Annotated in this window: 44 protein-coding genes and 1 pseudogene; 21 read left to right on the top strand and 24 right to left on the bottom strand. The window is 60.0% G+C overall.

From position 1 onward, the window contains the following. Window positions 1-129 precede the first annotated feature (129 nt). The gene (locus tag AB4Z35_RS21135) at window positions 130-861 is read right to left on the bottom strand and encodes a hypothetical protein (RefSeq protein ID WP_442099202.1); all 732 of its coding nucleotides are present in this window, start codon (window positions 859-861) and stop codon (window positions 130-132) included. Between the two features lie 452 nt (window positions 862-1,313). Between AB4Z35_RS21135 and AB4Z35_RS21130 the strand changes: the two genes are divergently transcribed. Further along, a complete protein-coding gene (locus AB4Z35_RS21130; protein WP_442099201.1) occupies window positions 1,314-2,294 on the top strand; it encodes an alpha/beta fold hydrolase in 981 nt (326 codons plus the stop codon). Between the two features lie 110 nt (window positions 2,295-2,404). On the opposite strand, the gene AB4Z35_RS21125 is transcribed toward AB4Z35_RS21130, so the two are convergent. Both AB4Z35_RS21125 and AB4Z35_RS21120 read right to left on the bottom strand, forming a co-directional pair. Beyond that, complete coding sequence (locus AB4Z35_RS21125) at window positions 2,405-7,900, bottom strand: trifunctional serine/threonine-protein kinase/ATP-binding protein/sensor histidine kinase (protein ID WP_442099199.1); 5,496 nt, start codon at window positions 7,898-7,900, stop codon at window positions 2,405-2,407. 82 nt (window positions 7,901-7,982) lie between these two features. Continuing rightward, window positions 7,983-8,654, bottom strand: a complete 672-nt coding sequence (locus AB4Z35_RS21120; protein ID WP_442099197.1) for a response regulator transcription factor — start codon at window positions 8,652-8,654, stop codon at window positions 7,983-7,985. A gap of 289 nt (window positions 8,655-8,943) precedes the next feature. Here AB4Z35_RS21120 and AB4Z35_RS21115 point away from each other — a divergent pair, with 289 nt between their 5' ends. Continuing rightward, a complete protein-coding gene (locus AB4Z35_RS21115; RefSeq protein WP_442099195.1) occupies window positions 8,944-9,972 on the top strand; it encodes a GlxA family transcriptional regulator in 1,029 nt (342 codons plus the stop codon). Window positions 9,973-9,982: 10 nt separating this feature from the next. Here AB4Z35_RS21115 and AB4Z35_RS21110 read toward each other — a convergent pair whose 3' ends face one another. After that, window positions 9,983-10,918 carry a LysR substrate-binding domain-containing protein gene (locus AB4Z35_RS21110; RefSeq protein ID WP_442099193.1) on the bottom strand — a complete coding sequence of 312 codons (936 nt, stop codon included), beginning with the start codon at window positions 10,916-10,918 and terminating at the stop codon, window positions 9,983-9,985. Window positions 10,919-11,243: 325 nt separating this feature from the next. Here AB4Z35_RS21110 and AB4Z35_RS21105 point away from each other — a divergent pair, with 325 nt between their 5' ends. The 3 genes from AB4Z35_RS21105 to AB4Z35_RS21095 all read left to right on the top strand — a co-directional run bounded on the left by AB4Z35_RS21105 (window position 11,244) and on the right by AB4Z35_RS21095 (window position 14,068). Beyond that, window positions 11,244-11,636 carry a response regulator transcription factor gene (locus AB4Z35_RS21105; protein ID WP_442099191.1) on the top strand — a complete coding sequence of 131 codons (393 nt, stop codon included), beginning with the start codon at window positions 11,244-11,246 and terminating at the stop codon, window positions 11,634-11,636. Between the two features lie 235 nt (window positions 11,637-11,871). Continuing rightward, window positions 11,872-13,074, top strand: coding sequence for an NAD(P)/FAD-dependent oxidoreductase (locus AB4Z35_RS21100; RefSeq protein ID WP_442099190.1), 1,203 nt, complete (start codon window positions 11,872-11,874; stop codon window positions 13,072-13,074). A gap of 76 nt (window positions 13,075-13,150) precedes the next feature. Next, window positions 13,151-14,068, top strand: a complete 918-nt coding sequence (locus AB4Z35_RS21095) for an MBL fold metallo-hydrolase (protein ID WP_442099188.1) — start codon at window positions 13,151-13,153, stop codon at window positions 14,066-14,068. A 175-nt stretch (window positions 14,069-14,243) separates the two neighbouring features. On the opposite strand, the gene AB4Z35_RS21090 is transcribed toward AB4Z35_RS21095, so the two are convergent. Then, window positions 14,244-15,239 (bottom strand): LysR family transcriptional regulator, encoded by a 996-nt coding sequence (locus AB4Z35_RS21090; RefSeq protein WP_442099187.1) that lies wholly within the window; start codon window positions 15,237-15,239, stop codon window positions 14,244-14,246. 120 nt (window positions 15,240-15,359) lie between these two features. Between AB4Z35_RS21090 and AB4Z35_RS21085 the strand changes: the two genes are divergently transcribed. Further along, window positions 15,360-15,587, top strand: a complete 228-nt coding sequence (locus tag AB4Z35_RS21085; protein WP_442099185.1) for a DUF2790 domain-containing protein — start codon at window positions 15,360-15,362, stop codon at window positions 15,585-15,587. 141 nt (window positions 15,588-15,728) lie between these two features. On the opposite strand, the gene AB4Z35_RS21080 is transcribed toward AB4Z35_RS21085, so the two are convergent. The 3 genes from AB4Z35_RS21080 to AB4Z35_RS21070 are packed head-to-tail and all read right to left on the bottom strand — an operon-like array spanning window position 15,729 to window position 19,623. Beyond that, a complete protein-coding gene (locus AB4Z35_RS21080) occupies window positions 15,729-16,997 on the bottom strand; it encodes an OprD family porin (RefSeq protein WP_442099183.1) in 1,269 nt (422 codons plus the stop codon). 51 nt (window positions 16,998-17,048) lie between these two features. Continuing rightward, on the bottom strand, window positions 17,049-18,260 hold the full coding sequence (locus tag AB4Z35_RS21075) for a benzoate/H(+) symporter BenE family transporter (RefSeq protein ID WP_442099182.1): 1,212 nt from the start codon (window positions 18,258-18,260) through the stop codon (window positions 17,049-17,051). A gap of 19 nt (window positions 18,261-18,279) precedes the next feature. Then, complete coding sequence (locus AB4Z35_RS21070; RefSeq protein WP_442099180.1) at window positions 18,280-19,623, bottom strand: aromatic acid/H+ symport family MFS transporter; 1,344 nt, start codon at window positions 19,621-19,623, stop codon at window positions 18,280-18,282. Between the two features lie 562 nt (window positions 19,624-20,185). Between AB4Z35_RS21070 and AB4Z35_RS21065 the strand changes: the two genes are divergently transcribed. Beyond that, window positions 20,186-20,548 carry a DoxX family protein gene (locus AB4Z35_RS21065; protein WP_442099179.1) on the top strand — a complete coding sequence of 121 codons (363 nt, stop codon included), beginning with the start codon at window positions 20,186-20,188 and terminating at the stop codon, window positions 20,546-20,548. Window positions 20,549-20,661: 113 nt separating this feature from the next. Here the strand turns inward: AB4Z35_RS21065 and AB4Z35_RS21060 are convergent. From AB4Z35_RS21060 to AB4Z35_RS21050, 3 genes and pseudogenes are all read right to left on the bottom strand, one after another. Beyond that, window positions 20,662-20,748 (bottom strand): annotated as a pseudogene (locus tag AB4Z35_RS21060) (Lrp/AsnC family transcriptional regulator); the annotation flags it as partial. A 292-nt stretch (window positions 20,749-21,040) separates the two neighbouring features. Continuing rightward, a complete protein-coding gene (locus AB4Z35_RS21055; protein ID WP_442099177.1) occupies window positions 21,041-21,292 on the bottom strand; it encodes a bacteriocin immunity protein in 252 nt (83 codons plus the stop codon). Beyond that, on the bottom strand, window positions 21,292-23,640 hold the full coding sequence (locus AB4Z35_RS21050; protein WP_442099176.1) for an S-type pyocin domain-containing protein: 2,349 nt from the start codon (window positions 23,638-23,640) through the stop codon (window positions 21,292-21,294). Before AB4Z35_RS21050 ends, AB4Z35_RS21055 begins: the two co-directional genes overlap by 1 nt. A gap of 1,152 nt (window positions 23,641-24,792) precedes the next feature. Between AB4Z35_RS21050 and AB4Z35_RS21045 the strand changes: the two genes are divergently transcribed. The 3 genes from AB4Z35_RS21045 (at window position 24,793) to gfa (ending at window position 27,439) form a co-directional block, all read left to right on the top strand. Next, complete coding sequence (locus AB4Z35_RS21045) at window positions 24,793-25,665, top strand: GNAT family N-acetyltransferase (protein WP_442099175.1); 873 nt, start codon at window positions 24,793-24,795, stop codon at window positions 25,663-25,665. Continuing rightward, window positions 25,665-26,558 carry an allantoinase PuuE gene (puuE, locus tag AB4Z35_RS21040; protein WP_442099173.1) on the top strand — a complete coding sequence of 298 codons (894 nt, stop codon included), beginning with the start codon at window positions 25,665-25,667 and terminating at the stop codon, window positions 26,556-26,558. Before AB4Z35_RS21045 ends, puuE begins: the two co-directional genes overlap by 1 nt. Window positions 26,559-26,860: 302 nt before the next feature. Then, window positions 26,861-27,439, top strand: coding sequence for an S-(hydroxymethyl)glutathione synthase (gene gfa, locus AB4Z35_RS21035; protein WP_442099171.1), 579 nt, complete (start codon window positions 26,861-26,863; stop codon window positions 27,437-27,439). 204 nt (window positions 27,440-27,643) lie between these two features. Here the strand turns inward: gfa and ctlX are convergent, their stop codons facing one another. The 6 genes from ctlX to AB4Z35_RS21005 all read right to left on the bottom strand — a co-directional run bounded on the left by ctlX (window position 27,644) and on the right by AB4Z35_RS21005 (window position 32,412). Next, complete coding sequence (gene ctlX / locus AB4Z35_RS21030) at window positions 27,644-28,579, bottom strand: citrulline utilization hydrolase CtlX (protein WP_442099169.1); 936 nt, start codon at window positions 28,577-28,579, stop codon at window positions 27,644-27,646. Window positions 28,580-28,830: 251 nt separating this feature from the next. Then, on the bottom strand, window positions 28,831-29,310 hold the full coding sequence (locus AB4Z35_RS21025) for an Lrp/AsnC family transcriptional regulator (protein ID WP_007974731.1): 480 nt from the start codon (window positions 29,308-29,310) through the stop codon (window positions 28,831-28,833). Window positions 29,311-29,322: 12 nt separating this feature from the next. Continuing rightward, the gene (locus AB4Z35_RS21020) at window positions 29,323-30,084 is read right to left on the bottom strand and encodes an ABC transporter ATP-binding protein (RefSeq protein WP_007986657.1); all 762 of its coding nucleotides are present in this window, start codon (window positions 30,082-30,084) and stop codon (window positions 29,323-29,325) included. Between the two features lie 56 nt (window positions 30,085-30,140). Continuing rightward, entirely contained in the window at window positions 30,141-30,851 is a 711-nt protein-coding gene (locus tag AB4Z35_RS21015) for an ABC transporter permease (protein WP_007997303.1), read from the bottom strand. Further along, window positions 30,848-31,573, bottom strand: a complete 726-nt coding sequence (locus AB4Z35_RS21010; RefSeq protein ID WP_442099168.1) for an ABC transporter permease — start codon at window positions 31,571-31,573, stop codon at window positions 30,848-30,850. Before AB4Z35_RS21010 ends, AB4Z35_RS21015 begins: the two co-directional genes overlap by 4 nt. Window positions 31,574-31,632: 59 nt before the next feature. Next, a complete protein-coding gene (locus AB4Z35_RS21005) occupies window positions 31,633-32,412 on the bottom strand; it encodes a transporter substrate-binding domain-containing protein (RefSeq protein WP_442099166.1) in 780 nt (259 codons plus the stop codon). A gap of 635 nt (window positions 32,413-33,047) precedes the next feature. Here AB4Z35_RS21005 and AB4Z35_RS21000 point away from each other — a divergent pair. Beyond that, window positions 33,048-34,094: an ornithine cyclodeaminase gene (locus tag AB4Z35_RS21000; RefSeq protein ID WP_442099164.1), complete on the top strand. Its 1,047-nt coding sequence runs from the start codon at window positions 33,048-33,050 to the stop codon at window positions 34,092-34,094. Between the two features lie 200 nt (window positions 34,095-34,294). Further along, window positions 34,295-35,116, top strand: coding sequence for a DeoR/GlpR family DNA-binding transcription regulator (locus AB4Z35_RS20995; RefSeq protein WP_008002543.1), 822 nt, complete (start codon window positions 34,295-34,297; stop codon window positions 35,114-35,116). A gap of 53 nt (window positions 35,117-35,169) precedes the next feature. Here AB4Z35_RS20995 and otnI read toward each other — a convergent pair whose 3' ends face one another. The 6 genes from otnI to AB4Z35_RS20965 all read right to left on the bottom strand — a co-directional run bounded on the left by otnI (window position 35,170) and on the right by AB4Z35_RS20965 (window position 40,633). Continuing rightward, the gene (gene otnI / locus AB4Z35_RS20990) at window positions 35,170-35,952 is read right to left on the bottom strand and encodes a 2-oxo-tetronate isomerase (protein WP_442099162.1); all 783 of its coding nucleotides are present in this window, start codon (window positions 35,950-35,952) and stop codon (window positions 35,170-35,172) included. A 21-nt stretch (window positions 35,953-35,973) separates the two neighbouring features. Next, window positions 35,974-37,434, bottom strand: coding sequence for a GntT/GntP/DsdX family permease (locus AB4Z35_RS20985; RefSeq protein ID WP_442099161.1), 1,461 nt, complete (start codon window positions 37,432-37,434; stop codon window positions 35,974-35,976). 189 nt (window positions 37,435-37,623) lie between these two features. Next, window positions 37,624-38,262: a 3-oxo-tetronate 4-phosphate decarboxylase gene (otnC, locus tag AB4Z35_RS20980; protein ID WP_442099159.1), complete on the bottom strand. Its 639-nt coding sequence runs from the start codon at window positions 38,260-38,262 to the stop codon at window positions 37,624-37,626. Beyond that, complete coding sequence (otnK, locus tag AB4Z35_RS20975) at window positions 38,259-39,557, bottom strand: 3-oxo-tetronate kinase (protein WP_442099158.1); 1,299 nt, start codon at window positions 39,555-39,557, stop codon at window positions 38,259-38,261. The genes otnC and otnK overlap by 4 nt, the downstream gene beginning before the upstream one ends. A 10-nt stretch (window positions 39,558-39,567) precedes the next feature. Beyond that, complete coding sequence (ltnD, locus tag AB4Z35_RS20970; protein WP_007994720.1) at window positions 39,568-40,473, bottom strand: L-threonate dehydrogenase; 906 nt, start codon at window positions 40,471-40,473, stop codon at window positions 39,568-39,570. After that, window positions 40,466-40,633: a hypothetical protein gene (locus AB4Z35_RS20965; protein ID WP_178087132.1), complete on the bottom strand. Its 168-nt coding sequence runs from the start codon at window positions 40,631-40,633 to the stop codon at window positions 40,466-40,468. Before AB4Z35_RS20965 ends, ltnD begins: the two co-directional genes overlap by 8 nt. 405 nt (window positions 40,634-41,038) lie before the next feature. Between AB4Z35_RS20965 and AB4Z35_RS20960 the strand changes: the two genes are divergently transcribed. From AB4Z35_RS20960 to AB4Z35_RS20945, 4 genes are all read left to right on the top strand, one after another. Continuing rightward, a complete protein-coding gene (locus AB4Z35_RS20960) occupies window positions 41,039-42,358 on the top strand; it encodes an MFS transporter (RefSeq protein ID WP_442099155.1) in 1,320 nt (439 codons plus the stop codon). Window positions 42,359-42,383: 25 nt separating this feature from the next. Next, window positions 42,384-43,136: a maleate cis-trans isomerase family protein gene (locus AB4Z35_RS20955; protein ID WP_442099153.1), complete on the top strand. Its 753-nt coding sequence runs from the start codon at window positions 42,384-42,386 to the stop codon at window positions 43,134-43,136. Between the two features lie 21 nt (window positions 43,137-43,157). Further along, window positions 43,158-44,075, top strand: coding sequence for a LysR family transcriptional regulator (locus AB4Z35_RS20950; protein ID WP_442099151.1), 918 nt, complete (start codon window positions 43,158-43,160; stop codon window positions 44,073-44,075). 264 nt (window positions 44,076-44,339) lie between these two features. Continuing rightward, on the top strand, window positions 44,340-45,440 hold the full coding sequence (locus tag AB4Z35_RS20945) for a Gfo/Idh/MocA family protein (RefSeq protein WP_442099149.1): 1,101 nt from the start codon (window positions 44,340-44,342) through the stop codon (window positions 45,438-45,440). A 4-nt stretch (window positions 45,441-45,444) separates the two neighbouring features. On the opposite strand, the gene AB4Z35_RS20940 is transcribed toward AB4Z35_RS20945, so the two are convergent. Then, window positions 45,445-46,329 (bottom strand): LysR family transcriptional regulator, encoded by an 885-nt coding sequence (locus AB4Z35_RS20940; protein WP_442099147.1) that lies wholly within the window; start codon window positions 46,327-46,329, stop codon window positions 45,445-45,447. A gap of 147 nt (window positions 46,330-46,476) precedes the next feature. On the opposite strand from AB4Z35_RS20940, the gene AB4Z35_RS20935 reads away from it, so the two are divergent. From AB4Z35_RS20935 to AB4Z35_RS20915, 5 genes are all read left to right on the top strand, one after another. Then, window positions 46,477-47,577: an alkene reductase gene (locus AB4Z35_RS20935; protein WP_442099145.1), complete on the top strand. Its 1,101-nt coding sequence runs from the start codon at window positions 46,477-46,479 to the stop codon at window positions 47,575-47,577. Window positions 47,578-47,717: 140 nt separating this feature from the next. Then, on the top strand, window positions 47,718-48,629 hold the full coding sequence (locus AB4Z35_RS20930; protein WP_442099143.1) for a LysR family transcriptional regulator: 912 nt from the start codon (window positions 47,718-47,720) through the stop codon (window positions 48,627-48,629). A gap of 137 nt (window positions 48,630-48,766) precedes the next feature. Continuing rightward, on the top strand, window positions 48,767-49,525 hold the full coding sequence (locus tag AB4Z35_RS20925) for an SDR family oxidoreductase (protein WP_007994730.1): 759 nt from the start codon (window positions 48,767-48,769) through the stop codon (window positions 49,523-49,525). Between the two features lie 68 nt (window positions 49,526-49,593). Further along, complete coding sequence (locus tag AB4Z35_RS20920; RefSeq protein WP_442099142.1) at window positions 49,594-49,995, top strand: nuclear transport factor 2 family protein; 402 nt, start codon at window positions 49,594-49,596, stop codon at window positions 49,993-49,995. Window positions 49,996-50,203: 208 nt separating this feature from the next. Further along, window positions 50,204-51,376: a DUF1624 domain-containing protein gene (locus tag AB4Z35_RS20915; RefSeq protein WP_442099141.1), complete on the top strand. Its 1,173-nt coding sequence runs from the start codon at window positions 50,204-50,206 to the stop codon at window positions 51,374-51,376. Window positions 51,377-51,820: the final 444 nt, after the last annotated feature.

Raw genomic sequence — 51,820 nt, 5'->3', positions numbered from 1 at the left:
GTCTGACACACCGCATAGGCTGACTTTRCGACTGCTGCGCAGTCGAACGCAGGCTTCGCCAGCTGCTACATGGATCGCGTTTTGGCTTAACGGATCGGCATCAGGGTGATAGCGCAGGCCTGCTGTATGTCACGGATCAGGCGCACAGCGCCAACCGCCAGCTGGAATGAATGTGCCGAGTGAAGACATGACGGCTTCATTGGCGAAAATATCCGGGGCAAACGGGTCCACCGATGATGGCAGCAGGCATTGGCCGGTTTTGGCGGGGAGCGTTGAGCACTCGATTTTCCACAGGGTTTCTCCGGCGTGATGCCGGCCAAAAGACAGTTCGCAGGCAAACAGGGAAGCAGGGTTTATTGAGCTTTCGGGTTGGCTGAATTTTTCGCGCAAATGAGTGCCCGGTGTCAGCGGTGTGGGGCGGCTGGCGGCGAACAGAAAATAGTCCCCGGCCAATAGCAGACAGCCCTGACGCGATGGATCATCCGTCGCTTGCAACCATTGGCCACGACAAGCGCCAAGGGAGTCGGGCAAGCGTTCCCATATTTCGTAGTAGCTTTCGTCCAGAGCGGTTTCGATCAGACACTCACTGGTTTCAAAGTGCATGCGACCAATGTCTTCAGCGCCACTGACCGGCTGATAGTCCATTTTGCGATGCCATTGGCAAATGTCGGCGTCTATCCGGGTCACCCCGGCGAAACCTTTCTGTTCACACAACGCCAGATGTTGAGAGTGGCTGAGTTCCTCGAGCGCCAGACTTGGGAGCGGATTGGGGGGGATTCGCAGGTCGGCAAACAGTCGTGGTGTCTGTAGCCAATACACGGCCGTTTCGCTGTCCGAACGCCCTGAGCGGTGCTGGATCAAACGCCGCTTCCATACGCCAAGATAACATTGCGCAACTTGATGCATTGATATTCCCTTTGTTATGCGTTGTGTTTGGGCAGTACCGGCAGTCCGAAATGGCGATCGTACAGGTTGTGCATCGGTTCGCGAAGGCGCCCAGCCGAGATACAGCGCCGGGCGCAAAAAATGAGCGAAACAAGCAGATGCGCCAGCGGGTTTCCGGGCCCCGCCTTGCTCCCCGACGCAGGGGAGATGACCTCGCCAGCAATCCCATGGTGCAACCTTCCAGGCCATCCGCGAAACCTAAGTATGGTTGCGCGATACCCATGGACGATGGTGCGGGCTATTGCCTGGGAATAGGGTTTGCGGACCGGTACTTCGGCCTTATTGCGAAAAGCCCTGTGCGCTTCACGAGACAGGTCGTACCGGCCCTCATTCGCCGCAGGAGCGGTACCCAGACGAGAGCTTTCACCATGACCGACGAAACCAAAGGAACCACCCGCCGCGCCCTGATGAACGCCGGCGTGGCGGCTGCCGCACTGGCAGTGGCCGTGCCTGCCCTGGCGGGTCAAACGAGCAAAGCCGAAGTACCTGCGAGCGGTAGTTCACGCCGCCGGGATCAGGGCTCGGGATACCTCACGCTCAAGGACGGCACGCGTCTTTTCTACAAGGACTGGGGCACCGGCCAACCCATCGTGTTCCATCACGGCTGGCCGCTGTCCGGCGACGACTGGGATAACCAGATGCTGTTCTTCCTCAACAAGGGCTATCGCGTGATCGCCCACGACCGGCGTGGTCATGGCCGCTCCAGCCAGTCCACCGTGGGCAATGATATGGACACCTATGCCGCCGATTTTGCGGAGCTGGCAGCCCACCTGGACCTCAAGGGCGCCGTGCACATCGGCCACTCCACCGGTGGCGGCGAAGCGGCCCGTTACGTCGCGCGCCATGGTGGCGGTGGTCGTGTCTCCAAAGCGGTGCTGATCGGTGCCGTGCCGCCCATCATGCTGCGCACGGAAAAGAACCCGGGCGGCCTGCCACTGAAAGTGTTCGACGGCTTCCGCGAGGCGCTAGCGGCGAGCCGCACGAACTTCTACCGGGACGTGGCCGCCGGCCCCTTCTACGGTTTCAACCGACCGGGTGCCAAGGTATCCGAGGCGGTGATCGACAACTGGTGGCGCCAGGGCATGAATGGCGGCGCCAAGGCGCAATACGACTGCATCAAGGCCTTTTCGGAAACCGACTTCACCGAGGATCTGAAGATGATCGAGGTGCCAACCCTGGTCCTGCATGGTGAAGACGATCAGATCGTCCCCATCGACGACTCGGCGCGGCTGACCATCAAACTGCTCAAGCGCGGAACGCTGAAAACCTACCCCGGCCTGCCCCACGGCATGTGCACCACCCATGCCGACATCATCAATGCGGATCTGCTGGCGTTCATCCAGGGCTGATGGATCGACCGTCGTAACGCCGTGCAGTTGCAGGCGAAAAGGTCCGGAGGCTGCTGCTCCGGACCTTTGCGCCGAATCGCTTCACTCAAGGTCAAGCGCCGCGCTGACGTTCAAATGCCCGTTGCGGGATGCGCCGGCAGCGTGAACTGCACCAGCGCACCACGCGGCTGGTTCGCATTGGCCCACAGGCGACCGCCGTGGGTGTCGATGATCGAGCGGCAGATCGACAAGCCCATGCCCAGGCCGGTGGCCTTGGTGGTGTAGAACGGCGCGAAGACCCGCTCGGCGCTCTCCGCGGCGAACCCTGGCCCGCTGTCGCCGACCGCCACCCGCATACCGTCCGGCTCGTGCCCGGTGCTGATGAGCAGGTGGCGCTCCCCATCGGGCATGCCGCCCATGGCCTCGAGGGCATTGATGATCAGGTTGAGCAGCACCTGCTGCAATTCCACCCGGTCCGCATTCACCGCAGGCAAGCCGTCGGCGAGTCGTGTACGCACCACAGCGCCATGCTTGACGGCTTCGCCGCGGGTGAACTCGACCATCTCGCGCACCGCCGCGTTGACGTCCACCGGCTGTTTCTGCGGCGGCGTCTTGCGGATCAGCTCGCGGATGCGCCCCAGCACGTCCGCCGCACGATTGGCATCCTTGATAATGCGCCCCAGCACCTGGCCCACCTCGCCCAGTTCCGGCGGTTGCGCGCCCAGCCAGCGCAACGCGGCGTTGGCATTGGTCACGGTGGCGGCGATCGGCTGGTTCACTTCGTGGGCGATGGACGCCGCCAGTTGCCCCATGGTGGCCACACGGTTGGCATGGGCCAGTTCCATCTGCACCTCGCGGTAGCGCCGCTCGCCATCGCGGACCTGCTCCTCGGCCTGCTTGCGTTCGGTCAGGTCGAGCACGAAGGCGACCCCTTCCTGCACACTGGCCTCGAAGGCAGCCAGGCCGACGATCACCGGCAGGCGGCTGCCGTCCTTGCGGATGTATTCCTTCTCGAAGGGTTGCGCACGGCCGGTGCGCACGGCCATGGCGAGGGCCTCTTCGCCTTCCGCGCGCCGCTCCGGCGGGGTCATGTCGTGCCAGCGTACACGCCCGGAAACCAGGTCGTCGCGCTTGTAGCCCACCATGCGCAGAAAGGCATCGTTGGCCTCGATGATATCGCCATCGGCACTCCAGACGATGATGCCGATGATATTGGCGTCCACCAGTCGGCGGATCTTCGCCTCGCGTTCGGCAACATCGCGGTACAGGCGCGCGTTCTCCAGCGAGATCGCCGCTTGCGACGCCAGCAGCCGCAGAACGGCAATTCGCGCCGGGCTGAACGCGCCGGCCGTGAGGTTGTTCTCCAGGTAGAGCGCGCCGGTGAGCTTGGCCTGATTCATCAGCGGCAGGCACAGGATCGACCGCGCCCCGCGCTGGTGGATGTAGGAGTCGGCGGCGAACGCGGGGTCGGTCGAGGCGTCCTCCAGGCACAGGTTCTCCCCGGTTCGCAGCACCTGGTAGAGCACCGACTCCGCCAGCGCGGCCGCGCTCACCGGCGCGTCGCGCAGCTGTGTGGTGCCATTACCGGTGTCCGCTTCCGCCGCGATGCGCGGTTCGCCGGCCTCGGTGAGAATGAGCAAGCCACGCTCCGCGCCGGCCTGCTCGATGGCTGTGCGCATGACCATGTCGATCAGCTTTTCGAGGACGATCTCGCCCGAGGCTGCCTGGGAAACCTTGAGCACCGTGGCCAGGTCCAGGTGCTCCACCGCAGTGGCGATGGTAGTGGTCAGACCGGGTGCCGGTTCATCGTTGCGCAGGTGCCGGTGACGCCTCTCCAATTGCCGTACCTTGCCGTCGGCGCCCCAGCGCAGATAACCGTAGCGAGCGTCCTGCAGGTACAGCCGGGAGATCTTGCCGAGGCCGCGCGCGCCGTAAAAACGCGCCGCAAGCTCGTTGGCCAGCGCTTCAAGATGGACGAAGCCGCTATCCTGCGCCAGCTGAATGGACTGCTCGTAAAGCATTTGCGCCTCGACCGGACGACCCTCGATGCGTGCGATTTCGGCGCCCACCAGTGCAACCCGGCAAGCGAAGGTTTCCGCGCACTGCTGCGCCCAGACTTGCAGCAGGCCATGGTGCTCGGCCAAAGCCTGCCGTTGCGCAGCCGGCTCCCCGGTGGAGTCGGGATCAAAACGGGCTGCCAGGGTCAGTGCAGCGTAGAAGTGATACTCGGCTTCCTCGAGGAATGACGAAGCGATCCACATCAGCGCCTTGGCCTGCGCCGCGCAGTCTGCCGCCACCGTATAGTCGCCGGCCAGGTAGCGTGCCTGCAGTTTGCGCACCCAGTACTTGCACGCCGCCAGCGCCAGGTCCGGCGTGCTGCCCAGGTGCGCCTCGAAGCGCGCTTCATCGAACTGGCCATCGTCGAAGCAGCCAAAGACCGGAGTCTGTCCCCGCAGCATGCGAATCAATGCCAGCTGGGTGCTGATGAAGTCGATGACCAGACCGAAGTGCACCTTCTGTGCGTAGGCCAGACCTTGCTCGGCTTCACCCTGTACTTCCTGCAGCGGTTCGCCGATGAACAGGAGGTCGGAGATCAGACCATTGCCTGCATAGGCGCCATAAGGCAGGTCGCCGACCCGGTTGGCCGCGACGAAGGCGCGATGCAGCAATTCTCGAGACTCGCGCACCGGTCTCATCCAGCGCGCAACGAACATCGAGAAACACAGGTAGGTGCTCGCCTCGAATCGAGTCAGGCCACGCCGGTCGACCAATTCGCAGCCCAGACGACCGAATCGGTAGCCCGCCTGATAGTCGCCGAAGCGCCGACCGGCCACCCGCCCGACGTTGGCATAAAGCACGCAGGAAGCGTCGCAATTGCCGCGCTCCATACTCAGGCTGACCGCCTTGCAGATGGTCAGGCAGGCCAGGTTGGCGTCGGTCTGCAGAGCCGGTGCAAAAAGCTTGCTCAAGGCGTCGAGGGTGACCAGCGAGGCCGCGTCTTCCATCAGCGGCAGATCGATGAGCTGCTCGATGCTGCGCTCGCCCAGCTGCGTCCAGATCTGCTCGTACTCGCGGCGCACTTCCTCGTCATCCGGGTGGGATGACCAATCGATACCGACCTGGCGCAAATACGCCAGGCACACACCTACCGCACGGTCACTGCGATCGAGCAGCAGGCAGACGTCCATTTGCAGACAGGCCACCGCGGCGCGATGCACCGTGGTCGTGGCGCGCTCCGCCAACGCGGTGAGGCGCTCGTCGGCCAGCGCCAGTTGACCGGTGAGGAATTCGCACTCCGCGCGGTTGAGTTCCAGGGCGAAGCGCAGTTCGTGGCGGCGCTCCCAGCAATCCTCGTCGAGCAACTCCGCGCCGACTCCCAGGTAAGCCAGCGCCGAAGCATAGGCAGTGGAAGCCTTGGCGCGCTGGCCAGCCAGCAGGTTGAACTCGGCCAGTTGCTCACGCTCAGCACGCGCGTTGATCAGAACGGTGCCGCGGTTGAGCTGACCGACGATCTCGAAGATGGCTTCCTCGCGCCGCTCTGTTGGCGTCTGCGCAGCCAGGATCCGGCCGATCCGCAAGTGCGCCTCGGCACGGGAAGTTTCGGCGATCAGCGAATAGGCGGCTTCATGGATGCGGTCGTGGGCGAACGCGCAGGCGCCCTCCAGCCGCTCGACCAACTCCTGGCGCACCGCCGCCCACAGTACCGCATGGACCCGAACCGGCGTCAGGTCCAACACGGTAGCCAAGGTGTCGATCTGCGCCACGTTGCCCAGGCACGCCAGCTGCTGAAGCGCCTGCCGAGTGTCCGCTGGCAGGCGCGCGAGCTTGCCGACCATAAGATCGACGACATTGTCGGTGTACCCCTTGGCGTGGATAAGCTCCGGCTCCCAGCGCCACCGGCGCACCGTATGGTCGTAGCTCAGCAACTCCTCCTCGGCCAGGGCCTGAAGAAACTGGATGACGAAGAACGGGTTGCCGGCAGTCTTGTCCTGCACCAGCCGGGCCAGGGCCAGGATGCCGGGTGGAGGGCAACGCAGCGCCTCGGCGATCAGCTGTTCAATGTGCGCCCTGGCCAGCGGTAGCAACCTGATCTCATCGACGCGCACGCCGGCATGGCGAATGGACTGGAGCTTGCGGGTCAGCGGATGGCTGGCATCCACCTCGTTGTCTCGGTAAGCGCCCACCAGCATCAGGTGGCGCAGTTCCGAATGGGTCAACAGGTCTTCGAGCAGGTCGAGGGTCGCCGCGTCCAGCCATTGCAGGTCATCGAGGAACAGCGCCAGGGGGTGATCCGCGCGGGCGAAGACGCCGATGAAACGGCGAAACACCAGCAGGAAACGCCGCTGCGCCTGTTGCGGTTCCAGCTCCGGCACCGCCGCCGGTTCGCCGATGATCAGCTTCAGCTCCGGAATCAGGTCGGTCATCAGCCGGGCGTTGGGGTCCAGCGCCTCCAGCAATGTGCTGCGCCAGTCAGCCAGCACCTCGTCGCTCTTGCCCAGCAGCGTGCGGACCAGGCCCTGGAAGGCCTGCACCAGCGTCGAGTAGGGGATGTCGCGCTTGTACTGGTCGAACTTGCCAGACGCGAACAGCCCGCGTGGTGGCACCAGTACCTTGTGCAGTTCGTTGACCACCGACGACTTGCCGATTCCGGAGTATCCAGACACCAGCACCAGTTCCGGGGCGCTGCTTTTGACGATGCGCGAGAAGGCCTCGACCAGGGTCTGCACCTCGCGCTCGCGACCGTAGAGTTTCTCGGGAATCAGTAACCTGTCAGGAGCGCCCTGCTCGTCCAGCGAAAATGGTTCGATGCGCCCGTCGCGCAGCCAATCGGCCATGCACCGGCGAAGGTCGTGCTCGACCCCCGCGGCACTCTGGTAACGCTCTTCGGCAGTCTTGGCCAACAGCTTCATGACGACTTGCGACAGCATGACCGGCACACCGGATACCCGCTCACACGGTGGCAGCGGCTTGCGTGCGATGTGGCAGTGCACCCACTCCATCGGGTCGTTGGCGCTGAATGGCAGGGCGCCTGTGAGCATCTGGTAGAGGGTGATGCCGAAGGCGTAGAGATCGCTGCGCGAGTCGATGGAGCGATTCATCCGCCCGGTCTGCTCGGGCGCCATGTACGCCAGGGTGCCGGCGATGGTCTCCGGTGGCTCGGGCGCCTGTCGTTCGCGTGGCAGCCGAGAAGTCAGGCCGAAACCGGTCAGCCGTGTCTGGCCGTCGGGGCAATTGACCAGAATGTGATTGGGCTTGAGATCCTTGTGCACCAGACCACGCTGGTGCAAGTGGCGCAGCGCCTCGGCGATGCTGATGGCCAGGAGCAGACAGGGCTCTATCTCCAGAGGGGCCAGCAGCAGGTGCGACAGCGGTTCGCCGCCAGGGTCGTCGAGCAGCAGACGCGTCTGGCCGCCTTCGCGCGTCAGCGCCTGTGGCCGCAGGGCCCAGGCGCTGTCCAGGTCATCCTTGAGGCTGTATTCGTGAGCCAGTCGGTCGAGGGTCGCGGGTAGCGGCTGTTCAGCAGACGGCTGCACCAGCAAATGACTGTCACCGCCCTTCCCCATATGTCGAACACGGGAGAACACCCGCTCGCCATCGTCCCACAAGATCTGCTGTCTGCTCGCCATCGGCACGGCACCGTCAATGGGGTTTCTGGTGCCGCTCGGATTGTGGCCTGCGGCGTGTTTGGCAATTGGGCGCGCGACCCGCTCAGGTTGCCCGGCGCGAAGGTTCGACACCCAGCGTCTCGGCCATACGCACGAGGTCGGCAACCGAACGCGCGCCCAGCTTCTTCATCACCTGGCCGCGATGGACCTTCACGGTCACTTCGCTCAGGTTGAGCTCCGCCGCGATCTGCTTGTTCATCAACCCCGCCACCACGAAGCGCAAGACCTCGCGTTCTCTTTGGGTCAGCGCCTCGAAGGAGGTGCGCAGGGCCGCGCCTGACTGCTCGGCAAGCAGGCGTTCGCTGTCACGGGCCAGGGCGCTGGCGACGGCGTCAAGCATGTCCTGATCACGGAACGGTTTGGCCAGGAAGTCCACCGCGCCGGCCTTCATGGCTTTGACCGTCATGGCGATATCGCCATGGCCGGTCATGAACACGATGGGAATGCGAACGCCGCTCTTCTCCATCTGTTCCTGGAACGCCAGGCCGCTTTCGCCGCGCAGGCGCACATCGAGGATCAGGCAACCGGGCACGTCGCGCTTGGCGAAAGTGAGGAAGTCCCGGGAGGATTCGAAGGTCTGCACCTGCAGACCGATCGAGCGCAGCAACCCATCGAGCGCGAGGCGCATGGACTCATCATCATCGACCACATAGACCACAGGCTCCTTGGGGGCCTTCGGGCTTTGTGGCGGTTTGGAATACGACCACGAGGTCATCTTGCCTCCTTAGCGGGACCGCATCACGGGCGGTGTGCAGGTCAAAAAAGATAGTCCATGATGACACCCGCAGCAATGCGCCAGCCAATCGATCATCCGCAACCTGGCCGGTGTTTCGGGAGACGGCGTCAGTACACACGCGGTGGCACAAAGACTTGCGCTGCGAGCAAAACTAGCACGCCGGCGGGAGCCGCCGTTAGGCCAGAAATCCCTGAAAAACGGCCAGCGTCGCGCTTGAAAACTCCCGTGCTGGCCCCGACTCAGCCTCCGTTCGAACAGGCAGATTTCAATGACGACCTCCCCAACCATGCACCACCCGACACACCACCAGCACTGGCCAGTCCAACGTGAGGTGGTGTTCGTCGCCTACCCGCAGATGGGCCTGCTCGATCTCAGTGGCGCACAGACGGTGTTCTGGGCGGCCAGCAAGGCGCTCTCCCAGCGAGGGTTGCCCGGCTACCGGTTGCGCACGGCGAGTCTCGATGGCGGCCTGGTGAACACCGCCGAGGGTTTGGCGGTGGACACCTGCCCGCTTGGCGAGCTCGATCTCGCAGCAATCGATACCCTCATCGTTCCCGGTGCCCCCGATATCTGCCAGACCCTGGACAGCCACGTCGAGCTGGTGGCGTGGCTGCATCGCAAAGCACCCACCGCGCGCCGCGTGGCCTCGGTTTGCAGCGGCGCCTTCCTGCTGGCCAAGGCCGGCCTGCTCGACGGCTGCCGCGCCGCCACTCATTGGGCCATGTGCGACACGCTGCAACAGCGCTTCCCCGCTCTGGAGGTGGACGCCGACGCGATTTTCATCCAGCAGGGTGCGGTGTGGACCTCGGCGGGCGTGACCGCCGGCATCGATCTGGCGCTAGCCCTGGTGGAAGCGGACTGTGGCCGCGAGGTCAGCATGCAGGCGGCCCGCGAACTGGTGGTGTACCTCAAGCGTCCGGGTGGACAGGCGCAATACAGCACGCTGTTGCAGATGCAAGCGCAGGACAGTTCGGTTTTCGACGAGCTGCACCTGTGGCTGGCCGAGAACCTGGGCGACCCGGAGCTGACCGTGGAGCGCCTGGCGGAACAGGCGAAGATGAGCCTGCGCAACTTTTCCCGAGTCTACAAACTGAACACCGGGCGCACGCCCGCCAAGGCCATCGAACTGTTGCGCCTGGAGGCGGCGAAGCGTCTGCTGGAGACCTCGCCGCGCAACATCCAGCAGATCGCCCGCGCCTGTGGATTCGCCGACGAGGAAAGGCTGCGCACCACCTTCCAGCGTCACCTGTCGATTTCGCCGCGAGATTACCGCAGCCGGTTTACCCGCGAAGGCTGAAACCCCGCCCTCAGGCCACGGCCAGCACCACCGGGCGTTCCGGCTGCTGCGCCAGATAGCGCGCGAAGCAGGCGCGCAACCAGCGCTCGCGCGGGTCCGCATGGCTGGTGCCACGCCAGGCCATGGACAGGTCCGGGCTCGACAGGGTCAGCGGCGCGTAATCGACACGCATCCCTTCCAGGCGGACCATCGCCTGGGCCACATAGTCAGGCACGATCGCCAGCATGTCGCTGCTGTCCAGTAGCGCCGGCAAAGCGCTGAATTGGGGGACCGTCAGAACTACACGGCGCTGACGACCATGGCGAGCCAAGGCGCGGTCGACATCGTCGGTCACATTGCCCTGGGTGGAGACCACCACATGCGGGCGTCGGCAGAATTCGTCCAGCGTTACAGGGCCGGCCGCCGAGTCGGCACGCAGCAACATCGACTGCATGGGTCGCAAACGGCGACAACGGGAACTCGCCGGCAGATCCTTGGCCAGACTGACGCCCACGGAGATGTCACCGCTGACCAGCAACTGCGGCAGCTGCCACTGGTCCACCCGATGCACCACCAGCGTGACGTTGGGCGCTTCGATGCGCAGGTGCTTCATCAACCCTGGCAGCAGCGCGTACTCGACATCGTCGGACAGCCCGACATGGAAGGATGCTTCGCTGGTGCCCGGATCAAACTCGTGGCTGCAACTCAGGGCAAGGGCAATACCTTCGAGCGCAGGCGCCAGCCGTGCGTGGATTTCCTCGGCTCGGGCCGTGGGCTCCATCACCCGCCCGGTGCGGATGAACAGCGGATCATTGAACATGGAACGAAGCCGCCCCAGCGCGCTGCTGATAGTGGCCTGACACAGGAACAGGCGTTCACCCGCCCGGGTGACGTTGCGCTCACGCATCATGGTTTCGAAGACAACCAGCAAATTGATGTCGGCATGCCGCAGATCGTTTCTGTTCATTTTGCCTACCCGCCTGGTGAAGTTGGATTCGAACAGCGCCTCGTCGCACCCGAGTAAAAAGTCGGGGTCTGCGATGTGTTTCCAGCGTATTCAGGCAAAGCGGGCGAGTCTTTAGTTCGTGGGATCAATGAAAGCATCCCTTGGGTGCGCTAACTTATACTCACGTATTCTCCTTTCGAACTTTCCGCGGCATATATCATGAGCAGTAGACTTCCAGTCAGGATTTCTACACTTGGGTTTTGCTCACTTATACCTAGGTATACTTCTCCGACCCAGACGACGGCGTATCTTGCAAGTACGGCAGGCGCCGCCACGAGTGCCCCACATGACGCAACAGACTGAAATCCGCAAAAGGGCTGTCATTGCAGTTGTCGACGACGACGAATCCCTTCGCACCGCCCTGGAAGGCCTTCTGCGCGCCACTGGCTACCAGGCGCGCACCTATGACGGGGCCCGTGAGTTCCTCGACTCCGACGGTCCGGCACAAGCCCACTGTCTGATCTCCGATATCCAGATGCCCGGAATGTGTGGCGTAGAGCTCTACGAGGCATTGCGCGCCCGTGGCCTGCACATCCCGGTGATCTTCATCACTGCCTACCCGGGCGAGAAGCCGCGCATCACTTCGAGCATGCCCGGGGTGATCGCCTGCCTGCCCAAACCGTTCGCAGCCGAACAGTTACTGGATTGTGTCGAAGCCGCCTTGCGACAAGTGCACTGAATACCCTCGCCAAGTTCCTGACCGATACCTTCGTATAACTTTCTTCAACGGATGCGTAATTCCCGCACACCGATGGAGAAGTGCACCTCGAAGTTCGCTCCCATAGCATGAATCCACAGCGGACGACTGGAATCAGAACAACACCGCTTGTATTTCGTGGCGGCCATTCATCGTCACGCCGAACTTGAAGCCACTACTTCGAGTTTCATTCATCCATTCGAGTCAGGAGCACATCATGAAACAGCAACTTCTGGTTATTGGCGCGGGGTTCGGCGGTCTGTGGAGTGCCTTGAGCGCCGCCCGCCTGCTGGACATGCATGACCGCCAGGATGTGGAGATCACCTTGCTGGCGCCGCAAGCCGAACTGCGCATTCGCCCGCGCTTCTACGAGCCCGATGTGCACAGCATGTTCGCCCCGCTGGATGCCCTGCTCGACGCGGTGAACGTACGCTTCGTCAAAGGCACCGCTGAACGCATCGACGAGCAGGCCGGCCACGTCGGCTATCGCGACGAGGCCGGCCGCCCCGCCGAACTGACCTACGACAGGCTGGTGCTGGCCTCCGGCAGCCAGTTGTCACGTCCGCCGGTGCCGGGCCTGAACGAACACGCCTTCAACGTCGACCAGATCGAGTCTGCCGCACGCCTGGAGCGTCATCTGATGTCGCTTGGTAACCAACCTGCCAGCCGCGCCCGCAACACCGTAGTGATCGCCGGTGGCGGCTTCACCGGCATCGAGACCGCCACCGAAATGCCAGCCCGCCTGCGTGCCGTGCTGGGTGCGGACCAGGACGTACGAGTGATTGTCGTCGATCGCGGTGAGCGCATTGCCGCCACCATGGGCGACGGCATTCGTCCTTCCATCGTCGATGCCTCCGAAGAGCTGGGCATCGAGTGGATCACCGGCGCAACGGTTGCTTCGGTAGACGCCAACGGCGTAACCCTCGCCGACGGCCGACACATCGAGAGCCACACGGTGATCTGGACCGTCGGTTTCCGCGCCAGTCCCCTCACCGAACAGCTCACCGGCGAGCGCGATGGCCAGGGCCGTCTGCACGTTGACGGCAACCTGAAGGTCCGTGGCCAGGACAACGTGTACGCCGCAGGCGATGTGGCCTACGCGGCCACCGACGATATCGGCAATTTCGCCGCGATGTCCTGCCAGCACGCGATCAGCCTGGGCCGCCACGCCGGCAACAACGCCRCCGCCGACCTGCTGGGCGTCCCCCCGACCCTCTACCGCCAGCCCAAGTACGTGACCTGCCTGGACCTGGGTGCCTGGGGCGCGGTGTACACCGAAGGCTGGGATCGTCAGCTCAAGCTGGTGAAGGAAGAAGCCAAGGAACTCAAGACGCAGATCAACACCGTGTGGATCTACCCCCCGGCCGCCGACCGGCGCACCGCCCTGGCCGCAGCCGACCCCCTGATCCCGGTGGCCTGACCGCTTCGCGCCTTCGTTGCCGTCGCGAGAGCGACATTCGCCTGATGTATTCGACCCAAGCAATAGGAGAACGACCATGACCATGCCTCTGAAATCCTTCCCCCAGCAGCAAGCGGATGCCGAGGAACTGGTTCCTTCGCGCTACGCACTGCGGCTCGGCGAGATCGATGTACTGGTGGTCAGCGATGGAGTGCTGCCGCTGCCGACCGAGACGATGTCCACTAACGCCGACCCGGCTGCCCGCGCGGCCTGGTTCAAGGACATGTACCTCGGGCCGGACATGTTCGACTGGGCACTGAACGTGCTGGTGGTACGCAGCGGCGAGCAGACCGTCCTGGTTGACGCCGGGCTGGGCGGCCAGTTCCCCGACTTTCCGCGAGCCGGGTTGTTCCCCAAGCGACTGGAAGCCGCAGGTATCGACCTCGCGTCCATCACCGACGTGGTGATCACCCACATGCACATGGACCATATCGGCGGGCTGCTCGTCGATAAGGTGAAGAACCGCCTGCGTCCCGACGTGCGCATCCACGTCACGGCCACCGAAGTCGACTTCTGGACAACCCCCGATTTCTCCCACACCTCGATGCCGCAACCAGTGCCGGACGTCCTGCGCAGAACCGCCAACCAGTTCATGGAGCAGTACCACAGCAAGCTGCACATCTTCGAGGACAAGCATGAAGTGGCACCGGGCGTGGTCGCCAAACTCACCGGCGGTCACACTCCCGGGCACTGCGTGGTCTACGTGACCTCCGGCGGCGAGCGCCTGACCTTTGCCGGTGACGCCCTGTTCCCGGTGGCCTTCGACCATCCTGACTGGCACAACGGCTTCGAGCACGATCCCGAGGAATCGGTTCGCGTTCGAGTCCGCCTGCTACAGGAGGCGGCGGCGAGCGGCGAGTTGTTCGTCGCCACTCACCTGCCCTTCCCTTCGGTCGGCCGAGTGGCGGTCGACGGTGACGCTTTCCGCTGGATTGCGGCCTTCTGGGATTATTGATCGCCTGTTGGTATCCGGCCTGCGCCTGGTCCGCCCTCCCGCATTCGCCGGAGAGCGGGCCAGGCGCAGGCCCGCTCAGAACTTTGGATGAGCATTCGCTGGAGGTCTGTTGTTCGCAGTCTACACGGACGCCAAAACGAAGGAGGCTTGCAACGAGGAGGAGTCCATTTACAGATCATTCATCCCGCTCTTCGATGGCAAGGCTACCCTCTGAAAATGTTGGTCTTTGTAGCTGGCCCACTCCCCAGTGCCGAACATCATTCGCTATGACCTCATGCCTGGAAAAAAGCCCGGGCAACTCGGCCTTGAGAAAGTCCACCCAGGTCCTCACCTTGGCATCCAGAAAACGCCTGGAAGGATAGAGTGCATAGACATTCCGCTCCCTGAGCCGGTGGTCGCCCAGCAAGCGCAGCAACGTGCCCTCACGCAGCGACCGGGTTGCGGTGTAGAACGGCAGCAGACTGATGCCCATCCCTGCCTCCGATGCACTGACCATCGCCTCGGCAACGTTGCTCTGGAAGGTCTTGCCGGGAACCACTGCGTGCTCACCCTGCTCGTCACGGAAGACCCACTCATCACCGTACAACGGGTCGACCATGCGCAGGCAGCAGTGTTCATGCAGTTGTTCGGGGTGGGTGGGCAGGCCCCGGCGCGCGATGTACGCAGGCGATGCGCAAGGCATGCTGAAGATGCGCCCTACCGCTTGGGCAACGAATTGTGAATCCGCCAATTCCTGGGCAATGGAAATGACCACATCGTGCCCGTCTTCAAGGGGATCGGGGTTGCGTTGCGACAAGGTCAACTCAACCACCACGTCCGGATAGAGCTCGCAGTAGCGGGCAATGAGTGGCGTCATAAGCACGCCCAGCCCGGTCAAACAGTGCAGACGCAACCGGCCAACGGGCTCCAGGTGAGCGCCACGCGCTTCTGCGGTGGCCTCGGCCATGTCGTCAAGTATTTGCCGTGCCCGCAACAGGAAGCGTTCACCGGCTTCGGTCAGGCTTAAACGGCGGGTGGTGCGCTGCAGCAGGCGTGCCTGCACGTGCTGCTCAAGATCAGCCACCAGCCGAGAGACTTGCGCCGTGGAAAAGTCCAGCGCCTGTGCAGCGGTGGTAAAGCTGCCTGCGTCGGCTACACGCACAAATACCCGCAGGCTGTTAAGCAAGTCCATGAACCCTCCGGCAGCAATGACTGTTGCATCCAGTGTAACGCTGCATCAAGTACAGCCCTCTTTAACCAAACCCATAGAAGAATAGAATTGACTCATCAAAACTCCACGGAGAAAAAAAGCATGAAGACCTTGTTGAGCGTACTGTTGGCCCTGACCACAACCGCCGTCATGGCCGCCGAAAGCAACCCGTCCACAACAACTCCAAACCTGGATATCGCGAAGGTCATCTTTGTATCCGATACCTCGACTGCATGCGAAGTCGTACCGGCGACCATGGTTTACATCGACCACCAAGGTCAAACCCACAAGTTGACCTACCAGGTGATGGGCAGTTGTTCGGGCGTTTAAGCGACCGGGAAGATTGCGCACCTCGTCTGCCACCACAGCAAAACCCCGGCCATGATCAGTGCATGCCGTTGCCGGCAGTGAGCAGCACAACTGCGCTGCCAGCTGCAAACAGGGCCAATCGCGCCCAGACTCTATTGCTACTCACAGCAACGTCCATGTGTAGCTCAGGATCAGTCGGTTCTCATCGATATCGGTGCGGTAATTGGAGCGCGCCATGGCATTGCGCACCCGGATGCCTAGCCCCGCGAAGGTGCCGCTTTGCACGACGTAACCGAGATCCAGGTCGCGCTCGCGGTCCTTGCCTTCAAAGCCTTTGCCGGTGTCGACGTTGTTGCCGGTGATGTAGCGCACGGTGCTGGTCAGGCCCGGCACGCCGAGGGCGGCGAAGTCGTAGTCGTAGCGCGCCTGCCAAGAGCGCTCGTCGGTGGAGGCGAACTCATAGGTCGGCACTTCGTTGCCCAGCGGCGAGATGTTGGCAAATACCCGAGGGAACGCGCTTTCACCGTAGATGCCCTGGTAGCCGATGTAGAAGGTATGGCCGCCGTGCTTGGCCGACAGCAGGGAGAAAAACGCCTGGTTGTCGATGTTGCCCAACAGTTTCTTGCCATCCTCCCTGGCGTCGAAATAGCCGAGATTGGCGCCCAGGGTCCAACTGCCCATGGGCTCGCTGTGTTTCAGGCCCAGGAAGCCTTGATGGTAGATGTCTTCCAGTTGCCCGTACCAGGCACTGACGCTGGTGCGCTTGCCGTTAAAGGCGTATTCGCCGCCGCCATAGTTGAAGGCGTCACTGCTGACCTGGCGCTGAGGCACGTAGCTGAGCATGGCCTGCATCTTCTCGTCGCCGGCCTCATTGCGCAGGTGAGTGGAACTCAAATGGCCACCTTGCAACGTCAGGCCGTTGATCTCGCCGGAGGTGATGCTCGCCCCCTGGTAACTGGGCGGCAGCAGGCGGATGTCACTGAAAACCAGCACCGGCAAGTTGGGTTGCAGCTCGCCGACGCGCAGTTCGGTCTTCGAGTAACGCAGCTTCAGCGTGCCTTCCAGGCGGCTGTAGTCATCGGCCGCGCGGCCATCGCTGTGCACCGGCAACAGGCCCGTGTTGACCCGGTCCGGGCTGCTGTCGAGCTTGAGCCCGAGCAGGCCGATGACATCGACGCCGACACCGATCGGCCCTTGGGTGTAACCGGACTTGGCATTAAGGATAAAGCCCTGGGCCCACTCCTCCGCCTTTGACTGCCGGTTAGCGCCGACAATGTCCGAATAGTCCCGGCTGAAGTAGTAATTGCGCGCCTGCAAGGTGGCGGTGGCATCCTCGATAAAACCGCCTTCGGCGGCCATCAGTTGGCTGGAACAACCCAAGGCGACAGCCATGGACAATAGCGTACGAGTTGCATGAATGGTTGGCTTCATTGGTGTGCTCTTATTGTTGTTATGAACGAGGTAAGGCGTGGCGAATGCGGATCAGCGCGCCACCTCCCGGGCGCTGCTGGATGGGGTAGCAAGGGTCGGCCGCCGCGCACTCGACAGCAGGTGCGCGGCCATGCCGAAAATCAGCCCCCAGAACGCGGCGGACAAGCCGAACAGCGACATGCCCGAGGCGGTAGTAAGGAACGTCACCAGCGCCGCTTCGCGGTCACTGGGCAGAGCCATGGCGTTGGCCAGGGCGCCAGCAATTGCAGCGAACAGGGCCAGGCCCGCCAGGGCGGCGATCAGCTCTTTGGGGAAGGCCGCGAACAACGACACCAGGGTCGCACCGAAGATGCCCAGTACCAGGTAACAGAGGCCGCCGACCACGCCGGCGACATAGCGTTTGCCCGGGTCTTCGTGGGCCTCGCGGCCAGTACAGATGGCGGCAGTGATCGCCGCCAGATTCAGGCCGTGGCAGCCAAACGGCGCCAACAACGCCGTGCCCAGCGCGCTGCAGGCGATAATCGGGCTGGCCGGTGTGGTGTAACCCGAGGCGCGCAATACCGCCATGCCCGGCACGAACTGCCCGGTCAGCGCCACCATCACCAGCGGCAAGGCGACGTTCAAGGTTGCACCAAGGCTGAACTGCGGGGTGATCCACACGGGCGTCGCCAGGCCGATCACCAACGCTTCACTGTGCAATTGGCCGGTGAACATGGCGATGGCACAGCCCACCACCAGTACCGCCATCACCGCGTAACGCGGCAGCAGCCGTTTGCACACCAGGTAGGTGGCGAACATTGCCAGCACCAACCCGGGCTTGCCTTGCAATGACACGAACAGGCCGGTGCCAAAACGGAACAGAATCCCCGCCAGCATTGCCGCCGCGATGGCCCCGGGCAGCTTGCTGATAACGCGGTCGAAGGCGCCCGAAATGCCGACCAGGAAGATAATCAAGCTGCTCAGCAGATAGGCGCCGACGGCCTCGTTCATCGAGATGCCCGGCAGCAACGCCACCAGCAGGGCCGAGCCAGGTGCCGACCAGGCAATGATGATCGGCACGCGGTAACGCAGGCTCAGGCCGATACCCAGCAGCGCACTGCCAATGGAGATTGCCCAGACCCAGGACGACAGCAGTTCGCGAGGCAGATGCGCGGTGTCCGCCGCCTGGAAAATGATCACCAGGGGCCCCGCATACGAGATCACCGTGGCAATAAAGCCTGCAACCGCAGCGGACAGCGAAAAGTCACGCATTAAGCCTTTCATCTAACAGCTCCTTGTAGACTCAGGCCTTGGCCGCAGACAGCGGCGCGGTAACGCTGGAGGCGTTTCGCTGGTTGCTGATGGCAAACAGGGTCATGGCGATCGCGGCCACCGCACCCGGCAGGGCGAACGCCATGAAGTTCAGTTGCAGCGGCAAACTGATCCCCAGCAACGCGCCGCCTAGCAACGGGCCGACAATGGCACCGTTACGGCCGATCCCCGACGCCCAGCCAAGCCCCGTGGAACGAATGGCCATGGAGTAGAACTGCGCAGCACAGGCGTACAGCAGGATTTGCGAACCGATGGTGGTGGCGCCGGCGATAGCGATCAGCAGGTACAACACAGGCGTCGGGCTCTTGAAGCCGAGCAAGGTGATCGACACCGCGGCAATGGCGAAGAACACCGCCAACACCCGCGGCAGGTTGAGCTTATCGCCCAATACACCACCGCCCACCGCACCGAAAATCGCGCCGAAGTTCAACACCAGCAGGAAGGACAGGCTTGAGCCCAGGCTATAACCGGCGTTGRCCATGAGTTTCGGCAGCCAGGAACTCAAGGCGTAGACCATCAAGAGGCAGCAGAAAAACGCCAGCCAGAGCATCAGCGTGCGCATGGCGCGGCCTTCGCGAAAAAGCTGCAGCACCGGGGTGCCAGTTCCCTTCACCTCAGTCATGTGCAGGGTGTCGCCGGCCTGTGCGACGTAGTGTGCGTCAACGCGCTGCAGTACGTTGCGCGCCTCCTCGGTGCGCCCCTGACGCAGCATGAAACCCACTGACTCCGGCAGGAAATACATGATCAACGGCAGCAGCAGTAACGGCAGCCCAGCCACGTAAAACACCGACTGCCAACCAAAGTCAGGAATAAGCACGATACCCAGGCCCGCCGAGAGCATGCCGCCCACCGAGTAACCGCTGAACATGATGGCGACCAGGGTGCTGCGAATTTTCTTCGGCGCGTATTCGTTCATCAGCGCCACCACGTTGGGCATTACCCCGCCGATGCCAAGGCCGGCAATGAACCGGCAGATGCCAAAGGTCGTGGGGCTCGTGGCAAAGCCATTGAGCACGGTGCAGCCGCTGAAGAGCATCACGCAAAGGGTGATGGTTTTCTTGCGCCCGATCTTGTCCGACAGCGGGCCGAAAAACAGCGCACCGAACATCATGCCAAATAGCGCATAACTGCCCAGCGCCCCGGCCTCCAGCGGGCTCAGCCCCCACTCTTTCATCAGCGTCGGCAAGACCACCCCGTAGATCACCAGGTCGTAGCCGTCGAAGATGATGATCAGGGCGCACCAGAACAATACCATCCAGTGAAAGCGGTTGAAGCGTGCGTTGTCGATAACCTCGTGTACATCGATTTTTCGCATGGCATGGGTCTCTTGTTGTTATTTTTTATTGTTCGTTTGGGCGTTTCAGCGTGCTGCTGTGGGCGGTGCAGGCAACGGTCCGCCGATGGCGGCCGCATTGTTGCGTGCCATGCACAGCACTGTTACGCAGGATGCAAATCAAGGGTATTGAGACCGCCACAGTGGCAATATCCGCTTTGCGCAGATCGCTATCCGTTTTGTGCAGAGGGGTGATCAGCATGGAAATGACGGGCGGTTCACGACGAGCTGTCGCTGCGTCAAAACAGCCTTCATCCCGAGGCTTCCGGCGCGCCCCAGAAACCATGCGCCATTCCATAACCTGGCGGATGCCGAAGATTTGCGGTGACAGACGTATCCCGCGCCTGAGGGGCGGAGACTTTGACGGCATGCGGACTTAACACTTGCAACTCCATATGCTGCCTGCCGACAGACTGAGACGCTTTTATTGCCCCTCCCCGTCCCGGAGCAGGCTGCCAATCAGCTGCTAGTGTTAAAAGTGCGCGCAAAGATTCAATACCAGACTTACTTGCGCATCCTCTCTCGCGTCCACAGGCGGAACGCAATGAGATACAACCTGTTTGAGAATCAGAGAAACGAGATCATCCTGCTCGCCCGCATCCTTCTAATGATCCTTTTCATCATTTCCGGCTGGGGCAAGCTGACCAACTTTGGCGGTACCGTTGCTTACATAAGCTCACTCGGCGCGCACATGCCCATGGGCGTTGCGGTCGTCATGGAGTTCTTTGTCGCTATAGCGATCGTCGTGGGTTTCTACACCCGCCCACTCGCATTTCTCTACGTCTTGTTCGTACTTGGTACAGCTCTGATCTGGCATCATTTTTGGACTATGGTTGACCCAGAGCACGCGGCCAACATGATCCAATATTTCAAGAACCTCAGTATAATGTGCGGCTTGCTGTTGTAGGGCATTACAGGGCCTGGAAAGTATTCGATTGATGGCAGATAGCAGCGTGTAGTTCCTATGGTCGCGCCAATGTTCAGCGCCACCAGAAATGCCAGGCTCGAGTTCAAGCCATACCCTGGAATGGCGATACGACTGGTAGTCTTGACCTCACGCAACGCAAGACTTGATTGGATAGACGCTATGCCGAGTTGTCGCCTCAGGTGCCCAGGTAACGAAGGCTGATCAATTGCAAGGCGTAGCCAAGACGATTGTGTTCGCCGCGTAGTGGCAGGCTCCTCTCGACTGGGGGAGTCAACGTAACAACCAAAACCATAGCGCTGCTCTTGGGCCAGAAAATCGACTGGCATAGATCAAAGCGCCTCGACGTAAAATAACTATATTGCGCTTATACACTCGTCGCTAACAGGGCTGCAAAAAAGCATTCAGGAACTCCAAAAATTGAAAAACTCAGCCACCGATGTTGACTCGATGGCTGAGCTTAATAGGGTCTTGTTAAACCGTTTTGAAGCCTGGTTTACCGTTAGCGGATCGCCACGCCTTTACCTCTGCAACGACTGCATCAGGACCACTTTTTCCAGGTTCAGGATAATACAATAGATCTGATCCAGCTGGATGCTCTGAAATATCCTCAAACTCTATAACAGCATTAGCGTGCTCTTCCTCGGAAGAGTATTCCGCATTATAAATTTTCTGAACAAACAAAAGAAACTCAGCCTCTGTTATTTCGCTTACTGGCTTGCTCATTATTTATTCTCCTGATGAGTTTCAATGTGACGCTTAGGCGTAATGACATTGATATTATCAATATTATAAACATCTCCACCTAGAGAAATATATTGCTTATGGTGTAATTCRTATTTTCTGCGACCCCCCACACGTTCAGCCTTTCTGACAAATGCCGAATATCCCTTTCTCATCGCGGCAAGACTACCAGGGTCAAATTGTTTTGCGAGTTCTGGATCATTTGCTACGGCCTTCCAAAATGCCTCTCGAAAGTCCCTAAAGTTCTTAAACTCCCTGCCCCGAAGCTGATCGGCAATCTGCGACGGAATGGCCCCCCCTTCACCTTGCGATGCAGTGTCGAGCCAGATGCCTGTCACCGGCTGGCCAGTACCCGTTGCAACCCCTGCATCCTCTCGCCGATCCCGGAACATCACATAGATCGGAGGTAAACCAGAGTCCGCCGGGAACACGGTGATGAAGTCATCAAAGCCAGCTTCTACAATCGCTGGGAAGTCGTCAATTCTCCCTTCAACCGGTGTCACCGTCGCTCCAGTGTAGACCGGTGGAACGGGCTGTTCGGCAGGAGAGGTGGTCGAACTATTCCCTGGATTGACAATAGGTGTCCAGGTCAGGGTCCTGGGAAGTACATCCCCAGTCGTCACACTGTAGACGTTCTGTTCGGCGTTATAGGTAGCAGCCAACACCCTGACTTTCGAAGGAACCGTCACGCCATCAGTCTTGACGACAATGACTTCTGACTGCCCATCTGCTGCTGATTTCGAACTGATCCGTACAGGCAAATCAACGGTGCCACTAGCGGCGGCAATCGCTGGCAAGTCCTGTCCATGCTCCGGAGCAAGATCCAATAAGGGGGTGCTAAAAGCATAATGCTGAGGCAACTCTCCATTAGCCAGCTTGGGCGAATAGACCAAAGCAGACACGCCGACCAAAAGACCTGAGGCTGTGCCAGCTGCCAAACTGGTCAATGCGGCAATTGCAGATCGGATAGCCGCTTGTAGGGTCACTGCCGCCGCTTCAATGACGGCTATGGTTCCGGCAGAGGTCATAACAACCGGGACAACAGACGAAGCTGGGCCAGGAGCAGGGAACGTATTGGCGATCCGAATCGTCTCTGCTGCTACACGGGCCTGCTCATCAGCGACACGTTTGGCCTCAGCCTCTGCTGCTAGACGAGCTTGTTCAATGGCTTCAGCAGCTACTCGTTGAGCCTCTGCTTTGGCGGCATTGAGTATTGGCAGTCTTCCTTGCAAACTATTAAACTCGTCGTTCATTACGTCGGCGGCATAAGCAGCTTGGATTGCCTGCATTTCCTGTGCGAAGGCCATCTCGGGATCAAGCTGTTTATCTCGGGACCGCTCAAGAAAGTTTTTAAGGTCACTGTTTTTAAAGTCTACCCCAGGATAATTGGCCAGCACGGCGTTATACGATTTTTGCTGTTCGTACTCTTGATTCAATACCTGCGTCACCGATTCGATGGCTTTGTTGATCCAATCGAGAGGAGTACCATCCGGAGGCGCCTGGCTCGCGGCGACTGCGTCGAGTTTTGCTTGTACGTTTCCTTCAACATTAGCCTTGTTGAGATTGTACTGTTTAACGATAGGGTCTTTTCCAGTATTGTAGCGATTCGCCCAGTAAGCGAGAGCCTCTAATTCCTTCTTTTGTTCTTTAGCCGCAAGATGTGCTGGCTCTTGGGCCTGAGCCTCAGCAATTGATGCTTTTAACGTAGCCACCTGTCCATTTAGAAGTTGTATTTCGGCCTCAAGAAGCTTTGCAGCGTAAGCAGCCTTATATGAAACTTCCATATTTTGTTGCAACTCAAGAAGACCTACACCTTCCAAGGCAATTCGACGATACCCTTCATTCACATAATCTTTTGCACTTCTCCCAATGGGATTGGTGCCATAATATGCATTTGCTGTAACTACCTGAGTCTGAAGCTCAGCAGCTTTACGTTCAATCAAAGTATTTTGAGCAGCTATATCTCGATTCAACCCTTCAACGAGGGATGAATCTTGAGCTCCTGCCTCAGCTCGCACAGCAGCTACTTGCTGATCAATCGCTGCTGGTAGCGTAGCAGATTTAGCTTCATAGTCACGTTGAGCGCCATTATTGGCTTGTTGTATTGCACTCGCTGCGTTTTGCCCTAGACGATCAATTATTCGTTCAGAGTCATAAATTTCTCCAACATCTCCATAACGAGATGGATCAACTCCACCGCTTCCCCATGTGCCGCTGTTAAACCCATTGCCACTGACATCAAACCCACCCCCAAAGTTGTCGAATCCTGAAGGAGGCTGCGCTCCTACATAAGTAGTCGGTAGTTTTATCTGATCATCTGACTTCGACATATATCTTTCCTTGACTTTGTCCTTTCCGTACCACCATCATCATTTGGCGTGCGCTACGGCTTCTGTATAGGCAATTGCCTGTTTATGGTGAGACATCCCTCCCATGACACTGTATGCGGATGACTTCCAAAAAATACTGTGCATCCATACATTGCTATTGGCAAACAGAAAAGTGTATCTATACATATTCGGACAAGGAGCAGTGATTCCAATTTGCCGTCACTCGATTGAATCAGGAGAGCACGAATGATGTAGTCTTCATTCAGCTCGGAAAACCTTTGTTTATCGAACTAAGCACCGGAACGTTAACCTGCCGGAGTTAATGTTCAAATAACCGACATGATTAATCAAGGTTCAATTATTTCAAACCAAGATGAGTAAACTGTACTTTTGATGTAAATTGGTTACGCACGAGTGAGTACTCGGGATCAAAAAGCTGACCTCCAGATTGATGCCTAAAAAACGCCCTCGAAGGGGCCTTTTGTACTCAAAACAAGATCACTTGGTTAGCCAAGACTCGACGGTCGCGGAGCCGTAAGTCACTGAGATGAGCATCGATAGCGGAACGGAGAATACCGGGCTGAACACCAATCACTGAAAAAGTGAGCTTGGTGTCCGATGTTGATCTCAACAGTTCAGAAATCACCACTCTATGCAAGGTGCATGTCTAGTCCTGAAGATAAGTCAGGAGTTGTAAGCTGGCGCGCAATCCATACAAATGGAAAATTTGACGAAGGCTGGGATGTGCCCAACTCAGGCTCAACCATCTCCAGCATCGCGATACCKGTCAGAAACTCGACCTGTTCGGGCGCAAGGCGAGCCACCAGGGTGTCCACGAATAGCGCTCTATATCACCCGAACAGCTCGACAGCTCCGCCACCGCCGTGCGCAGGTCGGTGCCCTTCTCTATTGCCGAAATCGCCAATTGCAAACCCGGCGGCCAACCTTCGGCGGAAACCGGACACGTGTTGAACGGCCATCCGTATTGCCGGGTGATCCATCCAGACCTGGTCGTGCGCAAGTTCAATGGCGACGAATATGTTCTGCAGGTGACGGGACGAGCTGGATCAATACTCGGGTTGAAGCTATACCGAAAGGGTTCAGAGTGGGGATGGACCACACGCTCGATTAGCGACTGAGGAGAACTTCGCGGTGTCGAATCAGCTGGTCATACGCAACATGACCCGTGCCGAACTGGACGAGCTCGTCGGTTGGGCTGCCCGTGAGGGTTGGAATCCCGGCCTTCACGATGCCGAGCTGTTCTGGGCTACGGACCCTGCCGCCTTCATCGCGGCGTCCCGGGGCGGCGAGTTGATCGGCGGCGGTGCCATTACCTCCTACAATGGCGAATTCGGTTTCATGGGCTTTTTCATCGTCCGGCCTGAATATCGCGGTCAAGGTCTGGGCAATACCCTCTGGCACGCACGCCGCGAGCGACTCATCGCCCGCCTGCGCCCAGGCGCGAGCATCGGCATGGACGGCGTCTTCGCGATGCAGGACTACTACGCCAAGGGTGGTTTCGCTTTCTCCCATCGCAACCTGCGTTTTCGTGCCGAGATCACCGAACGCCCGGCGACCTCGCAGGTAGACGACCTGGACATCGTCCCGTTGGCCACCTTCCCGTTCGATCAGGTTGTCGATTACGACCGCACCTGCTTCCCCGCCCCGCGCGCAACCTTCCTGAGCGGGTGGATAACCCAAGCCGATGCACTCGCCGTGGGTTGCCGGCGCGAGGGCAGGCTAAGCGGCTATGGCGTAGCAAGGCGTTGCCTGGAAGGCTACAAGATCGGCCCCTTGTTCGCCGATGACGCCCTGGCAGCCAATGCCCTCTACGCGCGCCTGGCGGAATTTGCGCAAGGTGGCCCGCTGTTTCTCGATGCCCCGGAGAATAACCCCGCCGCCATGGCGCTCGTGCACCAACAGGGCATGATTGAGGTTTTTGGCTGCGCACGCATGTACCTCGGCCCTCCTCCGGCGATCGCGCACGAACGTGTGTTCGGCGTCACGACTTTCGAGCTCGGCTGATGTCCGCTCGCGACCTCATCGGTTATGGCGGCTGCCCACCCCACCCGCAATGGCCCGGTGAGGCGCGCGTCGCGCTCCAGTTCGTACTCAACATCGAAGAGGGTGCGGAATCATGCATCCTCAATGGCGATGCACAGTCGGAGGCCTGGCTTCACGAGCTGCCGGGCCGCCCGCCGCGTGTGGGGGAACCGGACTTAAGCGTCGAGGGCATGTACGAATACGGATCGCGCGCAGGGGTGTGGCGCATTCTGCAGCTGTTCAGCGCCCGGGGCCTGCCGCTGACCGCCTTCGCCGTCGGCCGGGCACTGGAACTCACCCCGGCGATTGGCCATGCGCTCTGCGCTGCCGGGCATGAGATTGCCGGGCATGGCTACCGTTGGCTGGACTATCGCGACATGCCTGAAGACCAGGAGCGGCGCCATATCCGCCTCACCCTCGACGTGATCCAGCAGATCTGCGGTAAACGCCCCGTAGGCTGGTACACAGGAAGGGTCAGCCAGAACACCCGCCGCCTGTTGCGTGAGGAAGGCGGGTTTCTCTATAGCTCAGACGCCTACAACGATGATCTGCCCTATTGGCTCCCGGGCTCGCCCGCCCACCTGGTGATCCCTTACACGCTGGTCAACAACGACGCCCGCTATCTGCTGCCGAACGGTTTCGCCTGCGGTGAAGACTTCTTCCGGCTGCTCAAGGATGCTTTCGACCTGCTGTGGCAAGAGGGCGCGCAACACCCGAAGATGATGAGCGTCGGCCTGCATGGGCGGATCAGTGGCCATCCTGGTCGAGCGATGGCGCTGGCACGCTTTCTCGATTACGTGCAAGGCCACGACGCGGTGTGGATCTGCCGGCGCGAAGAGATTGCCAGGCACTGGATAGCCCGATTCCCCGCCTGATTGGCAAGGGGTCCGGAACGGTCTGAGCCACGCAGGCGTATCAACATTCGGCACACTCGCCCGTGCACTGGCCCGAGCCGTGCTCGAGGCGTCATCGCAGACTATTCTTGATCTGGGTAACCGACCGGTCGCACCGAAGGAGGTCACTCGTTTATGCACTGTGTCCTTTTCGAAATCCGCCGCGGTTCGATCTGATGCATGAATGCCAATCGATCCGCGCCGTCATCGAGTTCCGATGAACTACCGGTCTGGGGCACGGCCCCAGGCACTTTTGTCTGACACCCTGAAACGGAGACGCCAGCATGAGCACCTTGCAACTTCACCCTGCACTGGACAATGGTATTCAACCCGCCGCCGCGAATTTCGCAGGTGGCACCCTGCAATGCCTGTGTGCGACCGACAAGGTCGAGGTCAGGATCGACGCACAAACTCTGCATAACCACGCGTGCGGCTGCAGCAAATGCTGGAAACCACAAAACGCGACATTCGCCGTCATCGCCGTGGTGCCTCGAGATAAGGTCAGCGTCATTGCCCACGGCGAAAAGCTGGCGATTGTCGACGAATCCGCCACCATCCAGCGCCACGCCTGCAAGCAGTGTCACGCCCATCTCTTTGGGCGCATCGAGAACAAGAACCATGCGTTTTATGGCCTGGACTTCGTCCACACCGAGCTTTCGCCACAGAGCGGATGGGCTGCGCCGGGATTCGCGGCGTTCGTGTCCTCGATCATCGAAACAGGCACACCGCCAGCGCAAATGAAGGCTATCCGCGAGCGCCTGCGCTCGATCGGCCTGGAACCCTATGACTGCCTGTCCCCGGACTTGATGGACGCACTGGCGACTCATGTCGCCAAACAGAAAGGCCTGCTCCCCGCCGCCTGATTGACCGGTCGCCGCGGTTTCTTTTCCGGACCGCGGCTCCGATTCACCTTTGATGATGTGCGCCCCACATAATTAACTGGGGCTGTGGTCATTAAGACAACGGGTAATGGTTGGCAGATAACCGATGCAGGTATCCGAAAGTATCAGCAACGCGATCACTTCCATGGAAAAGGCACTGACCGCGTCGGTGGTACAAGGCTGCGGTCAGTTCTGTACCAACGTGGACGAATGCCTGGGCAGGAACACTTCGGCCAGCATGCAGCGAGCGCTACCGCCACCGATGCGCTCGATGGTGTCGATGTTCACTGGCAACGGCGTGGTGTGAGTTTCGATCAAGCGACGCTGGTCGGCGTCCAGTGATTGCCAGGCGGTGCGCGACATCACCAGCAGCGGTTCGCCCGCTGCGTTGTGCACTTGCAGCATGTTGCCGGCAAAGGACTCCAGCTGCGCCCAGTTCAAGGCGATGACCTGTTTGCCGCTGGTTTCGAGTCGCTCAAGCAGCGCCGCACGCTCGCCCGGCTGAGGCACGGATGCCAGGCAAACCACCGCCAGGCGGGTGCCGACACTCATCATGACGTTAGTGTGATAAATCGGCACGCCTTGGCGGTCCACCGCGTTGAACGCACACAGCTCATAGCCCAGATGACTGACCAGCTGATCCAGTGCCCGGGCGTGGGTGCGGGTCGAGTACCCTGCGTAGCAGATCCGCCGTTGCCGATCCAGGACCATGCTGCCGGTGCCCTCCAGGAAAACCTCCTGCTCTTCGAGGCTGGACAGGTCCAGCACCTGCTCGACCCGGTATTCGCCCAGCAACCCGTCGAGTACCCCTTTGTCCCGTTCCAGACGCCGGTTGTGGCCCTGCATCGGATACAGCACCAGGGTGCCATCCGGGTGGCTGCTCCACCAGTTGTTGGGGAAGATCGAGTCCGGGGTATGCGGCGCTTCACGATCGTTATGCACCAGGACTTCGACGCCGTGCTGGCGCAACGCGGCGACATAGCCATCGAACTCGGCAAGGGCCTTGAGTTGAACGTCTTCCGCAACGGTTGCCGGACGCTGGAAGCGGTTGTTCGCCGCCGTGTCCTGATTGAAGGAGAAACGTGTCGGGCGAATCATTAAAACCGTATTGGTGGTTTGCATGGGCACAGACTCAATGAGGGTCGAGAGAGGCTCATTGTCTGTTTCGAGGCGGAAAAAACCCGGTTGATAACGGCTTTTTCGGTGATTAAAACGGCTGAAGATTCTGACCCCTTCAGCCGATTCGGCAAGGACCACAAACCAAATGTGGGAGCGGGCTTGCTCCGGGCGGCGTTCCGACGAAAACGTTGTATCAGTCAACATTGATGCTGGATGACACACCGCCTTCGCGAGCAAGCCCGCTCCCACAGTGCCTATTCCATCGTGGTCTTGACCATCGCCAGTTCCGGGTGGCTGACCAGTTTGTCGATGTGCAAATCCGGGTCGTCAAACCAGACTTCGGTCAACACCCGGTAATGCTCCATGTCACGACAGCGCATGCGCAGGCTGTAGTCGAATGCGCCACTGATCAGGCGACATTCCAGCACCTGGGGGCAGGCACGGACCTTGGCCTCGAAGGCCTTTTGCGCCGCGCGTCCGCTCTGGTTCGACAACGCTACCAACACGAGCAACGACAAGCCCGGCGTCAACTTCTTCTCGTCGAGAATCGCGCCATAGCCGCGAATGACCCCAAGCTGTTCCAGCTTGCGTACCCGTTCCAGACACGGCCTGGGGGTCAGGTGTACGCGCTCGGAAAGCTTTTGATAAGTGATGCGCCCTTCGTGGCGCAACACTTCAATGATTGCCTGATCGATACGATCAAGCACGATCGACAGATCGCGGATATCCGCCATGTACGCCTTGCCTCACTTCAAACGACCCGATAGAAATTGCTGCAAACGTTCACTGTTTGGCCGGTCGAGTATCGTAGCATCACCCTGCTCCTCGACCCGCCCCTGATGCAAGAACAACACCTGGCTGGAGACCTGCCGGGCAAACCCCATTTCGTGGGTCACCATCAACATGGTCCGGCCTTCTTCGGCCAGCGCCTGAATCACCTTCAGGACTTCACCCACCAGTTCCGGGTCGAGCGCCGAGGTTGGCTCGTCGAACAACAGGATTTCCGGTTCCACCGCCAGGGCACGGGCAATCGCCACCCGTTGTTGCTGCCCGCCCGACAGAAACGCCGGGTACTGATCGGCCACCCGTTGCGGCAAGCCGACTTTGTCCAGATACGCCCGTGCGCTTTCTTCAGCAGCCTTGCGACTCATGCCCAGGACCCGACATGGCGCCAGCACGATGTTCTCCAGCACGGTCAGGTGACTCCACAGATTGAAATGCTGGAACACCATCGCCAGTCGCGTACGCAAACGCTGCAACTGCTTTGGATTGGCAACTCGCATGCCGCCAACGCCCTGACGGGTGAGAACTCGCTCGCCATCCAGAGCAATGGCGCCTTCGTCCGCCCGTTCCAGAAAGTTGATGCAGCGCAGCATGGTGCTTTTGCCCGAACCGCTGGCACCGATCATGCTCACCACGTCCCCTGCCCTCGCGTTTAACGAGACGCCCTTGAGCACTTCATTGTCACCAAAACGTTTATACAGATTTTCAACCGTGAGTTTGTACATGCGAATACTCCTGGAGCGGCACACTTATCGGCGCCACTCTGGATAAAGAATGGAAGTCAGTGGGCCGGGCCCAGGAAGCTCAGCCAGCGTTTCTCAGCCAGGCGGAACGCACCGACCAGCCCGAACGACAGCAGGAGGTACAGCAGACCGGCAATACCGAAGGCCTGAAAGGTCATGAAGGTCGCGGCGTTGGCGTCCCTGGCGATTTTCAGGATGTCCGGAATCGTTGCGGTGAACGCCACCGAAGTCGCGTGCAACATCAGGATCACTTCGTTGCTGTAGTACGGCAGCGCGCGGCGCAGCGCCGAAGGCAGAATCAGTTGCAGATACAGGCGCCAGCCACTGAGGCCATAGGCATGGGCCGCTTCGATTTCACCGTAGGGAATGCTGCGGATCGCTCCGGCGAAAATTTCCACGGTGTAGGCGCAGGTGTTGAGGGTGAACGCCAGCAAGGTGCAATTCATGGCATCGCGGAAAAACGCTTCGAGCAATGGCTGTGAACGGACCACGGCAATGCCGTAGATCCCGCTGTAGCAAATCAGCAACTGGATATACAACGGCGTGCCGCGAAAAATGTAGGTAAACAGCTGAACCGGCCAACGCAAAACACCCCAGCGCGAGACGCGCAAGATCGCCAGGGGCAATGACAGAAAAAACCCCATGGCAATGCTCGCCACCAGCAGCCACAGGGTCATGGCCAACCCGGTGAGGGTCTCGCCGTCGCTGAACAGAAAGGGTTTCCAGTATTCGGCAATCAACTCGATCATCGCGCCATCCCCCGTACACCCTGGTTGTAGCGCCGTTCCAGCACGCGCAAAACGTAGTTCGAAGCACTGGTGATCAGCAGGTAAAGCGCTGCCGCCAGCAACAGGAAATCAAGCATGTTGAACGTGCTTTTGCCGGCCTCTTGCGCGACTTTGACCAGGTCCGACAAACCGATGATCGATACCAGCGCCGTGGCCTTGAGCAGCACCAGCCAGTTGTTGCCAAGGCTCGGCAAGGCGAAACGCATCATTTGCGGGAACACCACGAAACGAAAGCGCTGCCAGCGGTTCAGGCCAAAGCACGCGGCGGCTTCCTGTTGACCGCGCGGCACACTGAGAATCGCTCCACGAAAGGTTTCGGTGAAATACGCCCCGTAGATAAAACCAAGGGTGACGATGCCGGCCACGAATGGGTCGATTTCCATGTAGGGCCAGCCCATGGCCTCGGTCAGGGCGCTGAGCCAGCCTTGCAGGCTGTAGAAAATCAGCAGCATCAATACCAGGTCGGGCACGCCACGGATCAGCGTCGTGTAAAAGGTCGCCGGGAGACTCAACAGCTTCAGCGGCGACAGCTTGGCCGCCGCGCCGAGCAGCCCCAGCGCCATGCTCACCAAAAGCGCGAGCGCCGACAGTTTGAGGGTGACCCAGGTGCCGTGCAGCAACAAAGGGCCATAGCCTTGCAGGGCCGAAAGATCGAGCCCCGGAATATTCAGGAAGGAGTTCACGCCAGTCACCTGTCTTGATGCGCCCCGGTCGCTGCAACACAGCAACCGGGGCACGAGGATCAGTTGTTGTAGAGGTCCAGATCACCGAAGTGTTTCTGCTGGATCTGCGCGTAGATGCCCTTGTCGTGCAGGGCCTTGATGGCGGCATTGAGCATGCCTTTGAGCTCTTCGTTGTCCTTGCGCACACCAATGGCGATCTCTGACGGCACCAACGGGTCACTGATGCCTTCGCTGTTTTGGAATTCAGCCCCTTGTGGCGAGGTCAGGAAGCTCATCTGCGCTTGCAGCTTGTCCTGGATCGACGCATCGAGACGGCCAAATACCAGGTCGGCATAGACCTGATCCTGATTCTGATAGGCCCGCAGTTTCACCCCGCCCGACGCCAGTTTGGCCTTGGCGTAGGTTTCCTGAATCGTGCCCTGCATGTAACCGATGGTTTTGCCGCGCAGCGACTCGGCGGTAGGCAGCAGTCCGGAGTCTTTGCGGGTAACGATGGCGGTCGGTCCGGCGTACAGGCGATCGGTAAAGTCGATCTGTCTTTTACGCGCGTCGGTAACGGTCATCGAAGATTCGATGGCATCGAACTTGCCGGCCTTGAGCCCCGGAATCAGCCCGTCGAAGTCATTGCTGACCCACACGCAGGTGAGCTTCAGCTCGGCACATATTGCATTGCCCAGATCCACGCCGAAGCCCTGAACCCCGCCATCGGCCGTGGTGGATTCAAAAGGTGGATAGCTTGGGTTGACGCCAAATCGCAGCTCCTTCCATTCCTTGGCACTGGCACCCGTGGTGCAGCAGAGCAACGCGAGTGCCGGCAAAGTCAGCCATTTGATGTTCATCTTCTAGAGTCCCGGATTATTTTGATTTATCGCGATCCGGCGCCTGCGTCGGACCACATTTTTTTTGACAGGGGCAGAGAGTCGATGCGGTCTTCACCGCAGCCGTTTTTGTTGTTGTTTTCAACTGGAAGCAGCCAGTCGTCGGAGTTGCACTCCATCTCAAGCAGCGATCAACAAGCGCTTGAAACGGACCGCCAGAATGCCAATTGCCGGGATGGTGCTGGTGTCGTATCCCTACGCTCAAACAGCGTGCCTGTGCTGAACGACGGACTTTTACAGCCGATTCTGTCGTATGCCGTAAGTCACTGTTTCTCCACTTAAAGGGAGCGGCACAGGAAGTGTGATTGTCTTTGAGGCCTTCTTCTTCATCTGCATTACGATGCGTCGTGAAGCACATCGCGCTTGAGCCGTGCGAGCGAGGTACGACTGGTAAATGTCACTCGGCCGATTCCGCTGTGCGCCCTCTGTTTTTCGACTTCTCTCGCTGTATCCAGGGTCAGTATTGGCCGAAATCTTCTCGCCATTGCCTCGACAATAGGTCCGTTGCAAACACATGGACCGCCTCCTGAGTCTCAGCCGCCAAAGCGCAAGGTCGTCCAGACTGGCACACAAAAAAAAGCCCAAAGGAACCCAATATGACCCGTTACATTGACGTCAATGATCTGAGCCGTCTCGTCCAGGAAAAAGGCTTGCCTCGGTGCCTGACCGAAATGGCCGAGTACATCCGTCAAGACTACGTACGCTGGCCGGATTTCGAAAAATGCGCGCGCCTGGCGAACCACTCGCCGGAGGGTGTCATCGAGCTGATGCCCGTGTCTGATGCCTCGCTCTACGCCTTCAAATATGTCAACGGACATCCGAAGAACACCCACAATGGCATGCTGACGGTCATGGCGTTTGGTGCACTGGGTGACGTCGATACCGGCAAGCCTGTTTTACTGAGTGAAATGACGCTGACTACCGCCATTCGCACCGCTGCCACTTCTGCACTCGCCGCCCGCTACCTCGCCCGGCCGGACAGTCGCCGAATGGCACTCATCGGCAACGGCTCACAGAGCGAATTCCAGGCCCTGGCATTTCATACCTTGCTGGGCATTACTGAAATCAGCCTCTACGACATCGATCCTGCCGCGACGGCGAAGCTGGTAGCCAACCTGCGGGCCTACCCCGCCATACAGGTGACTGTCGCCAATAGCGTCGCGCAAGCCGTACGTGGCGCCGATATCGTGACCACGGTCACGGCCGACAAGGCCTACGCAACGATTTTAACGCCTGAGATGATCGAGCCCGGGATGCACCTCAACGCAGTGGGCGGCGATTGCCCCGGCAAGACCGAATTGCACCGGGATATCGTGGAACGTGCGCGAGTCATGGTTGAGTACGAGCCTCAAAGCCGAATTGAAGGGGAAATTCAGCAGATGCCCGCCGACTCTCCGGTTATCGAATTCTGGAAAGTCATCACTGGTCAAACCCCTGGTCGCCAGCATGCCGAGGAAGTCACCTTGTTCGACTCGGTCGGCTTCGCCATCGAGGACTACTCCGCCTTGCGCTATGTGCTGGATGTTGCAAGAACGCTCAACATTGGCAGCGACATCCAGCTGGTGCCAGAGCTGCAAGATCCCAAGAACCTGTTCTCGCTGCTACAGCCTTCAGCAAACGACGATGTAAGGCTTCGAGCTTAATACCACTCGTACTTCAAAGTGTTCACCTGGCGGCCCCTTCGGCTGCCAGGCGGAACCCTGAACACTTGATCTGAAGCGCCCGCTGCAATTTACGCAGGGACATGGACTCGACGCCTCATCACGCTACTGATCCGGCTGCAGATTCGCTACTATGTTTGCCCGCCCTCCTTGTCTGCGGATTTCTTCATTCTGGAGCCCGAATGCCTAGTCAAAAGGACATCGCCGCCGACAGCGGCGCACCGATGATTCCTGAACAGCGCCGTGAATTGATGCTGCGACAGTTGCGCAAGCATCAGGTGCTGAGCGTTCATCAGTTGATGGAAATGTTCGACTGTTCGCACATGACCATACGCCGCGACATCGCGTTGCTGGAGCAGGAGGGTCGTGCTTACTCGGTAACGGGTGGGGTGCGGATCGCCAGCCAGCTGCACAGTGAGCCCAGCCATCAAATCAAGGCCGTGGTCGAGTTGCCGCAGAAGCAGGCCATGGCCAGGCTCGCCGCCCGGCTACTGCATGCCGACATGACGATTTACCTGGACGCGGGAACCAGCACGCTGGAAATCGTCCCCTACATCAAGGCGCTGTCCGGCATGACCGTGGTGACTAATGACTTCGGCATTGTCCAGGCACTGATTGAAGCCCCCCATGTCACGGTGATTCACACCGGCGGGCAGCTGGATCACTCCAATCAATCGTGTGTGGGCGGCCTGGCGGTGGCCACCTTGCGTCAGGTGGTCACCGATATCGCGTTCATATCGACCAGTTCATGGGATTTGCGTCGCGGCCTCACCACGCCTTCGGCGCTGAAGGTTGAGGTCAAGCAAGCCGCGATGCAATCGGCTTCGCAGGTGGTGCTGGTGGCCAGCAGTTCGAAATACGGCACCTTCAGTATGTACAAGATTGCCGGGCTCGAGCAGTTCGACATTATCCTCAGCGATGACGCGTTGACCCCTGCGGCGGCCGATGGCATCCGCAAGCAAGGTGTCGAACTGTTGCTGCCGGCTGACAATACACCGGCCTGAAACGACGGGCTCCTAGCCTGAGTTGCAGGAGCGAGCTCGCTCCTACAAATTTCTTAACGCGCCTTCCAGTCCCGCAGCCACTGCAAGCCGGCAGACGTGTTGCCTCGTGGCCGGTATTCGCACCCTACCCAACCGTCATAACCCAACTGGTCGATCAGCTCGAACAGATAGGGATAGTTGACTTCCCCCAGGTCCGGTTCATGCCGGTCAGGCACGCCGGCGATCTGGATATGGCCGATACCCTCGAAGTCCCGACGCAGTTTGGTCGCCAGATCGCCCTCGACGATTTGGCAGTGGTAGCAGTCGAACTGCACCTTCAGGTTACTGGCGCCCACTTCCTTGCAGATGGCCTGGGCCTGATCCTGGCGGTTGAGGAAAAAGCCTGGCATGTCTCGGGTATTGATCGGTTCGAGCAATACTGTGATGCCTGCCTTGGCCGCCCGGGCAGCGGCGTAGGCCAGGTTCTCCAGATACACGCCGTGATGCCGTGGGCGATCGCTTTCCGACGGCAGCAGCCCGGCCATTACATGGATGCGTGAATTGCCCAATACGCTGGCGTATTCCAGGGCACGATCAAACCCGCTACGAAATTCACTCTCCCGACCCGGCAACGACACGGTGCCCCGCTCGCCCTTCGCCCAATCGCCGGGCGGCGCGTTGAACAGTGCCTGCACCAGGCCATTGTCGCTCAAGCGTTGCTTGAGTTCTTCAGCGCTGTAGTCGTAGGGGAACAGATACTCCACCGCTTCGAAACCGTCGGCAGCCGCGGCGGCGAAGCGATCCAGAAACTCATGTTCCGGGTAAAGCATGCTGAGATTGGCAGCGAAACGAGGCATGGTAGCTCCTGAGATAAAGGGTTAGACAAAGGGCCAGATCAGCAGGGTAATACAGAAACCCAGGGTGCCGAGCAAAGTGGTCAGCACCGTCCAGGTGCGCAGGCCATCGGCCACGTTCAGCCCGGACAGTTTGGTGAAGATCCAGTAACCGGCATCATTGATGTGGGACATAGCCAACCCGCCACCGCCCATGGCCAGGCATAGCAGGGCCATGTGGTTCGGGGTGAGATTGAGGGTCGCAATCAGCGGGCTGATGATGCCGGCAGTGGTCACCAGCGCCACCGTGGTCGAACCCTGCACCGCGCGCAACAGCATGGTCAGCAGAAAGCCCAGGGCCAGTACCGGCAGACCGGTGGTGCGCAGCATGTCGGAGACCACGGCACCGATTCCGGTGTCCACCAGCACCTTGCCGAACACACCGCCGGCACCGGCAATCAGGATCACCATGGCCACACCGGGCAAGGCCGAACCGATCACGTCAGACACTTGAGTGCGGCTCCAGCCCCGACGCGAACCCAGCAGCCAGGCGCACAGCAAGGTATCGATCAGCAACGCCACCAGCGGCGCGCCGAGTACGGTCATGACGCCGCGCAGGGTCGAATCGGCTGGCAGCAACGAAGTGGATAGCGTCCCCAGCAGAATCAGAATGATCGGCAACACAATCAGGCCGACGATCAGACCAAAACCCGGTGGTGGAGCCGGCGGCAACTTCGAGACGATGCTGCTGGTGGCCTCTTCCAGGCCCATGTGCGACACGGCCACAGCCGCTTGCTCAGGGCTCTTGTCGTTACCATTGGACCAGGCGGCCAGATCCTCGTTGGTGACATGCGGGCCATAGACCTCGGCACGAATATCGTCTGTCATCGGATACGCCCGACGGGTCATGCGCCCGGCCACGCGGTAGCCGACATAGCAAAGCAGCGCGGTGATCGGCAAACCGAACATCAGCACGCGGCCCAGGTCCGCGCCCAATTGACTGGCAGCAGCCACCGCACCCGGGTGTGGCGGCAGGAAGGCGTGTACGGTCAACAAGGCAGCACACATTGGCAACGCGAACACCAACAGCGGCTTACGCGCACTGCGGGCAACACCATAGGCCAGCGGCATCAGGATGATCACGCCGACCTCGAAGAACACCGGTACCCCGACCATGAAGCCGGCAATCGTCAACGCCAGGGGTGTACGCCGGTTACCGAAACGGGTGATCAGGGTCTTGGCCAGCGCCTCGGCACCACCTGAGAGTTCGATGATCCGCCCGATCATCGCGCCCAGGGCAATGATGATCGCGATATGGCCCAAGGTCTTGCCCATGCCGCCTTCAATGGTGGCGACCAGATCGGCCGGCTTCACGCCGGCCACCAGCGCCACCAGAATGCTCACCAGCATCAAGGCCACGAAGGGCTGGAATTTGTACTTGAGCACCAGGAACAACAACAGCGCGATGCCCACCCCGGCGGTCRTCATCAGGATTAACGGGCTCATTTCACAAACCCTCCACGCCGGGTAAATGAAACGGTACTGCCACTGGATCTGAACATGCCGCAGTGAAAGTGAGTCATGCTTGGGTTTCCTGTTGTTATTGTTTTTTCAGGCAAGCCGGGGCCGTCGAAAGTCGCTGGGCGTCTCCCGGGCAGGACCTGCGTTATCGAGCTGTCGTGTCAAGCCTGTGCGTTACCAGTGCGCACCAAAGGTGTCTCGCAATTCGTCCAGCGCCGCCTGATCGAGCGGTTCAGGCTTGGGATTGCTCATCAGCCAGAGCCGTGCGGTTTCCTCGAGCTCTTCCAGGGCGTAACTGGCCCTGGAGACCGAACTCTCCCAGACCACCGGGCCCAGTCGTTCGAGCATCACGCCGCGAACACTGTTGGCCAGCCGGGCGACTTGCTCGGCAACCTTTGGAGAACCGGGCCGCTGGTAGCCGATCAACGGGATATGCCCGACTTTCATAACCTGATACGGCGTCAGCGGCGGCAGGATGTCGTTCGCCTGCCAGACCCCGGCCAGCGTCAACGCCACCAGATGGGTGGAGTGCGTGTGCACCACGCCGCCGACATTCGGATTACGGTCGTAGACCTGGCGGTGCAGCGCCAGGGTCTTTGAAGGCTTGTCACCGGACACCCATTCGCCGGCCAGGTTGACCTTGGCAATGGTCGCCGGATCAAGACGCCCGAGGCACACATCCGTCGGCGTGATCAACCAGCCGTCGTCCAGTCGCGCGCTGATATTGCCGGCGCTGCCGACGGTGTATCCGCGCTGGTAAAGGCTGCGGCCAACCTCACAGATTTCTTCGCGCTGGGCGTTTTCGTTACTCATTGCACATCTCCGGCCTGGGCGAGTTGGTTCAAGGCTTTACTGAAGAAATCCCGGCCACCGAAGTTGCCCGATTTGAGTGCCAACGCCAAAGGCTTGTCAGTACTGCTGACGGTCGCCGGTACACCCGGATCAATCTGCGCGCCAATCTGTAGCAATTGCACGCCCAATGCCTGGACCACAGCACCCGAGGTTTCTCCGCCGGCGATCACGAAGCGGCGCACACCACTCTGGAGCAAGCCTTGGGCAATTTCGCCAAAGGCGTTTTCCACCAGGCTACCGGCCTGCTCGACGCCCAGTTGCTGTTGCACCGACTTGACCTCATCCGGTGAGCTGGTGGCGTAGATCAATACGGTTTGTTCGTTATTACGGGCAAAGGCCAAGGCTTGCGCCACCACCGGTTCACCCGCCGCCAAGGCCAACGGATCAATCCGCAAGGCTGGCCGACCGGCTTCGAGCCAGGCGGCCACTTGTCCATTGGTGGCGATCGAAGCACTGCCGGCCAACACCACTTCCCCGCCGGACACCGCTGGAAGTTTCGAGGCATCGAGGTCGCGCAGTTTGCCGGCGCGCCGGAAGTTTTCCGGAAGACCCAGGGCCAGCCCCGAACCACCCGTCAACAACGGCAAGTCAGCACAAGCCGTACCGAGTGTGTACAGATCGCTGTCCGACAAGGCATCAGCGATGGCCATGCCGACACCCTGAGCCCTCAGCTCGGCGATTCGCGCCCGCACCTGCTCAGCGCCACGGGCAATCGTGTCGTAGCGCAACAGGCCGACATTCAGGCGGGTCTGTGACTGCAGCACTCGAACCAGGTTGGCATCGGTCATCGGCGTCAACGGGTGATTCTGCATGCCCGACTCACTGAGCAACTGATCCTGCACAAACAGGTGGCCGCGAAAGATCGTCCGGCCATTCTCCGGGAACGCCGGGCAGGCCAGGGTAAAGTCGCTACCCAGTGCCGCCAGCAGTGCTTCGCTGACCTGGCCGATATTGCCGGCCGCGGTGGAGTCGAAGGTCGAGCAATACTTGAAAAAAATCTGCTCGCAGCCTTGCTCGCGCAGCCAGGCCAGCGCGGCGAGAGACTGCTCGACTGCTTCGGCGGCCGGGGTGGTACGCGATTTCAGCGCAATAACGATCGCATCGGCATCAAGCCCGGCGGCAACTTCCGCGCTCGGGATGCCAATGCTTTGCACGGTGCGCATACCGCCGCGCACCAGCATGTTGGCCAGGTCCGTGGCACCGGTGAAATCGTCGGCGATGCAGCCCAGCAGCGGGCGTGCGGTGGAGGTAGTCATGGGGTGTTCCTCAAACAGGCTCAGGCTTGGCAGTCGGCAATTCGATGCCCGGGAAAATCTTGATCACCGCCGAATCGTCCTCGCGGCCGAAACCGGCACTGGACGCCTGCATGAACATCTGGTGGGCGGTGGCCGACAGCGGCAGCGGGAATTTGCTGGCCCGGGCGGTATCCAGCACCAGGCCCAGGTCCTTGACGAAAATATCCACCGCGGACAACGGCGTGTAGTCAGCCTTGAGAATGTGCGGCACGCGGTTTTCGAACATCCAGGAGTTACCGGCGCTGTGGGTGATCACCTCATACAGCGCATCGGCATCGACCCCTTCACGCAGGCCCAGCGCCATGGCTTCGGCGGAGGCGGCAATATGTACCCCGGCGAGGAGCTGGTTGATGATTTTGACCTTCGACCCCAGGCCATGGACATCACCCAGGCGATAAACCTTGCCGGCCATGCCAGCCAGGATCGACTCAGCCTTGGCATAGGCGTCGGCCGGGCCCGAGGTCATCATGGTCATCTCGCCAGCGGCAGCCTTGGCGGCGCCACCGGAAATCGGTGCATCCAGATACAGCAGGCCCAACGCGGCCAGGCGCTGGCCCAGGTCCACCGCGTAGGTCGGAGCGACTGTGGCGCAGCCGATCACCAGGCTGCCCGGCCGCAGAGAGGCCACGGCCCCACCCTCACCAAACAATACGGTCTCGGTCTGCTCGGCGTTGACCACCACGGTAATGATCACGTCACACTCAGCGGCCATGTGCGACGGTGACGGGCAAGCCACACCGCCCTCCCCGGCGAACTGTTCTGTCACGGCAGAACGCACATCACAGGCATGCACATTAAAACCGCTGCGCAACAACGAGCGGGCAATGCCCAGCCCCATCGCGCCCAGACCGACCACACCGACATTCTTGTTATTCATGGGGTACTCCAGAGGAAAGCAGCGACGGCTTCCACGCCTGCAAGGTGCAGACGTTGGCCGCGTTGTAGATAAGGCCACGGCAGACAGGATCAGCACCGAGCGGATTAACCCGCTGAGGGGCGCTGTCATTCAGAACGGGGGTCGGGTTCTCATTGAACATCAAGGCCATCCTGTTTTTGTCGTGTTATCAGGTTGTCATACCGGCTGGCGTAAATCATCTACCAGTGATCAGATTATGTGAAGTATTTTTATAAATAACATTTTTTAACACTGCTTTCGCCACGCAGAAAGAAGAAGTAGTGAAATGCCCACAAAAGCACTGCGGGTGCGAAGGCAATGCAGGTCTTTGATAAGGGAAGAGATCAACCAGCCCTCCTGTACTGACTGCAAATCGTTCCTGCACCTCCCCCGCTGCCATCGTCACCCGCGATGGCAGGCTCGTGAATGGCTGATATACGAACTGCTTTTACCTCTCCTAACATCGGGCTCACAGACCACTCGGGGGCCGATCGCCTTTCGGCACCCGGGCTCCAAGAATAAAAACGCAAACCCGCGAGGTTGAACCATGAAAACCCTAACCGCCAGTTCCACGGCGCAAGCTTCTGTCGCCGACGGAGTCGGTCAACTGACCGCCAACCAGCGTTACGTGACGCTGGGGGGCTCCTGGGCCGCCTGGCTGTTTGATGCCCTGGATGCCACCGTCTTTGGCTTTGTGCTTTTGGCGGTCGCCAAGACCTTCGCCGTCGGCCTGGGCGATGTGGTCTCCACGGTTGCCTGGTTTCTGTTGGCCACTGGTATCGGTGGTTTCTTCCTCGGCAATATTTCCGACAAGATCGGCCGCAAGAAAACCATGATGCTGTCGGTGTTCGTCTATGGCACCGGCACCTTGCTCTGTGCTTTTGCCGACAGCCTGTGGCAGCTCAACGTGTTCCGCTTCTGCGTGGGGATCGCCGTGGGTGGCTTGTGGTCCGCCGCGGCGGCACTGGTGTCGGAGATCTGGCCTGCGGCCGGTCGCGCCAAGGCCTTTGCGGTGATGCAGACCGGCTGGTCGGGTGGTGGTCTGCTGGCAGCGATTTTCGCCTGGAGTTTCCTCGATGGCGGGAATCCTGAATCCTGGAGAAACCTGTTCATCTATGCTTCGATCCCGGCCTATTTCACCCTGGTGTTCATCTGGCTGTTCGTCAAGGAATCGCCGGTCTGGCTGGCCAACCGCGAGTTCATGCGCCGTAACGCCGACAAGGGCCGGCTGATGGAAATCTTCCGTCCGCAATATCTGAAAGTGACCTTGCTGGGCCTGAGCATTTCGGTACTGGGCATGTACGGCTACTGGATCATCACCACCTTCATGCCGGCTTACCTGCAGAGCATTCTGAACGTGCGTATCGATCAGGCTCCGGTGTTTGTCATCTGGATCGGCATCGGCGCCACCATCGGTTACCTGGCCTACGGCTACCTGGCGGAAAGCATCGGTCGTCGCTTGTCGTTCGCGGTGTTTTTTGGCGGTATGGCAATCATGGTGCCGGTGTTTGCCTACTCGGCGACCTTGATGCCATTGACGGACGGCAAGCTGCTGTTCACCACCCAGAACGTCATCGCCCTCGGTTCGCTGGCCGCACTGCTGGGCTTCTTCACCGGTTATTTCAGCGGGTTCGGCGCCTGGTACTCGGAGTTGTTCCCGACCAGCATCCGTTCTACCGCATCGGGTTTCTGTTTCAACTTCGGCCGGGTCGGCGCCATCGCCGGCATCAAGCTGGTCCCGGTGCTGATCCCGCTCATCGGCTTCACCGCCACCATTTCCCTTGCCTCCGTTTCCTACGTCATCGCCGCTGTCATGGTGTTCACGCTGCAGGAAACCAAAGGCGTTCAACTCACCAGCGGCAACTGATCAGCACTGCTTAAAGGAAAAACCCATGAAAAACTTTCGCATCGGTCAAATCGTCCCCAGCTCCAACACCACGATGGAAACCGAAATCCCGGCCATGCTGACTTCGCGCTACGAACTGTTCCCCGAAGAACATTTCACCTTTCACTCCTCACGCATGCGCATGATGCACGTCAGCCCCGAAGAGCTGAAAAAGATGGACATCGACAGTGACCGCTGCGCGCTGGAGTTGAGCGACGCACGGGTGGATGTCATGGCCTATGCCTGCCTGGTCGCGATCATGTGCCAAGGACCTGGTTATCACACAGTCTCGCAAGAGCGTTTGAGCAAAACCGTGATTTCCAACCAGTCGACCGCTCCGGTACTCAGCTCCGCCGGTGCGTTGATCGACAGCCTACACATGCTCGACTACAAGAAAATCTCGATCATTACACCGTACATGAAACCGCTGACCCAGCAGGTCATCGACTATATCGAGGCGGCGGGCATCGAAGTGGTCGATTCCATCAGCCTGGAAGTGTCCGACAACCTCGAGGTCGGTCGTCTGGACCCGATGAACCTGGTGGCCCACGCCGACCGACTGAACATCGGACAGGCTGACGGGGTGGTGCTGTCGTGCTGCGTGCAAATGCCGTCGTTGCCAGCGATCCAGACCGTGCAGGATCGCCTGGACAAGCCGGTGTTGTCCGCCTCGGTCGCCACCGTGTACCAAATGCTGAAAACCCTTGGCCTCAAGGCGCAAGTACCGAACGCCGGCCACCTGTTGTCCGGGGCGTTCTGAGCCAATGCCCAAGGAGGTACTATGCTGGCCATTCAGGCCAAACCGGTACTTCCCATGAAACTCGATCCGGTCTCGTTGCGACTCTTTGTCAGCGTCGTTGAAGAAGGCACCATTGCTGCCGCCGCCAAACGCGAACACATCGCCGCGGCGGCGGTCAGCAAACGGCTGAGCGAACTGGAAGAGCTGCTCGACTCGAAACTGCTCAACCGCACCAACAAAGGCATCACCCCGACCGACGCTGGTCTGTCGCTGCTGTTCATGGCTCGCAGTGCATTGAACAACCTCAATGAAATCGTCGTGCAGATGCGTGACTACTCCCACGGTCGCCGTGGCTCGGTGCATGTCCTGGCCAATATTTCCGCCATCACCCAATTCCTCCCGGGCATGATCAAGTCGTTCACGGAACTGTACCCACTGATCAACATCAGCCTCGAAGAAAAGCAAAGCCTGGCCATCACCAAGGCGGTGTCCGAAAATCGCACCGACATTGGCATCTTCACCCGTCTTCCGCACGGTGCCGATATCGAGGTCTTCCCGTTTCGTACCGATCGCCTGGTGTTACTGGTTCCCCTTGGGCATCCGCTGGCGACACGCCGCTCCGTCAAATTCAGCGATACCCTGGATCACGAATACATCGCCTTGCGCAGCGGTACTCATCTCAATTTTCAGTTGATCAAGGCGGCCAACGACCTGGGGCGTTCGCTGAAAATCCGCATGGAAGTCTCCAGCTACGACGCCCTGTGCCTGATGGTTCAGGCCGGCCTGGGCATTGGCATCATGCCCGAGGGGAGCGCGGCGATTTACAAAATGGACGGTGCAAAGGCGATCAGGCTGGATGAGCCGTGGGCCTCCCGCGAACTCAGCGTGTGCGTAAGGTCGCGAGCGGCGTTGTCGGTCGCCGCGGGATTGTTCCTGGAACACTTGCTCGAAAGACAGTAAGCGATATCAGGCTCAATGGCTCGAAGGTGCAGTCGCGAGTTGATTCATCGATTACAGAAGGCTTGGGCCAAACGTCTCTGTAGCCCTGATGCGGAGTATTCCGGACACCAGCGTCCGAAGTGTTCGGATCTCTAGCGCATTTTTCCCGACTGCATCCCTTCCTACACTCAGTGACCGGGCTTTTTATCCCGTCCGACAGCAACGCTGGTCGGTCCAGCCGCCCGGCACTGCAACCTCCCCTTCAAACCACGCTCAGGAGCTTCCATGACCATGTCGTCAAAAATTCGAGTGGGTCTCATTGGCGTCGGCAATTGGGCCGAGTACGGCCACTTGCCCGCCCTCCAGTTGCTTCCCGACTATGAGCTGACGGCTGTCCACAGTCGCAGTCCGGAAAAAGCCGCCGGGTTGGCACTGCGCCACGGCATCCGCTTTGCACTCGATTCAGTGGAGGCTCTGGTCAACCATCCGGAAGTGGATCTGGTGATCGTACTCAACACGGCACCACAGCACGAGGCCACTGTACGGGCAGCCATCGCCGCTGGCAAAGATGTGTACTGCGAATGGCCGCTGACTCCCAGCAAGGCCGTGTCGCAGGAACTGATGGCGCTTGCCGAGAAGGCTGGCGTTCGGCATATCGTCGGATTGCAGCGTCGACTGAATCCGGACTATCGCTACGTACGCGATCTGTTAAAGGACGGCTACATCGGGGAACTTCGTTCAGTACGGCTGCATGTCAGCGTCGAATACTTCCAGCGCGAGCGCATGGCCGCCCTGTACTTCACCATCCCGCCAGAGAACTTCTCCAGCCTGCTTTCCATTTATGGCGGTCACTATTTCGATGCGGTGTTCAGCATGCTGGGCCATCCGCAGAGCATCAGCGCACTGACCGTCAACCAGTTCCCGGAAGTGACGCTGATCGAGACAGGTGAAGTACTGAAACACACAACGGCCGACCAGATTCTGGTCAACGGTACCTTCTCCAACGGCGCTGTGCTAACGGTCCATATCGAAGCCGGGAAACGCAACAACTATGGCATGCAGCTGGACCTGACCGGCACCCAAGGCGATCTAAAGATCTGGAACACCACCAGTTTTGGCGACCACTTCAATACCATCGAAGCGGCCCAGGGCGACTCGCAACCCATGCACACGCTTGCTGTGCCGTCGAGCTACAACTGGCTGCCGGAGAATGACCTGGGCGGCAGCCAGCAGGAACTGGCCAATTTGTATGCCGCCTACGCCAGGGATGTGCGCGACGGTACCCACGTTGCACCGACCATGGCGGATGCCCTGCTCATGCACGAATTGATCGATGCCATCGAAATCTCCAACCGCGACGGCGTGCGCCTGAAGCTGCAGGCGTAAGCGATCAGATGCGCAGGTGCGCACTCATGTAGTCAATGAAAACGCGCAACTTGGGCGAGGCATAACGGCTGGCYGGCCACAGCATCCAGAACACGACCTGGCGGTCAATGTAATCGTCCAGCACTGTGACCAGCTGGCCGCTTTCCAACGCGTCGCGCACCAGGAAAGTCGGCAGAAAGGCAATCCCCCTGTCCTGGATTGCGGCGTAGGCAAGAGGCTCGATCGTGTTCGACGTCATTGTGGCGGGCAGCACCAGTTCAGCCTCGGAGACTTCGAGCCGCAGAGGCCAACGTTCCAGCTTTCCCGTTGCGGGGAATTTGTGCTGCAGGCATGAATGGCGTTCCAGTTCACGCGGATACGTGGGTACACCATGTCGCTTGAGATACGTCGGCGATGCCACCAGCACATGTGCGCAGGAACCCAGGCGGCGCGCGGCCAAGCGAGAATCGGTTTGCTCGCCGGTCCGAATCACCGCGTCGAACCCCTCCTCGATCACATCGACCATGCGGTCGCAAAAATCGATATCCAGTTCGACTTCCGGATACCGCTCCATGAATCCGTCAAAGGCCGGCATCATCAGGTCGCCCAGTAGTGGAGTGCCCACGCGAAGTCGCCCCCGTGGACTGCCAGCCAGGCCTGACAGCTCGGACTCGGCAGCGGTGACCTCGCTGAGGATGCGGCGGCAGCGCTCAAGGAACAGGGTCCCCTCGGCCGTCAGCGTGATGCTGCGTGTGCTGCGATGAAACAGCCGCACATGCAAGCGCTCCTCCATCCGGGCAATGGTTTTGCCCACGGTCGAGGACGATACCCCCAACTGGCGGGCGGCCTCGGTAAAGCTGCGCGTTTCGGCAACCTGCACGAACATCGAGATGCCATTCAGACTTTCCATCACTTTTCCTGCTTGCTCCGGCAGAACTCCACCAACCAGGCGGGATTACGGAAAAAACATCCGAAATGTTCGGCATCGCGGGATATTTTTCTCCGCGAATTTTACGCCTACATTGCCCCCATCCCACCACTGATAGGTATCGTTGTCATGTCCAAACTGCACACGAGTATCCAGATAGGCCCACACCAGATTTCCCATCGCGTCGTTTTGGCGCCACTGACCCGTATGCGTGCCGAGCCGGGTGACATCCCTGGCCCGCTGATGGCCGAGTACTACGCCCAGCGTACCACCGCCGGTGGCCTGCTGATCGGCGAAGCTACTATCGCCGCAGCCAATGGTAATGGCTACCTCGGTGCTCCCGGTTTGTATGACGATAGCCAAATCGCCGGCTGGAAGCTCGTGACCGACGCCGTTCATGCCAAGGGCGGCAAAATCTTTCTGCAGCTCTATCATGCGGGGCGCCAGTCCAATAGCCTCTTGCAGCCGGACGGCGGCCAGCCGGTGGCCCCTTCCGTCGTTGACCACGGCGGCCTCGCCTTCACCGAGACTGGCTGGACCCCCGCCAGCCCGGCGCGAGAATTGACCATCGCGGGAATCCGTGGACTGGTGGAAAGCTTCCGCACCGCCGCCGAACGCGGTATCGCAGCCGGGTTCGATGGCGTGGAGTTGCACTCGGCCAACGGCTACCTGTTCGATCAATTCCTGCAGGACGGCAGCAACAAACGTACGGATATCTACGGTGGCTCGTTCGAGAACCGTAGCCGGTTCCTGCTGGAAGCGGTAGAGGCGGTGATCTCCGTCTGGGGCAGCAATCGGGTGGCGGTACGTCTGGGTCCGAGCGGCAACTTCGGCGATATGTCCGACAGCGACCCCATTGGCCTGTTCACCTATGTCGCGCGCGCGCTGAACAAGCTGGACCTCGCCTATCTGCACCTGATCGAGCCACGCATCCTGGGTCTCATCGAAGACGAGCGCCGCGACCAGAATCCGGTGGCGTCCCAACTCATCCGCCAGCACTACAAGGGCACCCTTATCGCGGCGGGCGGCTTCTCCGGTGAATCGGCCAACGCGATCCTCGAGGCCGGCGATGCAGACCTGGTCGCGTTCGGCCGCCACTTCATCGCCAACCCTGACTTGCCGGAGCGCCTGCGCAACGGCTGGCCACTGAACCCGTACGACCGCGAGTCGTTCTTCGGTGGCACGGAAGCGGGTTACACGGACTATCCTTTCCACACTGAAGTTGCGTGATAATTTGCACCACTGGTAACTGGGGCCCTAGTGCCCCAGCTGCCTCCCCGCAAAAAATCACTCACCCAAACTACCGCGTTTCACCGTAGCTTCTGCCAGCGGACTCAAGGTGCATGCTGGCTGTTGGATGGAGCTAACGCATGAAAGACCTTTTCTCCTACAGGCTATTCACAAGGGTGGCGCGACTCGGCAGCTTTTCGGCCGCGGCACGCGAAGTGGGCCTTTCTCAATCCCAGGTCTCCAGGATTGTGGCCGAGCTCGAAGCCGATCTCGGCACCCTGCTGCTGGCGAGATCGACACGTGCCGTCGTACCGACTGAGGCAGGGGCGGATTTTCTCTCGCGCATGGAACCCATCCTCGCCGCGGTGGAAGAAGCCGAGCAAAGCGTTCGCGGTGGCCTGGAATTGCGTGGGGTCGTGCGGATCAGCATGCCAACGAGCATCGGCGTACGGGAAATCATTCCGCGTATAGCGCCGTTCGCAGCGATACACCCCAACCTGCATATCCAGGTGCTGCTCGCCGATCATTGGCAGGATCTGGTGCGCGAAAATATCGATGTAGCGATAAGGCTGGGACGGCTGGTGGACTCCAGTGCTACGAGCCGTCAGATCATGACAATCTCCAGATTCATTCTCGCCTCACCGTCCTACTTGCGTGCCGCTGGGGAGCCGACTCTGCCTGAGGACCTGCAATCGCATCGAATCATCGCCGGTCCAGCCTCGACAGTCCCGAGCGGGTGGATGTTCAAACGCGATGGCGAGACCAGGACGATTCAGCTCGAAGCGCATTTCTCGACCGACGAAAACGAAGGCGCTGTCGCGGCGGCAACTGCCGGTTTAGGGATTACATCGACAACGGCTTGGGCGTGTCGGCGGGAGCTTGAAAGCGGTGAACTCGTCGCGCTGCTCACCGATTGGGAAACCGAATCCGTACCGGTGCATGCCTACTTCCCCCACGGCTCGCGTACCCGCAGGGCCGGTCGCGCCCTGATCGAACATCTTGTCGCCAGCCTGCTTGACGACGCCGGCGGTGCTTATGCATCCGACGCATAGAAGATAGCCAGCCACAGCGTCTACTCCGATCCCGCCGAAGCTGCCAGTTTAGCGCCATACCCCGCGACGCAGCGGTCGAGCTGATCGGCCTGGCAGCGTGGCGGACGCCCTGACTTTTTCGTTCAAGGAAATCCCTCATGCGCATGACAGGCAACACTATCTTCATCACTGGCGGCGGCTCCGGCATTGGCCGTGGTCTGGCCGAAGCCTTCCACAAGCTGGGCAATCAAGTGATCATCTCCGGTCGTCGCAAGGCGCGGTTGCAAGAGACGCTCGACGCCAACCCCGGCATGGCCGCACTTGAACTCGACATCAACGACACGGCCAGCATCCAGGCGGCCGCGCAGCACCTCATCGCCCATTACCCCGAGGTCAATGTGCTGATCAACAATGCCGGCATCATGCTGCTCGATCATGCCGAAGGTCCGGTGGACGATGAGCTTGCCCTGTCGACCGTCACCACCAACCTGCTGGGTCCGATCCGCATGACCTCGGCGCTGGTCGAGCATCTCAAGGCCAAGCCGGATGCGGTCATCGTCAACGTCTCCTCGGTGCTCGGCTTCGTGCCAATGGCCGTGACGGCGGTCTATTCGGCGACCAAGGCCGCGCTGCACTCCTACACCCTGTCGCAGCGCTACCTGCTGCGCGAATACGGTGTCCAGGTGGTAGAGATCGCACCGCCTTGGGTACGCACCGAGTTGCTCGACAGCAGCGAGGAAGAACGCGCCATTCCCCTCGACCAGTTCATTGCCGGAGCCATGGCGCAGTTCGAGAGCGGCGTGGACGAAATCCTTGTCGCGCCCGCCGAGGCGATGCGTGCCAACCCTGGCCCGAACGAGCACGCGTGGGTCAATCAGTTCAACGACATGATTGCAAGCGGACCGGCTTTCGGTTGAGACCACAAAGCGATATTGGGCGGCCCTACAGTCGCCCTCCCCTTTACATTGTCAGCAGGAAACCGACCATGACTTCACATACCCCCGCCGAGAACAAGGCCATCGTCCTCGAAGGCTTCGCAACCCTGTTCAATCGCAAGGATCTGGCTGCAGCCGAACGCTTCTGGTCACCCTCCTATATCCAGCACAGTGCTCATGTGCCCCCTGGTCGCGAGGGTCTGTTCGAGTTGGTCGCCGCAGGATCGCCCGATATGCGTTACGAATGTCAGTTGGCAGTCGCTGAAGGCGACTTCGTCATGTTGCACGGTCGCTTCACTGGCCTCGGACAGCCGGCGAACTGGGTCGTGGTCGATATCCTGCGCCTTGAGAACGGCGTGATGGTCGAACACTGGGATGTGATTCAGGACGAGGCGACGCGTGAAGGTTCCGCCGGCGGGTACCCAATGTTTGGGGATCAGTTCCCGGGCTAATGCTCCATTAAACAGTTTAAGGAACTCAGGCCGAACTCAGGCGACGCTCGATTGCGGGACGCATTCCTTGAGTTGAAAGGGTCTCGGTAGACAGCTATCAACGCAATCAGGCGGTCGCTTTTGGTGGATTTGTTATGTTATAACTATTGCAAACATGCACTGTCAGTCACCACTGACAGTGCCATCCACTCCCTGCTTGCGACATTCGATGACAACCTCTATTCACATCCCGCCCATCACAAGCTTGAACCAACGCCTGCTGTCCATTGATGCCCTGAGGGGATTGGTAATCCTCCTTATGCTGCTGGATCACGTGCGCGAAACGTTCTTTTTGCACCGTCAAGTAGCAGACCCGATGGACATCGAATCCACTGAGCCGGCGCTATTTTTCAGCCGCACACTTGCCCATTTGTGTGCGCCAGTATTCATACTGCTCACTGGACTTTCCGCTTACCTGTATGGCCAAAAGCACCAGAGCAAGGGCGATGTGTCAGCCTTTTTATTCAAGCGCGGTCTGTTCCTGGTACTGCTGGAGTTCACCCTGGTGAATTTCGCCTGGACATTTCAGTTCCCGCCTGCGGCAATTTACATGCAAGTGATCTGGGCCATTGGCATATGCATGATTGCCCTGGCCGGACTGGTTTGGTTACCCAAGCCCATTCTGTGCTGCCTGGGTCTGGTGATCGTGGCTGGGCACAACCTGCTGGATAATGTGCACTTCGCGACAGGCTCGCCAATGCATATACCCTGGGCGATCCTGCATGATCGTGGCTGGATCGATTTCTCCGACAGCTTGCGTCTGCGTACCTCTTATCCTGTGCTTCCCTGGATCGCTGTGATCGCCCTTGGATACTGTATCGGCCCTTGGTTTGCTGGCCAGGTTTTGACCGCAGAGCGTCAACGCAATCTGCTGCTTGCAGGGGCCGGGACATTGATCGGATTTGTCGCACTGCGAGCGGTCAATGGTTATGGCGAGGTGCATTGGGTCGCCCATGAAGGCCTCACACAAACCCTCATGAGTTTCTTCAACATTACAAAATACCCACCTTCCCTGCTGTTCCTTTCGCTGACGTTGGGAGTGGGGCTGTTACTGCTTCGTGCCCTGGAACGGGCTCAACAACGCAAGTGGGTCAATGCATTGGCCGTATTTGGCGCGGCGCCGATGTTCTTCTACTTGCTCCACCTTTACGTACTCAAGGCGCTGTATCTGTTCAGCGTGGCGTTGTTCGGATTGAACCAGGGAGTTTTTTTCGGTTTCGACAGCATTTGGGCTGTTTGGCTTACGGCTGTGCTCTTGGCTTTATCCCTGTATTTACCCGTGCGCTGGTTCGCGGCATTGAAGGCACGCCGTCGCGATATCAGATGGCTCAAATACTTCTGATCAAGACGTTTGCTCACAAAAGAGGCCCCCTGGAGAGCCTGATGCCAGTCAGTTAAGCGGTAATGCGATCTGTAGCAGCTGCCGAGCCYGCGAGGCTGCGTTCGGCTGCATGGCAGTCGTGAGYCCWGCTGACGCGGCCTGCCTGACGTACCGCGATTACTGRTTTTACGACTGCTTCGCAGCCGAACGCMGCCTCGCRGGCTCGGCAGCTGCTACAAAGGGTGTCACGCCCGAAGGCGGTGTTGTTGTCAGTGGTCGGTCAATGAGCGTATCAGTCAAGCGGTAATGCGATCTGTAGCAGCTGCCGAGCCTGCGAGGCTGCGTTCGGCTGCATGGCAGYCGTGAGCCCTGCTGACGCGRYCTGCCTGACGTACCGCGATTACTGRTTTTACGACTGCTTCGCAGCCGAACGCCGCCTCGCRGGCTCGGCAGCTGCTACAAAGG

Source organism: Pseudomonas sp. KB_15, assembly GCF_052114525.1.
Taxonomy (GTDB): Bacteria; Pseudomonadota; Gammaproteobacteria; order Pseudomonadales; family Pseudomonadaceae; genus Aquipseudomonas.
This window is presented reverse-complemented; position numbering and strand designations above follow the sequence as displayed.

Bases quoted from the DNA above. Each gene is read 5' to 3' on its own strand.
- AB4Z35_RS20950 (WP_442099151.1), top strand. From the start codon at position 43,158: ATGCTGGCCATTCAGGCCAAACCGGTACTTCCCATGAAACTCGATCCG.
- AB4Z35_RS21090 (WP_442099187.1), bottom strand. From the start codon at position 15,239: ATGGACTTGCTTAACAGCCTGCGGGTATTTGTGCGTGTAGCCGACGCA.
- AB4Z35_RS21095 (WP_442099188.1), top strand. From the start codon at position 13,151: ATGACCATGCCTCTGAAATCCTTCCCCCAGCAGCAAGCGGATGCCGAG.
- AB4Z35_RS20935 (WP_442099145.1), top strand. From the start codon at position 46,477: ATGTCCAAACTGCACACGAGTATCCAGATAGGCCCACACCAGATTTCC.
- otnI (WP_442099162.1), bottom strand. From the start codon at position 35,952: ATGCCTCGTTTCGCTGCCAATCTCAGCATGCTTTACCCGGAACATGAG.
- AB4Z35_RS21115 (WP_442099195.1), top strand. From the start codon at position 8,944: ATGACGACCTCCCCAACCATGCACCACCCGACACACCACCAGCACTGG.
- AB4Z35_RS21075 (WP_442099182.1), bottom strand. From the start codon at position 18,260: ATGAAAGGCTTAATGCGTGACTTTTCGCTGTCCGCTGCGGTTGCAGGC.
- AB4Z35_RS20930 (WP_442099143.1), top strand. From the start codon at position 47,718: ATGAAAGACCTTTTCTCCTACAGGCTATTCACAAGGGTGGCGCGACTC.
- AB4Z35_RS21025 (WP_007974731.1), bottom strand. From the start codon at position 29,310: ATGGCGGATATCCGCGATCTGTCGATCGTGCTTGATCGTATCGATCAG.
- gfa (WP_442099171.1), top strand. From the start codon at position 26,861: ATGAGCACCTTGCAACTTCACCCTGCACTGGACAATGGTATTCAACCC.
- AB4Z35_RS20925 (WP_007994730.1), top strand. From the start codon at position 48,767: ATGCGCATGACAGGCAACACTATCTTCATCACTGGCGGCGGCTCCGGC.
- AB4Z35_RS20965 (WP_178087132.1), bottom strand. From the start codon at position 40,633: ATGTTCAATGAGAACCCGACCCCCGTTCTGAATGACAGCGCCCCTCAG.
- ltnD (WP_007994720.1), bottom strand. From the start codon at position 40,473: ATGAATAACAAGAATGTCGGTGTGGTCGGTCTGGGCGCGATGGGGCTG.
- AB4Z35_RS21020 (WP_007986657.1), bottom strand. From the start codon at position 30,084: ATGTACAAACTCACGGTTGAAAATCTGTATAAACGTTTTGGTGACAAT.
- AB4Z35_RS21015 (WP_007997303.1), bottom strand. From the start codon at position 30,851: ATGATCGAGTTGATTGCCGAATACTGGAAACCCTTTCTGTTCAGCGAC.
- AB4Z35_RS21105 (WP_442099191.1), top strand. From the start codon at position 11,244: ATGACGCAACAGACTGAAATCCGCAAAAGGGCTGTCATTGCAGTTGTC.
- AB4Z35_RS20995 (WP_008002543.1), top strand. From the start codon at position 34,295: ATGCCTAGTCAAAAGGACATCGCCGCCGACAGCGGCGCACCGATGATT.
- AB4Z35_RS20955 (WP_442099153.1), top strand. From the start codon at position 42,384: ATGAAAAACTTTCGCATCGGTCAAATCGTCCCCAGCTCCAACACCACG.
- AB4Z35_RS20915 (WP_442099141.1), top strand. From the start codon at position 50,204: ATGACAACCTCTATTCACATCCCGCCCATCACAAGCTTGAACCAACGC.
- AB4Z35_RS20960 (WP_442099155.1), top strand. From the start codon at position 41,039: ATGAAAACCCTAACCGCCAGTTCCACGGCGCAAGCTTCTGTCGCCGAC.
- AB4Z35_RS21085 (WP_442099185.1), top strand. From the start codon at position 15,360: ATGAAGACCTTGTTGAGCGTACTGTTGGCCCTGACCACAACCGCCGTC.
- otnK (WP_442099158.1), bottom strand. From the start codon at position 39,557: ATGACTACCTCCACCGCACGCCCGCTGCTGGGCTGCATCGCCGACGAT.
- AB4Z35_RS21005 (WP_442099166.1), bottom strand. From the start codon at position 32,412: ATGAACATCAAATGGCTGACTTTGCCGGCACTCGCGTTGCTCTGCTGC.
- otnC (WP_442099159.1), bottom strand. From the start codon at position 38,262: ATGAGTAACGAAAACGCCCAGCGCGAAGAAATCTGTGAGGTTGGCCGC.
- AB4Z35_RS21120 (WP_442099197.1), bottom strand. From the start codon at position 8,654: ATGACCTCGTGGTCGTATTCCAAACCGCCACAAAGCCCGAAGGCCCCC.
- ctlX (WP_442099169.1), bottom strand. From the start codon at position 28,579: ATGCAAACCACCAATACGGTTTTAATGATTCGCCCGACACGTTTCTCC.
- AB4Z35_RS21080 (WP_442099183.1), bottom strand. From the start codon at position 16,997: ATGAAGCCAACCATTCATGCAACTCGTACGCTATTGTCCATGGCTGTC.
- AB4Z35_RS21055 (WP_442099177.1), bottom strand. From the start codon at position 21,292: ATGAGCAAGCCAGTAAGCGAAATAACAGAGGCTGAGTTTCTTTTGTTT.
- AB4Z35_RS20945 (WP_442099149.1), top strand. From the start codon at position 44,340: ATGACCATGTCGTCAAAAATTCGAGTGGGTCTCATTGGCGTCGGCAAT.
- AB4Z35_RS21065 (WP_442099179.1), top strand. From the start codon at position 20,186: ATGAGATACAACCTGTTTGAGAATCAGAGAAACGAGATCATCCTGCTC.
- AB4Z35_RS21130 (WP_442099201.1), top strand. From the start codon at position 1,314: ATGACCGACGAAACCAAAGGAACCACCCGCCGCGCCCTGATGAACGCC.
- AB4Z35_RS21000 (WP_442099164.1), top strand. From the start codon at position 33,048: ATGACCCGTTACATTGACGTCAATGATCTGAGCCGTCTCGTCCAGGAA.
- puuE (WP_442099173.1), top strand. From the start codon at position 25,665: ATGTCCGCTCGCGACCTCATCGGTTATGGCGGCTGCCCACCCCACCCG.
- AB4Z35_RS21125 (WP_442099199.1), bottom strand. From the start codon at position 7,900: ATGGCGAGCAGACAGCAGATCTTGTGGGACGATGGCGAGCGGGTGTTC.
- AB4Z35_RS21110 (WP_442099193.1), bottom strand. From the start codon at position 10,918: ATGAACAGAAACGATCTGCGGCATGCCGACATCAATTTGCTGGTTGTC.
- AB4Z35_RS20920 (WP_442099142.1), top strand. From the start codon at position 49,594: ATGACTTCACATACCCCCGCCGAGAACAAGGCCATCGTCCTCGAAGGC.